General features: G+C 61.0%; 51 protein-coding genes (1 of these 51 cut by a window edge). 25 read left to right on the top strand and 26 right to left on the bottom strand.

What is annotated here, in order from left to right:
- The 5 genes from ACA072_RS16210 to ACA072_RS16190 all read right to left on the bottom strand — a co-directional run.
- On the bottom strand, positions 1–276 hold the start of the coding sequence (locus ACA072_RS16210; RefSeq protein WP_109630208.1) for a branched-chain amino acid aminotransferase. 744 nt of this gene lie to the left of the window's left edge; only the first 276 of its 1020 coding nucleotides appear in the window; it begins with the start codon at positions 274–276; its stop codon lies beyond the left edge, outside the window.
- 234 nt (positions 277–510) lie between these two features.
- On the bottom strand, positions 511–1893 hold the full coding sequence (gene lpdA / locus ACA072_RS16205; protein ID WP_497618968.1) for a dihydrolipoyl dehydrogenase: 1383 nt from the start codon (positions 1891–1893) through the stop codon (positions 511–513).
- 11 nt (positions 1894–1904) lie between these two features.
- Complete coding sequence (locus ACA072_RS16200; protein ID WP_497618967.1) at positions 1905–3191, bottom strand: dihydrolipoamide acetyltransferase family protein; 1287 nt, start codon at positions 3189–3191, stop codon at positions 1905–1907.
- Positions 3192–4250 carry an alpha-ketoacid dehydrogenase subunit beta gene (locus ACA072_RS16195; protein ID WP_461974189.1) on the bottom strand — a complete coding sequence of 353 codons (1059 nt, stop codon included), beginning with the start codon at positions 4248–4250 and terminating at the stop codon, positions 3192–3194. It abuts the gene before it with no gap.
- 1 nt (position 4251) lies between these two features.
- On the bottom strand, positions 4252–5487 hold the full coding sequence (locus ACA072_RS16190) for a 3-methyl-2-oxobutanoate dehydrogenase (2-methylpropanoyl-transferring) subunit alpha (RefSeq protein WP_497618965.1): 1236 nt from the start codon (positions 5485–5487) through the stop codon (positions 4252–4254).
- A 186-nt stretch (positions 5488–5673) separates the two neighbouring features.
- Here ACA072_RS16190 and bkdR point away from each other — a divergent pair, with 186 nt between their 5' ends.
- A complete protein-coding gene (gene bkdR / locus ACA072_RS16185) occupies positions 5674–6162 on the top strand; it encodes a Bkd operon transcriptional regulator BkdR (RefSeq protein WP_008005367.1) in 489 nt (162 codons plus the stop codon).
- 149 nt (positions 6163–6311) lie between these two features.
- On the opposite strand, the gene ACA072_RS16180 is transcribed toward bkdR, so the two are convergent.
- Positions 6312–7175 (bottom strand): MBL fold metallo-hydrolase, encoded by an 864-nt coding sequence (locus ACA072_RS16180; protein WP_497618963.1) that lies wholly within the window; start codon positions 7173–7175, stop codon positions 6312–6314.
- A gap of 161 nt (positions 7176–7336) precedes the next feature.
- On the opposite strand from ACA072_RS16180, the gene ACA072_RS16175 reads away from it, so the two are divergent.
- From ACA072_RS16175 to nahK, 4 genes are all read left to right on the top strand, one after another.
- Positions 7337–8143 carry a sulfite exporter TauE/SafE family protein gene (locus ACA072_RS16175; protein ID WP_497618961.1) on the top strand — a complete coding sequence of 269 codons (807 nt, stop codon included), beginning with the start codon at positions 7337–7339 and terminating at the stop codon, positions 8141–8143.
- 209 nt (positions 8144–8352) lie between these two features.
- Positions 8353–9537, top strand: coding sequence for a porin (locus tag ACA072_RS16170; protein WP_497618959.1), 1185 nt, complete (start codon positions 8353–8355; stop codon positions 9535–9537).
- A 326-nt stretch (positions 9538–9863) separates the two neighbouring features.
- Positions 9864–11027: a nitric oxide-sensing protein NosP gene (gene nosP, locus ACA072_RS16165; protein WP_497618957.1), complete on the top strand. Its 1164-nt coding sequence runs from the start codon at positions 9864–9866 to the stop codon at positions 11025–11027.
- The gene (gene nahK, locus ACA072_RS16160; RefSeq protein ID WP_497624997.1) at positions 10996–13590 is read left to right on the top strand and encodes a hybrid sensor histidine kinase/response regulator NahK/ErcS'; all 2595 of its coding nucleotides are present in this window, start codon (positions 10996–10998) and stop codon (positions 13588–13590) included. The genes nosP and nahK overlap by 32 nt, the downstream gene beginning before the upstream one ends.
- Before the next feature lie 111 nt (positions 13591–13701).
- Here nahK and ACA072_RS16155 read toward each other — a convergent pair whose 3' ends face one another.
- From ACA072_RS16155 to ACA072_RS16130, 6 genes are all read right to left on the bottom strand, one after another.
- Positions 13702–14367, bottom strand: coding sequence for a response regulator transcription factor (locus ACA072_RS16155; RefSeq protein WP_094471953.1), 666 nt, complete (start codon positions 14365–14367; stop codon positions 13702–13704).
- A gap of 56 nt (positions 14368–14423) precedes the next feature.
- A complete protein-coding gene (locus tag ACA072_RS16150) occupies positions 14424–14981 on the bottom strand; it encodes a PQQ-dependent catabolism-associated CXXCW motif protein (RefSeq protein WP_497618955.1) in 558 nt (185 codons plus the stop codon).
- A 231-nt stretch (positions 14982–15212) separates the two neighbouring features.
- Positions 15213–16004, bottom strand: coding sequence for an ABC transporter permease (locus tag ACA072_RS16145; RefSeq protein WP_497618953.1), 792 nt, complete (start codon positions 16002–16004; stop codon positions 15213–15215).
- The gene (locus tag ACA072_RS16140) at positions 16001–16732 is read right to left on the bottom strand and encodes an ABC transporter ATP-binding protein (protein WP_497618951.1); all 732 of its coding nucleotides are present in this window, start codon (positions 16730–16732) and stop codon (positions 16001–16003) included. Before ACA072_RS16140 ends, ACA072_RS16145 begins: the two co-directional genes overlap by 4 nt.
- A complete protein-coding gene (locus ACA072_RS16135; RefSeq protein ID WP_497618949.1) occupies positions 16729–17688 on the bottom strand; it encodes a YVTN family beta-propeller repeat protein in 960 nt (319 codons plus the stop codon). Before ACA072_RS16135 ends, ACA072_RS16140 begins: the two co-directional genes overlap by 4 nt.
- 41 nt (positions 17689–17729) lie before the next feature.
- Entirely contained in the window at positions 17730–18914 is a 1185-nt protein-coding gene (locus tag ACA072_RS16130; protein WP_497618948.1) for an ABC transporter substrate-binding protein, read from the bottom strand.
- Between the two features lie 159 nt (positions 18915–19073).
- Between ACA072_RS16130 and ACA072_RS16125 the strand changes: the two genes are divergently transcribed.
- The 3 genes from ACA072_RS16125 to ACA072_RS16115 are packed head-to-tail and all read left to right on the top strand — an operon-like array spanning position 19074 to position 21096.
- Positions 19074–19196 (top strand): hypothetical protein, encoded by a 123-nt coding sequence (locus tag ACA072_RS16125; protein WP_497618947.1) that lies wholly within the window; start codon positions 19074–19076, stop codon positions 19194–19196.
- Between the two features lie 2 nt (positions 19197–19198).
- Entirely contained in the window at positions 19199–20461 is a 1263-nt protein-coding gene (locus ACA072_RS16120; protein WP_497618945.1) for a sensor histidine kinase, read from the top strand.
- Positions 20458–21096 carry a response regulator transcription factor gene (locus ACA072_RS16115; protein WP_497618943.1) on the top strand — a complete coding sequence of 213 codons (639 nt, stop codon included), beginning with the start codon at positions 20458–20460 and terminating at the stop codon, positions 21094–21096. Before ACA072_RS16120 ends, ACA072_RS16115 begins: the two co-directional genes overlap by 4 nt.
- Before the next feature lie 139 nt (positions 21097–21235).
- Here the strand turns inward: ACA072_RS16115 and ACA072_RS16110 are convergent, their stop codons facing one another.
- Positions 21236–21880: a pentapeptide repeat-containing protein gene (locus ACA072_RS16110; protein WP_497618941.1), complete on the bottom strand. Its 645-nt coding sequence runs from the start codon at positions 21878–21880 to the stop codon at positions 21236–21238.
- 152 nt (positions 21881–22032) lie between these two features.
- Positions 22033–23925, bottom strand: coding sequence for a quinoprotein ethanol dehydrogenase (gene exaA / locus ACA072_RS16105; protein ID WP_497618939.1), 1893 nt, complete (start codon positions 23923–23925; stop codon positions 22033–22035).
- A gap of 254 nt (positions 23926–24179) precedes the next feature.
- Here exaA and pedF point away from each other — a divergent pair, with 254 nt between their 5' ends.
- The 12 genes from pedF to ACA072_RS16045 all read left to right on the top strand — a co-directional run bounded on the left by pedF (position 24180) and on the right by ACA072_RS16045 (position 37480).
- The gene (pedF, locus tag ACA072_RS16100; protein WP_497618937.1) at positions 24180–24641 is read left to right on the top strand and encodes a cytochrome c-550 PedF; all 462 of its coding nucleotides are present in this window, start codon (positions 24180–24182) and stop codon (positions 24639–24641) included.
- A gap of 3 nt (positions 24642–24644) precedes the next feature.
- Complete coding sequence (locus ACA072_RS16095; RefSeq protein WP_497618935.1) at positions 24645–25523, top strand: substrate-binding periplasmic protein; 879 nt, start codon at positions 24645–24647, stop codon at positions 25521–25523.
- Positions 25520–26281 (top strand): quinoprotein dehydrogenase-associated SoxYZ-like carrier, encoded by a 762-nt coding sequence (locus ACA072_RS16090; RefSeq protein WP_497618933.1) that lies wholly within the window; start codon positions 25520–25522, stop codon positions 26279–26281. Before ACA072_RS16095 ends, ACA072_RS16090 begins: the two co-directional genes overlap by 4 nt.
- 16 nt (positions 26282–26297) lie before the next feature.
- The gene (locus ACA072_RS16085; protein WP_497618931.1) at positions 26298–27236 is read left to right on the top strand and encodes a quinoprotein relay system zinc metallohydrolase 1; all 939 of its coding nucleotides are present in this window, start codon (positions 26298–26300) and stop codon (positions 27234–27236) included.
- A 320-nt stretch (positions 27237–27556) separates the two neighbouring features.
- A complete protein-coding gene (locus ACA072_RS16080) occupies positions 27557–29332 on the top strand; it encodes a PQQ-dependent methanol/ethanol family dehydrogenase (RefSeq protein ID WP_497618929.1) in 1776 nt (591 codons plus the stop codon).
- A gap of 238 nt (positions 29333–29570) precedes the next feature.
- The gene (exaC, locus tag ACA072_RS16075; RefSeq protein WP_497618927.1) at positions 29571–31091 is read left to right on the top strand and encodes an acetaldehyde dehydrogenase ExaC; all 1521 of its coding nucleotides are present in this window, start codon (positions 29571–29573) and stop codon (positions 31089–31091) included.
- A gap of 257 nt (positions 31092–31348) precedes the next feature.
- Entirely contained in the window at positions 31349–31420 is a 72-nt protein-coding gene (gene pqqA / locus ACA072_RS16070; RefSeq protein WP_010455123.1) for a pyrroloquinoline quinone precursor peptide PqqA, read from the top strand.
- 53 nt (positions 31421–31473) lie between these two features.
- Positions 31474–32388 (top strand): pyrroloquinoline quinone biosynthesis protein PqqB, encoded by a 915-nt coding sequence (gene pqqB / locus ACA072_RS16065; protein WP_497618925.1) that lies wholly within the window; start codon positions 31474–31476, stop codon positions 32386–32388.
- Between the two features lie 126 nt (positions 32389–32514).
- Positions 32515–33267: a pyrroloquinoline-quinone synthase PqqC gene (gene pqqC / locus ACA072_RS16060; protein WP_497618923.1), complete on the top strand. Its 753-nt coding sequence runs from the start codon at positions 32515–32517 to the stop codon at positions 33265–33267.
- The gene (gene pqqE / locus ACA072_RS16055; RefSeq protein WP_497618921.1) at positions 33264–34397 is read left to right on the top strand and encodes a pyrroloquinoline quinone biosynthesis protein PqqE; all 1134 of its coding nucleotides are present in this window, start codon (positions 33264–33266) and stop codon (positions 34395–34397) included. The genes pqqC and pqqE overlap by 4 nt, the downstream gene beginning before the upstream one ends.
- A 208-nt stretch (positions 34398–34605) precedes the next feature.
- Positions 34606–35769, top strand: coding sequence for an alcohol dehydrogenase-like regulatory protein ErcA (ercA, locus tag ACA072_RS16050; protein ID WP_438662146.1), 1164 nt, complete (start codon positions 34606–34608; stop codon positions 35767–35769).
- Positions 35753–37480 carry a hybrid sensor histidine kinase/response regulator gene (locus ACA072_RS16045; RefSeq protein ID WP_497618919.1) on the top strand — a complete coding sequence of 576 codons (1728 nt, stop codon included), beginning with the start codon at positions 35753–35755 and terminating at the stop codon, positions 37478–37480. Before ercA ends, ACA072_RS16045 begins: the two co-directional genes overlap by 17 nt.
- Here the strand turns inward: ACA072_RS16045 and ACA072_RS16040 are convergent.
- From ACA072_RS16040 to copC, 9 genes are all read right to left on the bottom strand, one after another.
- Positions 37477–38349 (bottom strand): aldose 1-epimerase, encoded by an 873-nt coding sequence (locus ACA072_RS16040; protein WP_497618917.1) that lies wholly within the window; start codon positions 38347–38349, stop codon positions 37477–37479. The genes ACA072_RS16045 and ACA072_RS16040 overlap by 4 nt on opposite strands.
- 224 nt (positions 38350–38573) lie before the next feature.
- The gene (locus tag ACA072_RS16035; protein ID WP_497618915.1) at positions 38574–39854 is read right to left on the bottom strand and encodes a TRAP transporter large permease; all 1281 of its coding nucleotides are present in this window, start codon (positions 39852–39854) and stop codon (positions 38574–38576) included.
- Positions 39855–40382, bottom strand: a complete 528-nt coding sequence (locus tag ACA072_RS16030) for a TRAP transporter small permease (protein WP_497618914.1) — start codon at positions 40380–40382, stop codon at positions 39855–39857. It lies immediately after the preceding gene.
- Positions 40383–40460: 78 nt separating this feature from the next.
- Positions 40461–41432 carry a TRAP transporter substrate-binding protein gene (locus ACA072_RS16025; protein WP_094471975.1) on the bottom strand — a complete coding sequence of 324 codons (972 nt, stop codon included), beginning with the start codon at positions 41430–41432 and terminating at the stop codon, positions 40461–40463.
- Positions 41433–41493: 61 nt separating this feature from the next.
- The gene (locus ACA072_RS16020; protein ID WP_497618912.1) at positions 41494–42387 is read right to left on the bottom strand and encodes an SMP-30/gluconolactonase/LRE family protein; all 894 of its coding nucleotides are present in this window, start codon (positions 42385–42387) and stop codon (positions 41494–41496) included.
- A gap of 53 nt (positions 42388–42440) precedes the next feature.
- A complete protein-coding gene (locus ACA072_RS16015) occupies positions 42441–43259 on the bottom strand; it encodes an NAD-dependent epimerase/dehydratase family protein (protein ID WP_497618910.1) in 819 nt (272 codons plus the stop codon).
- Between the two features lie 292 nt (positions 43260–43551).
- A complete protein-coding gene (locus tag ACA072_RS16010; protein ID WP_497618908.1) occupies positions 43552–44847 on the bottom strand; it encodes an OprD family porin in 1296 nt (431 codons plus the stop codon).
- A gap of 260 nt (positions 44848–45107) precedes the next feature.
- Entirely contained in the window at positions 45108–45965 is an 858-nt protein-coding gene (gene copD, locus ACA072_RS16005; RefSeq protein ID WP_497618906.1) for a copper homeostasis membrane protein CopD, read from the bottom strand.
- Between the two features lie 3 nt (positions 45966–45968).
- Complete coding sequence (gene copC, locus ACA072_RS16000; RefSeq protein WP_497618904.1) at positions 45969–46334, bottom strand: copper homeostasis periplasmic binding protein CopC; 366 nt, start codon at positions 46332–46334, stop codon at positions 45969–45971.
- 138 nt (positions 46335–46472) lie between these two features.
- Here copC and ACA072_RS15995 point away from each other — a divergent pair, with 138 nt between their 5' ends.
- Positions 46473–47093: a TetR/AcrR family transcriptional regulator gene (locus ACA072_RS15995; protein ID WP_497618902.1), complete on the top strand. Its 621-nt coding sequence runs from the start codon at positions 46473–46475 to the stop codon at positions 47091–47093.
- Positions 47094–47204: 111 nt separating this feature from the next.
- Here the strand turns inward: ACA072_RS15995 and preA are convergent, their stop codons facing one another.
- From preA to hydA, 3 genes are all read right to left on the bottom strand, one after another.
- Positions 47205–48479, bottom strand: a complete 1275-nt coding sequence (gene preA / locus ACA072_RS15990) for an NAD-dependent dihydropyrimidine dehydrogenase subunit PreA (protein WP_497618900.1) — start codon at positions 48477–48479, stop codon at positions 47205–47207.
- Entirely contained in the window at positions 48480–49847 is a 1368-nt protein-coding gene (locus tag ACA072_RS15985; protein WP_497618898.1) for an NAD(P)-dependent oxidoreductase, read from the bottom strand.
- Positions 49848–50007: 160 nt separating this feature from the next.
- Entirely contained in the window at positions 50008–51447 is a 1440-nt protein-coding gene (hydA, locus tag ACA072_RS15980; RefSeq protein ID WP_497618896.1) for a dihydropyrimidinase, read from the bottom strand.
- A gap of 553 nt (positions 51448–52000) precedes the next feature.
- Between hydA and ACA072_RS15975 the strand changes: the two genes are divergently transcribed.
- From ACA072_RS15975 to ACA072_RS15960, 4 genes are all read left to right on the top strand, one after another.
- Positions 52001–53485 carry an NCS1 family nucleobase:cation symporter-1 gene (locus tag ACA072_RS15975; protein WP_497618894.1) on the top strand — a complete coding sequence of 495 codons (1485 nt, stop codon included), beginning with the start codon at positions 52001–52003 and terminating at the stop codon, positions 53483–53485.
- Between the two features lie 141 nt (positions 53486–53626).
- Positions 53627–54910 (top strand): Zn-dependent hydrolase, encoded by a 1284-nt coding sequence (locus ACA072_RS15970; protein WP_497618893.1) that lies wholly within the window; start codon positions 53627–53629, stop codon positions 54908–54910.
- 309 nt (positions 54911–55219) lie between these two features.
- Complete coding sequence (locus ACA072_RS15965) at positions 55220–56716, top strand: PAS domain S-box protein (protein WP_497618891.1); 1497 nt, start codon at positions 55220–55222, stop codon at positions 56714–56716.
- Positions 56717–56911: 195 nt separating this feature from the next.
- Positions 56912–57166, top strand: a complete 255-nt coding sequence (locus ACA072_RS15960; protein WP_497618889.1) for a DUF1652 domain-containing protein — start codon at positions 56912–56914, stop codon at positions 57164–57166.
- The last annotated feature ends 182 nt before the right edge of the window (positions 57167–57348 follow it).

The following is a 57348-nucleotide window of genomic DNA, read 5'->3' as shown; positions in this document are numbered from 1 at the left end:
CATCAGCAGGCGGGCGCAGCTGCGTTGCATGCGTGCGGCGTTCTGATCCGGGCGGAACAGGTTGATCGAACCGTCCTTGCAACGATAGGCCTTAAGGCCCTCGAAGCATTGCTGGCCATAGTGAAGGGCAGTGGAGCCTTCGCTGATGTGCAGCACGTTGTCTTCGGTCAGGGTGCCTGTGTCCCACTCGCCATTACGCCAGTGCGACAGATAGCGCTTGTCTGTCTTGATGTAGTCAAAACCCAACTTGTCCCAATTGATGCTTTCGTTACCCATGACACCCTCTATCACTTAACAACCGCCGAAACGGTTCAAGGCTTCTGACGTTTTTCTGGATGGGGACAACAATACTTCATTCCGGGCCCAATTCGCAGCCCGCAATTCGTTCCTTTGATCGTTCCCACGCTCCGCGTGGGAATGCAGCCCGGGACGCTCCGCGTCCCTAAAGCGGACGCAGAGCGTCCGGTGAGGCATTCCCACGCGGAGCGTGGGAACGATCATGCGTATGTTTTAGAGGTGCAGTGCATGGCCAAGAGCGCGCAACGCGGCTTCCTGCACCGCTTCGCCCAACGTCGGATGCGCATGGATGGTGCCGGCGATGTCTTCCAGCCGCGCGCCCATTTCCAGGCTCTGCCCGAACGCCGTCGACAACTCCGAAACGCCCACGCCCACCGCTTGCCAGCCGACAATCACATGATTGTCGCGCCGTGCGACGACGCGCACGAAGCCGCTTTTCGACTCCAGCGTCATCGCCCGGCCATTGGCCGCGAACGGGAAGCTGGAAACGATACAGTCCAGGCCCGCAGCCTTGACGTCGTCCGGGGTCTGGCCGACGACCACCAGTTCCGGGTCGGTGAAGCACACGGCAGCGATGGCGGTCGGGTTGAACTCGCGGGACTTGCCGCTGATCAGTTCGGCAACCATCTCGCCCTGAGCCATGGCTCGGTGCGCGAGCATTGGTTCGCCGCTCAGGTCGCCGATGGCGTACACATTGCGCATGCTGGTCTGGCAACGGTTGTCGATCTTGATCGCCGATCCGTTCATGTCCAGATTCAGCGCTTCAAGGTTCCAGCCTTGGGTGTTCGGCTTGCGACCGACGGCCACCAGCACCTGATCGGTCTCCAGGTTCAGGGTATCGCCACCCGGCTCCAGAACTTGCAGTGTATTGCTAGCAGAATCAAAGTCTTGGACGCTGTGTTTCAAGTAAAGCTTCACGCCGAGTTTTTTCAGTTCGTCGTGTACCGGCTGGGTCAGTTCGGCATCGTAGGCCGGCAGAATGCGCTCTTGCGCCTCGACCACGCTCACGTCAGCGCCGAGCTTGCGATAGGCAATCCCCAGCTCCAGACCGATGTAACCGCCACCGACCACGACCAGCCGTTTCGGCACGGACGTCGGCGCCAAGGCTTCGGTGGAGGAGATGATCGGCCCGCCAATCGGCAGCATCGGCAGGTTCACGCTTTTCGAACCGGTCGCCAGCACCAGGTGCTCGCACTGGATCCGCGTGTCGCCGACATCAACGGTTTTGCCGTCGATCACTTTCGCCCAGCCTTGAATGACCTGGACTTTGTTCTTTTTCAACAGCGCCGCGACGCCGGTGGTCAGGCGATCGACGATGCCGTCCTTCCACTCGACGCTCTTGCTGATGTTGAGGGTAGGCGCGGACACGCTAATGCCCAGAGCCGAGTGTTGGCTGTGGTGTTGCGTCTGGTGGAACTGTTCAGCGACGTGAATCAGTGCCTTCGACGGAATGCAGCCGATGTTCAGGCACGTACCGCCCAGTGATTCGCCTTCCACCAGAATGGTCGAGATGCCCAGCTGGCCGGCACGAATCGCCGTCACGTAACCGCCAGGGCCGCCGCCGATGATCAGCAGCGTGGTGTTCAAAGTTTGCATGCCTGCTCCAGTTAAAAAGAGTCCACAAACAGGGTGGCGGGTTGTTCGAGCAGGCCGCGAACGGCCTGGATGAATTGCGCCGCGTCCATGCCATCGACCACGCGGTGATCGAAGGAGCTGGAGAGGTTCATCATCTTGCGAATCACGATCTGGCCTTTGACGACCATCGGGCGTTCGACGATTTTGTTGACGCCGACGATCGCCACTTCGGGCAGGTTCAGCACCGGCGTGCTGACAATGCCGCCCAACGCGCCAAGGCTGGTCAGGGTGATGCTCGAGCCGGACAATTCATCGCGGGCGGCCTTGCCATTGCGCGCGGCAGTCGCCAAGCGGGAGATTTCGGCGGCGTTGTCCCACAGGCTGCGGGCTTCGGCGTGGCGCACCACCGGCACCATCAAGCCAATGTCGGCTTGCGTGGCGATGCCCACGTGGACAGCGCCGAGGCGGGTGATGACTTGGGCTTCGTCGTCATAACGGGCGTTGATCTGCGGGAAGTCCCGCAGGGCGACGACCAGCGCGCGGACCAAAAATGGCAGCAACGTCAGCTTGCCACGGGTCGCACCGTGTTTTTCGTTCAAGTGCGCGCGCAGTTCCTCCACTGCGGTCACGTCGATTTCTTCGACATAGCTGAAGTGAGCGGCGCGTTGCGTGGCGTCCTGCATGCGCTGGGCGATCTTGCGGCGCATGCCGATAACCGGGATCTGTTCTTCGTCGTTACGCTGGGTGTAAGCACTGCCGACGCTCGATGCATTCGACTGACCCTGGGCCAGATAAGCGTCGAGGTCTTCGTGCAGCACACGACCGGCAGGGCCGGTGCCACGCACCAGACGCAACTGGATGCCGAGGTCCAGCGCATGTTTGCGCACGGCCGGGGAGGCCAGCGGGCGTTCGTCGGCTTCGCGAGCGACCATCGGACCCTGGCAAACGGCCGCTCGTGGCGCTGCAGCCGCGACCGGTTTGCTTTCCACCACCGCGGCAACTTTCGGCGCTGCAACCGGCGCTTCTTTCACGACGGCAGCGGCTGTCGGTTGAGCCGACTCTTTAACGTTGCCCGCGCCTTCGACTTCAATGCTGATCAGGATGCTGCCAACCGCCATGACTTCGCCCGGCTGTCCGCCCAACGCAATCACCTTGCCATGCACCGGCGAAGGGATGTCGACCATCGCCTTGTCGGTCATGACATCGGCCAGCACCTGATCTTCGACAACCATGTCGCCGACCTTGACGTGCCACACCGACAACTCAACTTCTGCAATGCCTTCACCAATGTCCGGCATTTTAATAACGTGCGTGCCCATTCAGACCTCCATAACCCGTTTCAAAGCCGCGCCCACACGGGACGGACCAGGGAAATACGCCCACTCTTGCGCGTGCGGGTAGGGAGTGTCCCAACCGGTGACGCGTTCGATCGGCGCTTCCAGGTGATGGAAGCAATGCTCTTGCACCAAGGCGACCAGCTCGGCGCCGAAGCCGCAGGTGCGGGTCGCTTCGTGAACGATCACGCAGCGGCCGGTTTTCTTCACCGACTTGACGATGGTCTCCAGGTCCAGCGGCCACAGGCTGCGCAGGTCGATGACTTCAGCGTCGATCCCGGTTTCTTCCGCCGCGACTTGCGACACGTAAACGGTGGTGCCGTAGGTCAGGATGGTCACTTCTTTGCCTGGACGGGCGATGGCGGCAACGTCCAGCGGCACGGTGTAGTAACCGTCCGGGACCTGTGCAGCCGGGTGTTTCGACCACGGGGTTACCGGGCGGTCGTGGTGGCCGTCGAACGGGCCGTTGTAAAGGCGTTTTGGCTCAAGGAAGATCACCGGGTCATCGTTTTCGATGGAGGCGATCAGCAAGCCTTTGGCGTCGTACGGGTTGGACGGCATGACCGTGCGCAAGCCGCAAACCTGGGTGAACATCGCTTCGATACTTTGGCTGTGGGTCTGGCCGCCGTAGATGCCGCCGCCGCAAGGCATGCGCAGGGTCATCGGTGCGGTGAACTCGCCGGCCGAGCGATAACGCAGGCGCGCGGCTTCGGAAATGATCTGGTCCGACGCCGGGTACACGTAATCGGCGAACTGGATCTCGGCTACCGGGCGCAGACCGTAGGCACCCATGCCCACGGCAACGCCGACGATGCCGCTCTCGGAGATCGGCGCATCGAACACCCGGGAGGTGCCGTATTTGTTCTGCAAGCCTTCGGTGCAGCGGAACACGCCGCCGAAGTAGCCCACGTCCTGGCCGAAGACCACGACGTTGTCATCACGCTCAAGCATCACATCCATGGCCGAGCGCAGGGCCTGGATCATGGTCATGGTGGTCGTGGTCATGGCGGTTTCCGGCTGAATATTGTTGTTGTGATCGTTCATGTCAGATCCCCAACTCTTGACGCTGGCGCTTCAAGTGCTCCGGCATCTCTTTATAGACGTCTTCGAACATGGTCGCGGCGCTCGGAATCTGGCCACCGGCAAGGGTGCCGTACTGCTCGGCTTCTTTTTGCGCGGCAATCACTTCGGCTTCCAGTTCGGCGCTGACGGCGACGTGTTCCTCTTCGGACCACTGACCGATCTTGATCAGGTGCTGCTTCAGGCGCGCAATCGGGTCGCCCAACGGGAAGTAGCTCCAGTCGTCGGCAGGACGGTATTTGGAAGGATCATCAGACGTGGAGTGCGGGCCGGCGCGGTAGGTGACCCATTCGATCATGGTCGGGCCGAGGTTGCGGCGGGCGCGTTCGGCGGCCCAGGCTGAGGCCGCGTAGACCGCAACGAAATCGTTGCCGTCGACCCGAAGGGAGGCAATGCCGCAACCGACGCCACGCCCGGCGAACGTGGTGGCTTCACCACCGGCAATCGCCTGGAACGTCGAGATCGCCCACTGGTTATTGACCACGTTGAGGATCACGGGCGCACGATAAACGTGGGCGAAGGTGAGGGCGGTGTGGAAGTCGGATTCAGCAGTGGCGCCGTCGCCGATCCAGGCCGAGGCGATTTTGGTGTCGCCCTTGATCGCCGACGCCATGCCCCAGCCCACACCCTGTACAAACTGAGTGGCGAGGTTGCCGGAAATGGTGAAGAAGCCGAAGTCTTTGACCGAATACATGATCGGCAGCTGACGGCCCTTGAGCGGATCGCGCTCGTTGGACAGCAGTTGGCAGATCAGGTCCACCAGCGGCACATCTCGCGCCATCAGAATGCTTTGCTGGCGGTACGTCGGGAAGCACATGTCATCGACGTTCAGCGCCAGGGCCTGGCCGCTGCCGATGGCTTCTTCGCCAAGGCTTTGCATGTAGAACGACATTTTCTTCTGACGCTGGGCGACCACCATGCGGTTGTCATAGATCCGCGTCTTGAGCATGGCGCGCATGCCCTTACGCAGGATCTCGGAAGGTACGCCTTCCGCCCATGGACCGAGGGCGTTGCCCTGGTCGTCGAGCACGCGGATCAGGCCCTTGGCCAGGTCGGCGGTGTCGGCCGGTTCAACGTCGATTGGGGGTTTGCGCACCGTACCGGCGTCGGTCAGACGCAGGTAGGAGAAGTCGGTTTTGCAGCCAGGACGGCCCGATGGTTCGGGAACGTGCAGTTGCAGCGGTTCGTACGCTTGGTTCATGGCTTCTACGCTCGATCTTGTGAATTTCTTGTAGTGAGCTGACCGTCATTCCACGTGTTATGGAAATCTTGTCCTACAAACATCATAGGCCCGGCGCAGAAGAATATTTATCTCTGTTTCGTTGCGTTGAAGATCATTTGAGGATAAAAAATCTGCATAAACATAAAAAACAGGTGGTTTTGTCTCATGCGCAAACTGGACCGTACCGATATAGGCATTTTGAACAGCCTTCAGGAGAACGCCCGCATCACCAACGCCGACCTTGCACGCTCGGTCAACCTGTCGCCGACGCCGTGCTTCAACCGGGTCAAGGCGATGGAGGAATTGGGGCTGATTCGCGAGCAAGTGACGCTGCTGGACGCCGACTTGCTGGGGCTGCACGTGAACGTGTTCATTCATGTCAGCCTGGAGAAACAGGTGGAAGAGGCATTACAGCATTTCGAGGAGGCGATTTCGGATCGCCCGGAAGTGATGGAGTGCTACTTGATGGCCGGCGACCCGGACTATCTGATCCGGGTGCTGGTGCCGACCATTCAGTCGCTGGAGCGCTTCATGATGGACTTCCTGACCAAAGTGCCTGGTGTGGCCAACATCCGCTCAAGCTTTGCGCTTAAGCAAGTGCGCTATAAAACCGCACTGCCATTGCCCGCCAACGGCCTGACCCTCAACAACTAAACACAAAGTTCCTGTAGCAGCTGTCGAGCACCGCGAGGCAGCGTTCGGCGGCGAAGCCGTCGCAATCCCGGCAGCCGAGTTTCTTCAAGCAGACCGCAGACGCAGCCTCGCGCTGCTCGACAGTTGCTACAGGAGTTACGGGGGGCGGTTTAGAGTTGGTTGATCGGGATTTTCAAGTACACGACGCCGTTATCCTCGGCCGGCGGCAAATTCCCCGCCCGCACATTCACCTGAATCGCCGGCAGTAACAGCGTCGGCATGCCCAATCCGGCATCACGCTGGGTGCGCATGGCGACGAACGTCGCTTCATCAATGCCGTCATGAACGTGGATGTTGCTTTTAAGCTGCTCGCCCACCGTGGTCATGCAGCGGGATTCGCGGCCTTCGGGTGGGTAGTCGTGGCAGACGTACAGCCGGACACTGGCGGGGAAGGCCAGCAGTTTGTGGATCGAGGCGAACATCTGGTTGGCGTTGCCGCCGGGGAAGTCGCACCGGGCAGTGCCCACGTCCGGCATGAACAAGGTATCGCCCGCCAGGATCACATCGCCGTCGATCAAATAAGCCATGTCCGCCGGCGTGTGCCCGGGCACATGCAGGGCGGTGGCCTTGAGGTGGCCGATCATGAACGATTCGTCCGGGGCGAACAGATGGTCAAACTGCGAACCGTCGCTGCGAAACTCCGGCTCAAGGTTGAACAGGGTTTTGAACACGCCCTGGACCTTGCTGATCGATTGGCCGATGGCAATTTTGCCACCCAGTTCGCGACGCAGGTACGGTGCGGCGGACAGGTGATCCGCATGGGCGTGAGTTTCCAGTAGCCATTGCACGTGCAGTTGATGGTCGCGCACGAAGGTGATGATTTTATCGGCCTGGGTGGTGGCGGTGCGCCCGGCGGCGGGGTCGTAGTCGAGGACCGGGTCGACGATGGCGCATTGACCGCCATTTCCTTCGTAGATCACGTAGCTGTAGGTCGACGAGGCAGGGTCTAGAAAAGCTTCAATCAAGGCAGGCATGGTGGCCGTTTCTTTCAGGACAAGCCAAGAGGGTAGTTTCATTTTCCCTGCGCTGACCAGCCCCGCGTTAATTGATGAAGGAAAAAATCTGCACGGGCTCTATCCTGTCAGTCATCGATACCGGGCGTTCCCGGCTTTTTTTCGCGGATCACGAGCGTTTTATGTTGTTGGCAAGTTTCTTTGGGGTGGTGATGGGCCTGATCCTTGGATTGACCGGGGCAGGTGGCGGCATTCTGGCGGTGCCAGCCCTGGTGCTGGGATTGGGTTTGACCATGACCCAGGCCGCGCCGGTGGCATTGTTTGCGGTGGGCAGCGCGGCGGCGGTCGGGGCGATTGATGGCTTGCGCCATGGCCTGGTGCGCTATCGCGCGGCGTTGTTGATCGCATTGCTGGGGGCTATTTTTTCGCCGGTCGGCATCTATTTCGCCCATCAGTTGCCGGAAAAAATCCTGATGATCCTGTTCAGCCTGCTGATGGTCATGGTGGCCTGGCGGATGCTGCGGCGCGAGCGTCAGGACGAAGGCCCGAGCGACCACGGCCATGCCAACTGGGGCCAGAAAAACTGCATGCTCGATCAGCAGACCGGGCGTTTTTCCTGGACCGCCAAATGCACCGCAACCCTCGCGGCACTGGGCGCGGTGACCGGCGTAGTCTCTGGCCTGCTCGGGGTCGGCGGCGGCTTTTTGATTGTCCCGGCCTTCAAGCAACTGACCGATGTGCAGATGCGCGGCATCGTTGCCACATCCTTGATGGTGATCAGCCTGATTTCGGCCATCGGTGTGATCGGCGCGTTTCATGCCGGGGTCAGGATTGACGCATTGGGTGTGGCGTTCATCGTCGCCAGCGTGGTCGGGATGATTGTTGGCCGACACCTGTGCGCACGAGTGCCGGCCCGAGCGCTGCAAGTCGGCTTCGCCAGCGTGTGTATCGTAGTCGCCGCTTACATGCTGTTTAAAGCGGGGGGCTAGAGAGTACCGGTTCCTGTGACCGCCAGTCTGCCGGACAGGCGTACATCCTAAGTTCCGGGTCTTGGCGCGACCCGGTCTTACACCGAATTTGCCGCGCTGCACCTGCCGCTCCAAAGCACTTCAAAACCGCCCCCAAGGCAGCGTATGCCGCCGCCGGTCACCTTTCGATAATCGCCTCCGACATCCAGTCCCCCGCTGCGGAGCGCGTCATGCACAACAATAAGAATTTCAAGCATCGTTACTTGCCTGCCTTCATCGCCAGCCTGTCGACCCTCGGTTTGAGCTCAATGGCCGAGGCCGAGATCGTGCTGTACGACAAGGACCAGACCACGTTCTCTACCGACGGCTACATCAACGCCTTCTACGTGAACAGCGATGTGGACCGTGCCGGCGACCAGTACGACCGGAAACAGGCGCGGGTGAAAATGGGCTATCTGCCCAATTACCTGGGGTTCAACATGGGCAAACAGATCGATGACCTGAAGCTCGGTGCCCGGGCTTCCTTCTGGGTCACCATCAACGACAGCCAGACTAATGGCACCGACACCGCCATCGACGTGCGGCAGTTCTACGGCACCGTGGCCAATCCGGAATGGGGTGAAGTGCTGATCGGCAAGGACTTCGGCCTGTTCGCCCGCTCCAACATCTTGCTCGATGAAATGCTCGCCGGTTATGGCCAGGTCAGCGATACCCTTGGATTGGTGGACGGTGGCGGGGTGTCGTTCGGCAACATCGGCACGGGTTATCCGTACCCGTTCCCGACCTCGCAGATCACCTATCGCACCCCGGTGATGGAGGGTTTGCGCGTGGCCGTGGGGATTCTCGATCCGGTCGATACCAACGACAGCAGTCCGTTGGGCAAGGCGTATCAGGAGAACCCGCGTACCGAGAGCGAGGTCACCTATCAGTTCGACGTCGCCGGCGCGAAGATTTACAGCTGGGTCAACGGCAGCTACCAGACCTCGGAGAATACCGATTCCACCGTGCAGTCCGTCACGTCCAAAGGCGTCGGCTATGGTGTGCAGGCGAAGATGGGTGGGTTGTCGCTGACCGGTTCCGGCTTCCAGGCCAAGGGTATTAATCCGTTCTTCACCAACAACGCCGGCGAACCGACCCTGCGCAACGTCGACAGCGACGGCTACTTGCTGCAGGGCTCTTACAAACTGGGCAAGAATCGCCTGGCCTTGTCGTATGGCAAGACCAACGATGATGGCAACGGCGTGGTGGGCAGCGGGGCGGATTACGAGACGCGCGGTATTGCGCTGTTCCATGATGTCAACGACAACCTCAAGCTCGTGGCCGAGTACAACCAGTTCGCAATCAACGGCCACGACACCAGCGCCCAGAACGAAGACACCGACACCTTTGCGGTGGGGGCGGTGTTGAACTGGTAAGCCATTACCCAATCTGTAGCAGCTGTCGAGCACCGCGAGGCAGCGTTCGGTGCGGGCCGCGTTCGGGCGAAGCCGTCGTAAAACCTGTCACCTGGTTTTTCAGGAAAACCGCGTCAGCCGGGATGACGACGGCTCCGTCCGAACGCGGCCCGCACCGAACGCTGCCTCGCGGTGCTCGACAGCTGCTACAGAGGTTGAGTCGCCTGTAATGGCCTTACAGACTCTCATCCCATCGAAGCGCCTGACCGCTACCCAAGTAGCATACGTCGCAGCCCGCAAGCTTCGTACACTCGAGCCTCATATACGCGCACCTGCGGGGGGCGACCATGCAGCAGGTCCAGAGTGAAGGTGTCGTCAGTGCAATGTCCCAGGCGACCGATGCCCAGCAGGTAGCTCAAGAGCTGGCGCGACAACTGTTGCACCCGCACCTGGGCTTCGTGCTGTTCTTCTGTTCCGCCGAGTACGACTTGCAGGCGCTGGGCCAGGCCTTGCAACAAAGCTTCGGCGGCATCCGGCTGGTGGGCTGCACCAGCGCCGGGGAAATCACCCCGTTGGGCTACGGTCGCAACTGCGTGACGGCGGTCGGTTTCGATCATCGGCATTTTTCCATCGACGCCGAACTGATCTGCGAGATGGAGCGGTTCAGCCTGATCGACGCCCAGCAAATGGTCGAGCGCCTGGTCAGTGGCTGTCGCAGCAACACCCTGGCGCCGATCAAGGGCAACAGCTTTGCCCTGACTCTGCTCGATGGTCTGTCCAGCCGCGAAGAAATGGTCCTTGCCGCGTTGAGCGCGGCGTTGGGCGACATCCCGCATTTCGGCGGTTCGGCCGGCGACGACAATTACCTGACCCACACCCACGTCTATTTCGGCGGCGAGTTTCACAGCGGCGCGGCGGTGGTGGTGCTGGTCAATACCTGGCTGGATTTCGAGGTGTTCACCACCCACCACATCTTGCCGAGGGCCGAGAAACTGGTGGTCACCGGGGCGGACAGCGCCTCGCGCCGGGTCTTTGAACTGAATGCCGAGCCCGCTGCCGAGGAGTACGCCCGGCACATCGGCGTACCGGTGGGCGAACTCGATCACCGGGTCTTCGCTGCTCACCCGTTGGCCGTGCGGATCAACGATCAGTATTACGTGCGGGCAATCCAGCAGGTGCATCCGGACCTGAGCCTGAGTTTTTACTGCGCGGTGGAAAACGGCATCGTCCTCACCGTCATGACCCCCGGCCCGATGCTGCCGAACCTGCAAACCTTGTTTGAAGGCTTGCAGGCGCGGCTTGGCGATCTGCTGCTGACCATCGGCTGCGACTGTTTTCTCAGGCGTATGGAACTGGAAGACGGCGGCAGCCTGGAACAGATCGGAACGTTTTTGCGCGACCAACGGGTGATGGGTTTCAACACCTACGGAGAACAGTTCAATGGCATGCACATCAACCAGACCTTCACCGGGGTTGCCATTGCCCGAGGCCGGTCCCCTGGACATCGTTGAACTCCAGGCGCAGATCGCCAGCCTGCGCCACGACAACCACAAACTGCAGCGAATCAACGGTGCGCTGATCGAGCGGATCGAATCCGGGATTACCCGCGGCAACGACCCGTACGCGGCGTTCCAGCACTCGGTGGTGCTGGCCGAGCAGGTGCGTGAGCGCACCGATGCGTTGAACCAGGCCATGGCCGAGCTCAAGTCGGGCAATCACTTGCTCAGCGAAGCACGCCTGCGGGCCGAAACGGCGCATCAGCATCTGATCGATGCGATCGAGAGCATTTCCGACGCCTTTGTGCTATTCGATGCCGAGCAGCGCATCGTCTTGTTCAACAGCCGTTTCAAGGCGTTCTGGGGTAATAGCCGGGTGCGAATCAACGCCGGCATGCGCCTGGCCGAGGTCAAGCGCCTGATGAGTTCTACCGGTTTGTTTACTGAAGAACCCCGTGGGCATGCCGACGAAAACCTGATCTATCGCCTGCAGAACGGTCGCTGGTTGCAGGTCAGCGAACGGCCGACCCAGGAAGGTGGGCAGGTGATCCTGTTCACCGACATCACCGACGTAAAACTCAGCGAAACCGTACGCCGCGAACAGGCGGTGGCGCAGAAATCGCACTTGCTGCAACGAGCGGTCGATAACCTGTCCCAAGGCGTAGCCATGGTCAATGCCGAAGGCATCCTGGAACTGTGGAACCGGCGTTTCCTCGAACTCAGCGGCCTGGCTCCGGTGGCGGCCCATCGGCTGTTTGCCGAAGTGATCGCCGACAGCGAGTTGAACCTGCTGACCCCGGCCAGTCGCGATGCCAACGGGCGGCACGTGCAGGAATTAGAGCAGCGCCTCTACGATGGCCGGGTGCTGGAAATCCGCACGCATCCGTTGCCTACCGGCGGCTTCGTCAATACTTTCACCGACATCACCGAGCGGTACCAGCACGCCGAAGCACTCAGCGAAAGCGAGCGCTGGATTCGCCTGATCACCGACCATGTGCCGGCGCTGATTGCCTACCTCAATGCCGATCTGGTTTACGAGTTCACCAACAAGGTCTACGAAGAATGGTACTGCTGGCCGCGCGGCGTGATGTTCGGGCAGAGCCTGCGCGAAGTCCACAGCGAGCAGCATTACCAGCGGCTCGAAGCCTATGTGGCCCGGGCCCTGGCCGGTGAGAGCGTGACGTTCGAATTTGCCGAAACCAACATCAACAATCAGGAACGCTACATGCTGCGTTCCTATGTGCCCAACCGCCTGGCCACTGGGGAAGTGGTGGGGATCTTTGTGTTGATCCGCGACATCACCGAGCGCCGCCGCACGGCGGAGGCGCTGCATCAGGCCTATCAAAATCTCGAGTTACGGGTGCGCAAACGCACCACCGAACTGACCACCCTCAATGACCAATTGCTGCGGGAAATCGACGAGCGTCGGCGCGTGGAATCGCGGCTGCGCGAAGCCAAACTCGAGGCCGAGCAGGCCAACCTGTCGAAAACCAAGTTTCTCGCCGCCGTGAGCCACGACCTGCTGCAACCGCTCAACGCCGCACGACTGTTTACCAGCGCGCTGCTGGAGCGCCGCGAGCCAGTGGCCAATGCGATTCTGGTGCGCAATGTCAGCAATTCGCTGGAAGACGTGGAAAACCTGTTGGGCACGCTGGTGGACATTTCCAAACTGGATGCCGGGGTGATCAAGGCCGACATAGCACCGTTCGCCCTGAGCGAACTGCTGGAAAATCTCGCTGCCGAGTACACCCAGGTCGCCCGCAGTGAGGGGCTTGAACTGCACTTCATCCCCTGTTCGGCCTTGGTGCGCAGTGACATCCAGTTGCTCGCGCGGATCCTGCGCAATCTGCTGAGCAACGCCATTCGTTACACCTACAGCGGTCGGGTGGTGCTCGGGTGTCGGCGTCATCATCAGCGATTGACCATCGAGGTGTGGGACAGCGGCATGGGCATTGCCGAAAATCGCCTGGAAGAAATTTTCCAGGAGTTCAAGCGTGGCGATGTGCAGCGTCCGGATCAGGACCGTGGGTTGGGTCTGGGGCTGGCCATCGTCGAGAAAATCGCCGGGATTCTCGGTCACCGGATTCACGTGCGTTCGTGGCCGGGCAAGGGCTCGATGTTTTCCGTCGAAGTGCCGTTGAGCGCCACCGCCCCCACGGCGCAACCGGCGCTGCTGATGAGTGAGCCGATGCTGGAACGACTGCGCGGGGCGCGGGTGTGGGTGCTGGATAACGACGCGGCGATTTGCGCCGGTATGCGCACGTTGCTGGAAGGCTGGGGATGTCGGGTGGTCACGGCACTGTCCGAGCAGGACCTGGCGCGGCAGGTGGACAACTACCATGAAGAAGCCGACTTGCTGATCGCCGACTATCACCTGGATGATGACCAGAACGGCGTCGATGCCGTCGCCCGGATCAACGCCCGGCGCGGTTCAGCGATCCCGGCGATGATGATTACCGCCAACTACAGCAATGAGCTCAAGCAGCAGATTCGTGAGCTGGGGCATACCTTGATGCACAAGCCGGTGAGGCCGATGAAGCTCAAGACGGCGATGAGTCATTTGCTCGGTAGGCCTTGAGATGATCGTTCCCACGCTCCGCGTGGGAATGCCTCAACGGACGCTCCGCGTCCGCTTTAGGGACGCAGAGCGTCCCGGGCTGCATTCCCACGCAGAGCGTGGGAACGATCATCAGCGCCGAAGATAAGACCCGAAATCAATATCCCCGGCACTCAAGATCGCCTGCACCCGGTTGTGCACGTTGAGTTTGCGCAGGATCGCCGAGACATGCGCCTTGACCGTGGTTTCGGCGATTTCCAGGGTGTAGGCGATCTGCTTGTTCGATTCGCCCTTGGTCATGCGTTCAAGCACCAGTAATTGCTTGCGGGTCAGGGCCTGGAGCAGTTCCGGCGGGAAGCTCGGGTTGTCATTCATGCGCCGGTGGGTGCCGCATTTTTGCGTGCGGATGATGTCCGGCGGCAAGTACACATTGCCATTGAGAATTTGCTGGATGGCCTCGGTCATCTGCACCCGTGGCGAGGATTTGGTGATGAAACCCACCGCGCCATAGGTGATCGCTTGCAGCACGATCTGTTTGTCCTGCTCGGCCGAAACGATCACCACCGGAATGGTCGGTGCCTCGTTGCGCAAGTTGATCAGGCCATTGAGGCCGTGCATGCCGGGCATGTTCAGGTCGAGCAGGATCAGGTCCAGGTCGTCGTGTTCCTGGGTCAGCAGCAGGGCGCTGTCGAGGTCGGCGGTTTCCATGACCTCGCTGCCCGGAAAACCATCGCTGATGACGTTATGGATGGCTTCGCGAAACAGCGGGTGATCGTCGGCAATCAGAATTTTGTACATAGCCTTTCACCTCATTATTTTCATTATGGTGTGGCAACAACACGCAAGCGTAAAGGTCAGGGGAAAGGCTCGGGCTGGGCGGGCGTCACGGGCAGATTGGCTGCCTGCCAGGCGTCCAGGCCGTCGCGATACCAATACAGTGTTTTATAACCCATGGCGGCGGCGCGTTTGACGGCGTTCCAGCTCAGCCAGCAGTCGGAGCGGCAGTAGAAGACCAGCGGTTGCGCCAGGTCCCCTGCGGTCAATGTGTTCAGGTTACGCGCAAAATAGCCTTGCCACTCAGCTGTCAGGTCGCCGTCGCCGGTATTGGCCAGCCAATGGCTGCCGGGCAGGTTTTCGTGGGGCTGGTCTTCGATGAATTGTCCTTGCAGCCATTGGCGGCGGTAGACATCGATCAGCACCGGGCGCGGTGTCTGGGTGAGCAGGGTTTGCAAGGCGGCAGTGTCGATGATGGCTGCGCCTTGAAGCTGATTCGGGGTCGGGCTGCGATAGAGATTGATGCGATAGCCGTCGGCAGAGAACAGCGGTGTCTCGGCGTGCGCGGCACTTAGCAAAAGGCTCAGCGACAGCGCAGCAAGGGAAGGGCGCAACAGACGACGTTGGGCACGCGGCATGGGGTTCAATCCTTATCGTTATGCACCCATTACATGCCAGTCTCGGTGCATTGGGAATGCGACGATAGACAGGAAAACCAGTACTAAAGTAGTAATTTCCCCCTGTCTGTTGATCGTTCCCACGCTCTGCGTGGGAATGCCTCACCGGACGCTCCGCGTCCGCTCTGGGACGCAGAGCGTCCCGGGCTGCATTCCCACGCGGAGCGTGGGAACGATCAAGGTCACACGGTGTTAGCTGGTTTTGCGCAGGGCGGCGTGTTGCGGGTTGAAGGTGAGTACGGCCAGCAGGGCGAATACCAGGGTGAGCCCGGCGCACACCGCCAGCGCCAGGGGATTGAAGCGTTCATACAAGGCAAACCGCACCAGCTCCACCGCATGGGTGAACGGGTTCAACCCGCACAGCCAGTAGAGCCACTCGCTGGACTCGCGCATTTTCCACAACGGATACAGCGCCGACGACAGGAAAAACAGCGGGAAGATCACGAAATTCATTACCCCGGCAAAGTTCTCCAGCTGCCGGATCGCGTTGGACAGCAGTAAGCCCAGTGCGCTGAGCATCAACGCCACCAGCAGCAACGCCGGCAAGGCGATCAACAGCCCCATGGCCGGCGGCTGCACGCCATACACCCAGGCAATCGCCAGGAAGGCATACACCTGCAACAGCGAAATCAGCGAAGTGGCCAACAGTTTGCTGCACAACAGGAAGGTTCGGGGCAGGGGGCTGGTCAGCAGCACGCGCATGCTGCCCATCTCCCGGTCGTAAACCATCGACAACGAACCTTGCATGCCGTTGAACAACAGGATCATGCAGGCCAGCCCCGGGATGATGTAGACCTCATAGCGAATGTAGGTGTCGTAGGGCTCGATGATCGCGATCCCGAGGGCCGCGCGAAACCCGGCCGCGAACACCAGCAACCACAGCAACGGCCGCACCAGCGCACTGAGAAACCGCGTGCGTTGCAGCACAAAACGCAGCCATTCGCGCAGCACGATGCCGCTGAAGCATTGCCAATAAGCGTTCATCGGGCGGCTCCTGATGTGGTCAGGCGGGAGAAGGCCGAACCAAGGTCGCCGCCATGTTCCTGGCTCAAGGCATCAGCCTGTCCGCTGGCGACCAAGTGGCCCTGATGAAGAATCAGCAAGTCGTCGCTGGGCTGCACTTCATCCAGCAAATGGGTGGTCCAGAGCACGCTGAGGTTCTGCTCACAGCACAGACCGCGAATGTGTTGATTGAGCGCCAGACGACTGGCTGGATCGAGGCCGACACTGGCTTCGTCGAGCAACAGCAACCGTGGCTCATGCAACAAGGCGCGGGCGATTTCCACCCGGCGGCGGTGGCCACCATTGAGTTCACGCACCCGCTCGCGACGGCGTTCGGTCAGGGCCTGGCGCGCCAGTTCGGCGTCGACCCGCAGGCCGGTCTGGCGCCGGGACATACCATGCAGCGCGGCGTGATAGCGCAGGTTCTGCTCGACACTGAGGTCCAGGTCCAGCGTGCTTTGCTGAAACACTACGCCCAATTGTTTGAGCGCCGGGCGCGCCGCGTTGCGTAACGAACAACCGCCGACCCTAATGTCACCGCGCTGCACATCATAGAGCCGGGTCAACAACGCAATCAGCGTCGATTTCCCCGCGCCATTCGGCCCCAGCAACGCCGCGAAACGCCCCGGCGCCAGGCTGAAACTCACTTGGCGCAACGCCTCCCGCGCCCCATAGGCGAAACTCAGCTCGCTGACTTCCAGTGCGTTCATGGCGTCACCACCACGCCCCACGGATAGCGCCCGACCTTCACCGATTTGGTCACCTTGAGGCTGTCGACATCAATCACCGACACATCGCCGCTGACACCGTTGGTGGCCAGCAACTGCTTCTGATCCGGGGTAAACGACATCTGCCAGACGCGGCGGCCCACCAGCAGGTAATCGAGAATTTCGAACGTCTTGGCATCAATCACCGCCACATGATTGGCCGGACCGAGGGCAACAAAACCGTACTTGCCGTCGGCGCTGAGCTTGATGCCCACCGGTTGAACCTTGTCCGGGTGCACGCCCTTGATCTGGAAGGTCAGGGTCTTGAGGATCTGCCGGGTGGCGACATCGAGGATGGTCACCGTGCCGCCGATTTCCGCCGAGGCCCAGAGCTTGGAACCATCAGGCGCGAACTCGACGAAACGCGGCCGCTGATCCACCAGGGTGCTGTCGGCCAGGGTCTGGGTGCTGGTGTCGATCCAGTGCAGCATGTTCGTGGTTTCGCTGGTGTTCACCGCCCACTTGCCGTCGGGGCTGACGGCCATGCCTTCGGGTTCGACGCCGACGCTGATCTGGCTCAGCACCTTGGAGGTTTCGGTGTCGATCACGGTGACCAGCGCATCGTCTTCGTTGGAGACGTAAAGCCAGCGATTATTGGGGTGCAGGGCGAACTGTTCGGGGTCTTTGCCCGAAGGCAGTTCCTTGATGATCTTGCGCGTGGCGACGTCCATCACCTGGACCCGGTCCGAGTCGCTGGCGCAGATGTACAGCAGTTTGTTGTCGTGGGACAGCAGCAAACCACGCGGGCGCTGGCCGACGGGCAGGGTGTCGGTGACTTGCAGGGTTTGCAGGTCGATCAGGCTCAGGCTGTTGTCCTTTTCGTTGGAGACCCAGGCGGTGCTCGCCGCGGCGTGCCCGGCGGCGAGCAGCAGGGCCCAGAAAAGTAGGGAGCGGCGCATGGCGGATTCCTTTTTTGTTGTGGTTTTTATGGAAAGTTGGATCAGGGAAAGCGGCAAGTGACCTCGGGCTTGTCGTAGCCGAGGCTGTCCATTTCGTTGAAGGGGTGCAGGAAACCGTCCTGCGGTGACGTGCTGACCAGCGCCCGGGGCTGGACGATGGGAATCGGCTGACGCAACTGTCCGTTCCACGGCCGATAACTGAGCTTGCGACCCTTGAAACCATCCAGCGGCAACTGATCGCTGATTTCCAGCGTGCGGATCGCCACCGGATCGACCTGACGCAGTTTGCTCACCGCGCTGGCGATGCTGCGCACGGCAATCCAGGCGGCGAAATCGCGGTCATTCATCCAGCGCCCGGCCAGCGCTTCGAAGCGTTTCTGCAATTGCGCGGCGCCGTAGGTTTCCACGGTTTTGTGCCAGCCCACCGGGGTCAGCCCCTGAGTGCCGGCAACCGGCCGTGGGTACCAGGTCTGATAGGGCACGTATTCGCCGAAATCACCGCGTTCATCCGCCACCAGCACCACGTCGTACTCGGCGGTCTGGGTGAACAGCGGCATGTCGGCCTGGGCGCTGCGACGCTGATCGTTGTCGAAACTCCAGGCTTTTTCCGCCACCAGCTTCAGGCCGAAGCGTTTGGCGGCGCGGCGCAGGGCGGCGGCATAGGCTTGATCGTCCTGCGTCGGGCCGACGATCAGCAGCGCCCGTTGCCATTTGCGCACCACCAGAAATTGCGCCAGCGCATCGGCGAGCATCGCCCGACTCGGCAGGCTGTGCAGCACGTTCGGCAGGCAGTCGGTGGTGCGCAGGCTGTCGTCGGGACTGCCGGTATTGAACAGCAAGCTGTCGGGCAACACAGCGCTGAGCCGGCGCAGGCTCTCCACCGGCGCATTCACCACAAACAGACGCAGCCCCTGTGCATGCTGGGCCTTGGCCGCTTCGATCAGGGCCTCCGCACTGTCGGCGTTGACGCTGACCAGGCTGTAACTCTGGTTGAGAAAACGCCCGGTGCTGTTGCTGTCGGTGATCGCCAGCTCGGCACCGCGAAGTCCGGCATCGACCGGTTCGGGAATCACGTTCGACAGCAGCGGGCCGGGGTCAGGTCGATAGCCCAGGTAGCCGATCTGCACCTGCAAAGGCGCCTCTGCGGCCTGGCTCTGAGTCGCCAGCCCGGCGGCGCAGGCAATCGCCAGCAGGTAGATCAGGGCGTAAGGGGCAAGCTGGCGCATATCGGCACTCCATTACAGGTAGCGCCAGCATAGGAAGCCTGTGAGGCAGAATGAAATATGCAGAAAGTACCAGTCAGGCAGTACCAAGGTAGTAGCTCGCCCGGGGCGGCGCGGTTTTAGCATGGGCAATAACGGCCATCACACTGGAGGAGATCGACCATGCGAATTCTCAAAGCGCTGCTCCTGCCGTTGCTGTTGATCCTGACCCTGATCGGCGTCGACAAGCTGCACGGCCCGCGCCCCGGGCCGTTGCTGGTCATGCCCGCGACACCGGGGCGCTAAGCGTGTCGGCCCTGTGGCGGATCAACCTGTGGGTGTGCGGATTTTTCGCCCTGGTGACCCTGGCGTGCATGGGTTTGCTGGTGCATCAGGCCCTGGCGGACGTGGAGCGTGAGCTGCAATCCGCCGAAGCGGTGGTCGAGTATCTGAGCGAAACCGCCGAGCGTGATCCCGCGAGTTTGCAGCCACGGTTGACGGGCAGTTTGCGGCATGTGCGGGTGCGCTGGCTGGAACCCGGCGAAACGGCGCGTCTGCCAGTTCAGGACGGACTCGACGCGTGGCTCGGGCGTCTGTTATTCGCCGAAGCCCGGCACAGTGCGCGGGTCCTGGATCTGCGCGATGGCCGGCGCGTACAGATCGCAGTCGATCCGCGGGATGAAATCGACGAGGTCTGGGATTCGCTGCTGCAATTGCTCGGCCTGTGTGGCCTGGCCTTGATCTTGAGTCTGCTCACCATTCGCTGGGCTGTGCGCCGGGGCATGGGTTTACTCAATGAATTGCTGCGCGCGTTGCAGCAAGTCTCGGCTGGCCAGCTCAAGGTGCGATTGCGCGCAAAAGGTGTGCCGGAGGCGCGGCACCTGGCGGTGCATTTCAATCGCATGACCGAGGCGTTGGAGCAGGCCCGTGCCGACAATACGCATCTGACCCGGACGTTGTTGGCGGTGCAGGAACAGGAACGCACTCATCTGGCGCAGACCCTGCACGATGATCTCGGCCAGTACTTGGCCGGCATACGCGCCCAGGCCTGTCTGTTGCGGCTGGTGGCGGATCAACCCGTGGTGGTGGAACGCACGGTGCGCGAGCTGGAACACAACTGCGAACACTTGCAGCAGGGCTTCCGGGCGCTGGTGCATGACCTTTATCCGGTGGTGCTGCAACACCTGCCGCTGGCCGAAGCCTTCGGTTTGCTGGTGGAGCAATGGCAGGGGCGCCAGGGCATCGATTGCCTGTTGCGGGTCAGCGCGCAGTTACCGCCATTGTCTGCGCCGAACAAAACCCATCTCTATCGCCTGTTGCAGGAAGCGTTGACCAACATTGCCCGGCACGCCGACGCGACTGAAGTGCGGGTTCGTCTGCAACATCGCGGCGCGCATCTGCGTTTGTTGATTCGCGATAACGGGCGCGGCGCAGCGCAGCCACAACGGCCCGGCGTCGGTTTGTATTCGATGTTCGAACGCGCCCGCAGCCTCGGCGGCGAATTGCGGATCATCAGCCACCCCGGCGCCGGTTGGGCGCTGGCCTTGAGCATGCCTTTGGAGGCGTCATGAATATTCTGCTGGTCGATGACCATGCGGTGGTCCGTCAGGGTTACGCGAGTTTGTTGCGGGCATTGTTGCCGGCGATGGAGGTGCGTGAAGCGGCCACGGGGGAAGAGGCGCTGATGCGGGTTCAGGAAGCCGTGCCGAACCTGGTGATCATGGATTTCGGTTTGCCGGGGATCAGCGGGCTGGAAACCACCCGACGCTTGCGTCAGCGACTGCCGCAATTGCGGGTGCTGTTTTTCAGCATGCACGATGAGTTGCCGCTGGTGCGCCAGGCACTGGACGCTGGTGCCTCGGGGTATTTGACCAAGAGCTCGGCGCCGGAAGTGCTGATCGAGGCGGTGCAGCGGATCCTCGCCGGCCACGCCTACATCGAACAGCCGCTGGCCACCCAACTGGCGTGTCATCCGCAACAGGACGCCAGCGACCCGCGTTTGCAGAGCATGACCCAGCGTGAACTGGAGATTTTCGTGATGCTCGCCAAAGGCACCCCGGCCCGCTTGATCGCCGAGCAGTTGAGCATCAGCAGCAAGACCGTCTCCAATCACCTGACGTTGCTCAAGAGCAAATTGCAGGTCACGTCCCATGCCGAGCTGGTGCATCTGGGGATTGATATGGGCGTGGTGCGGGTGGCCAGCTGACTCGGTAGCCCGGGCAACAAATTTCTAATGTGGGAGCAGGCTTGCTCGCGAAGAGGGCCTCACATCCAACATTGATGTCGACTGATACTCCGTCTTCGCGAGCAAGCCCGCTCCCACAGGGGGGTTGTGTGCCTTCAGTTCATTTGTTCCAGGTTGTCGGGCACCCGGTGCAGCCCTCCATATTGGCATCCTGAAAATTCGCATAATGCTGCCGCGTACCGCTGAGGTTGGCCTTCTCCAGATTGCTTTCGCCAAACTTGGCTTCTTGCAGATTCGCATCACTGAGGTTGGCACCCTTGAGGTCAGCCTTGCTCAGCCAGGTCATTTCCAGATCCGCCGCTTGCAGGTTGCTGTTGTGCAGCTTGGCACCGGAGAGACGGGCGAATTGCAGGTACGCGCCGCTCAGGTTGGCGTCCTGAAACTGCGCGCCTTGGGCAAACAGACCCCAACCCTGGATCGCCATCAGCGTGGCACCGGTGAAATCTGCCAGACGCAGGTTGCTTTGTTGCAGGCTGGCGCGGGTCAGGTTGGCGCCCTGGAGTCGGGCTTTTTCCAGGTTGGCGAGGTCGAGTCGGGCGTGCCGCAGGTCGGCATCGCGCAGGTCGGCGCCGCTGAGGTTCATGTTGCGCAGGTCCTGATTGCTCAGGTTCGCACCTTTGAGATCGGCGCCGGGGCATTGGCTGTGACTGGCGATGGTGCAGCCGTTGATGATGAGTGGCGTGTTGCCGTCGTCGGCGTAGGCGGGCAGGAAGATCAAGAGCAGCGAAAAAGGCAGGTATTTCATCACGAGACCTCTAAATGGGCATCGATAAGGCTCCACGTAGCAGCTGTAGAGTGAAACAAGGCTGCGTTGACGGTGTGCCTGACACACCGCTAACGCAGCCTCGCTGGGGCTCGACAGCTGCTACATGAGTCGTATCGGCAAGATAGGTGGCGTTACTTCTGCGCAGTCTTGTTATCCCAGCTCGGAATCTTGAACACCCAGAACGACCCGCCCTGAGCCACCGGTTTGGTCAGCTCGGCCATGTCACCGCCCCACAACGGCACTGCGCCGCCATAACCGACGGTTACGCCGACGTATTGCTCGCCATCCTGTTCCCAGGTGATCGGCGGCGAGACGATGCCGCTGCCAGTCTGGAACTTCCACAGTTCGGCGCCGGTTTTCGCGTCGAAGGCCTTGAGGAAACCGTCGCCGGTGCCGGTGAATACCAGGTTGCCTTTGGTGGCCAGCACACCGGCCCAAAGGGGCAGTGCTTCCTTGTGCTCCCAAATCACTTTGCCGGTGGTCGGGTTCATGGCGCGCAGGGAGCCGACGTGATCGTCGTACATGCGCTTGATGCGGAAACCCATGCCCAGATAGGCCGAGCCTTTCTTGTAGCTGACCTCTTCGGTCCAGTATTCCTCTTTCCACTGGTTGCCCGGGATGTAGAACAGCCCGGTTTCCTGGCTGTACGCCATCGGGTTCCAGTTCTTGCCACCGAGGAATGGCGGCGAGACTTCCACCGACTTGCCCTTGGTCTCGCCAGGCAGCGGTTTGGCCGGACGCTGGCCAGGATTTTCTACCGGTTTACCGGTCTTCAAGTCGATGTGGCTGGCCCAGGTGATGTTGTCGACGAACGGGAACGCGTTCTGCAATTTTCCGTTGTTGCGATCGACCACGTAGAAGAAACCGTTGCGGTCCGCATGGCCGGTGGCCTTGACCGTTTTGCCGTCCTTGTCCTTGTAATCGAACAGCACCAGCTCGTTGTTGCCGGAGAAATCCCAGGCATCGTTCGGCGTGTGCTGGTAGAACCATTTCACCTCGCCGGTGCTCGGGTCAACGCCGACCTGGCCGGAGGTGTAGAGGCTGTCGTAGTCGTGGGGATTACCGTCCTTTGAGGTTCGCGCCCAGGTGTTCCACGGGCCGGGGTTGCCAGCGCCGACGATGATGGTGTTGGTTTCCGGATCAAAACTGGCGCTCTGCCAAGGGGCACCGCCGCCGTGGCTCCAGGCTTCGACCTTGCCGGTTTCGGTGGTCGGATCATCCGGCCAGGACGGTGCCTTGACGTCACCGGTGGTGGTGCTGTCCTTGCCGTTCAAGCGACCCATGTGGCCTTCGACGAAGGGCCGCATCCACACTTCTTCACCGGTGTCGGGGTCGCGAGCGAAGAGCTGCCCGACCACGCCGAACTCATCTCCGGAGCTGCCGTGAATCAGCAGCACCTTGCCGGTGGTCTTGTCCTTGATCAGCACCGGGGCGCCGGTCATGGTGTAGCCGGCGGCGTGGTCGCCGAACTTCTTGTTCCACACCACTTTGCCGGTGTTCTTGTCCAGGGCGACCAGGCGCGCGTCGAGAGTGCCGAAGTAGATTTTGTCGCCAAAGATCGCCGCGCCGCGATTGACCACGTCGCAGCACGGACGAATGTTGTCCGGCAGGCGATGGTTGTAGGTCCACAGGCGCTTGCCGGTCTTGGCGTCCAGGGCAAAGACCCGCGAATAGGAACCGGTGACGTAGACCACGCCGTCGCTGACGATGGCCTGGGATTCCTGGCCGCGCTGCTTCTCATCGCCAAACGAGTAGGACCAGGCCGGCGTCAGCTTGAACACGTTCTTGTCGTTGACCTGCGCCAACGGGCTCCAGCGCTGGGCGTTGGTGCCCATGCCGTATTGCAGCACGTCCTTGGTGGTCAGGTGATCGTTGGCAATGTCTTCCCATGTCACGTTGCGGGTGGGCGTGGCAGGAGCCGTCGCGGCATGGCTTGCAGCACTCAGCGACAGACTGCTCACCAGCAGAAAAGCCTGCACGGCAAGGGTCAAAGGGGAAAGGACGGGTAGCGATCTTATTGTCATGGTTGCAGTTCCCAGTGGAGGTTTTGGCCTGCACAGGGTGGTGCGCCCAGCATGTTGGCGGATACGGAAAAAGTCCCGCTGTTGCCGGGAAAACTTCCCGTGCGGCACCTGAATTGGGTGTGCGCCACAAGCCCTACTACCAAGGGACTAGAAGGCGGCCACCAAAGCAGCATGGGGATTGTGCGAAGCCGTTCCTAAGATGGGTGCCATAGCCTCTTCAAAGAGGTTTTGCGTGCAATCTCGAGGGCATAACAATGACAACAAAACGCAACGCCTTGCTCGTTGCCGGACTGCTGGCCGGTTTTATCAGTGCAGGCTCCGTCTGTGCCCATGGCAACGTGGTGCCTCAGGCCATCGAAACCAAGGGACTGACCCCGATCAAGGACGCCGGCTTGCAGGTGGATGCCGATGGTTGGGCGGCGGTGAACCCGTATCGCACCTCCCCGGAACACGATAAGGCCGTGGAAATCGGCTCGTCGGCGTACAACCAGAACTGCGCGGCCTGTCATGGCCTGGAAGCCAAATCCGGCGGCATCGCCCCCGATTTGCGCATGCTCGATGTGGGCGAAGCGGGGGATGAATGGTTCGTCGAACGTGTGCGTAACGGTGCCGTGCGCGATGGCCGGGTGTACATGCCGAAGATGGCTGATTACCTGAGTCAGGAAGCCTTGTGGGCCGTGCGCACTTACCTGGACAGCGTTCACGTCGAGGAGTAACCCATGCGCCTGCTCGCTGTGTTGATCAGCGCCGTGTTGCTGTGCTGCCAGGTCGTGCAGGCGCAGGTCCGTACCTATGACGAAATGATCGCCGCCGGGGAGCTGAAAGTGGCGGTCTACAAGGACTTCGCCCCCTACAGTTTTGAAGACGCCGGCCAGCCCCGAGGGGTGGATGTCGAGCTCGCCGCAGCGTTGGCCAAAGCGCTGGGTGTGCGCCTGACGCTAATCTGGGCACCCGCCGGCGAAAAGCTTGACGACGACCTGCGCGATTACATCTGGCGGGCCAGTCAGTTGCACGACCTGCGACTGGCCGACCTGATGATGCGCGTGCCGTACGACCGCGATTACGCGCAGAAGCGCAACGAAGTGGGTGAGCTGGAAAACGGCCACGTGGTGATGTTCGGCCCGTACCAGAACGAACAATGGCAAGTCGCTTTTGACCGCCGCCGACTGGAATCGGTAGGCAGCGTCGCGGTGTTCGAGCATCACCCGATCGGCGTCGAAGTCGACAGCGTGCCGTCGTTTTACCTGACCTCGGTATTCAGCGGCATGCTCGCCGGCAAGACCCACCACTATCCAGGCGTGCCTCAGGCGTTTGCGGCGATGAAGGCCGGCGAAGTCGACGCGGTCATGGCCATGCGCGGCGAGATCGACTGGCAAGTTCACGAAGCCAACGATCCACAAGTAGTGCTGGCCGAAAACGCCTACCCGAACATGGGCAAGCAGCTCTGGGAGATCGGCATGGCGGTGCATGAAAGCAACCGTCAACTGGCCTACGCCGTGGAAGAGGCGCTGGAGGCGTTGATCCGCGAGGGTGCGGTCAAAACCATTTACGGTCATTACGGCCTGCGCTATGACGTGCCCGAGATGTATCAACAGTGAACTGGCGAGCGAGTTGCCTGTTGCTCTGCTGGTTACCCTTGGCGGCGCACGCTGCCGCCGTCGAGTCGGGCCAAGACCCGGTGCCGTCGGTGATGTGGGCCTTCTATCACAAGCAGATGCTCGACGGTGCGCCGTTCGTGTTCGACGACCGGGTCAAGCTGCTGGCGCCGCCGTTCGCCGAAGACGCCCGGCAAGTACCGCTGGAAATCGACGCCCGGGCGTTCAAGGGTGAGGTGGTGAAAATACTCGCCTGGGCCGAACTCAATCCCTTGCCGAAAATCGTCGATTTTCAACCGCTGGACCGGGTATTGCCGTGGCTGTCGATCCGCATCCGTATCGAGCAGGCCACGCCGTTGCGTGCAGCGGTGCTGACCCGCGACGGCCTCTGGCATGTCGGCTCGACCCTGATCGATGCGGCGGGCGGCGGTTGCACGGCGCCGAGTGTGGTGCGCACTCAGCCGGGCTGGGAGGAGCACATCGGCGAAGTGCTGGGCGGTCGTTATCCCCGTGGCGAATTCAGTCGTTTGCGCCTGCAAGTGGCGCACCCGATGGACAACGGCATGGTCAGCGGCATCCCGGAATTTTTCATCAACCACGCCGAACTGCGCGACCACAACGATCAACTGCTGGCCCGACTGGAGCTGTTTCCCGCCGTCAGCGAAAACCCCAACCTGGCCTTCGACATTGAAGGGGCGGGGCAGACGCGCCTGTTGCTGCGCGACAACAGCGGCAATCAATTCGATGCGGCCGTACCCTGACCCCAAGGAGCGCGTGATGCGCTGGATGCTGCTGTTGTTTCTGAGCCTGAGCCTGCCGGCCCTGGCGGACCTCGACTATGAACTCAAGCCCCGGCAGATCGCCGAAGACACCTGGCTGCTGGAAGGCAGCACAGACAATTTCGCCAAGGCCAACGGCGGCAACATCGTCAATACCGCGTTCATCGTCACCGAACGCGGGGTAGTAGTGATCGATACCGGGCCGTCGAAACGCTATGGTGAAGCGATGCGCAAAGCCATTGCCGCGACCACCGATAAACCGGTGATCGAGGTGCTGCTGACCCATCACCATCCCGACCATGCGTTGGGCAATCAGGCTTTCAGCGACGTGCCGATCGGTGCATTGGCCGGCACCACCGAGCTGCTGCATCAGCAGGGCGACGCCATGGCCGAGAACCTGTATCGGTTGGTGGGCGACTGGATGCGCGGCACCGAGGTGGTGTTGCCGACCGAGGCGCTGACACCTGGCGTACGAAGTTTTGGGAATCACGATCTGCGTCTGCTGAGCCTGGGTGGGCACACTGGCGCGGATCTGGCTGTTCTCGACCAGAAAACCGGCGTGCTGTTTGCCGGGGACCTGGTGTTTTACCAACGGGCGCTGACCACGCCCAACAGTCCGGGGCTGTCGGTGTGGCTGGCGGACATCGCCACGCTTCAGGGGCTGCCGTGGACGTTGGTCGTGCCCGGTCATGGGCCAGTGACTACGGACACGAAACCGTTCGAGCAGATGCGCGACTACCTTGGCTGGCTCGATCAGCTCATGCGTGAGGGGGCGGCCAATGGCAGCGACATGAGCGAGATGATCCGCAGCCCCATCCCCGAGCGGTTTGCCGCGATCAGCCTGAGTCGCTATGAGCTGATCCGCAGCGTGAGCCATTTGTACCCGCGCTATGAGCGCACCCAAATGACCCGTGTCGATTCCGCCGCGCACAAATGACCCAGCGGCGCCGCAATCCTTTGTAGCAGCTGGCGAAGCCTGCGTTCGGCTGCGCAGCAGTCGTAAACCCGACTTGCACGGTTTGCCTGATGCACCGCGAACTCTGATTTCACGACTGCTGCGCCGCCGAACGCAGGCTTCGCCAGCTGCTACAGGTCTGTGGCGATCAGGAAATCCGGTGCCCATCTTTTCCGACCCGGTACTAAGGAACTAGCAATCTCAACACTGCGGGCAATTGTTCCAAGGGCGGCGGCGCCGAAGAATCTGCACCAGACCGGGAAAATTTCCCGGGTATAACAAAAACCGCAGAGGTAGCCGCCATGACCCACCCCGCACGTCGCCAACCCTTCGTCCTTAGTGTGCTGCTCAGTGCCATGCTGCTGTCCGGCTCCGCGCTGGCCGGCGTCACCGACCAGGACATTCTCCAGGACCCCAAGAACCCGGAGCAGATCGTCACCAACGGTCTGGGCGTCCAGGGTCAGCGCTACAGCCCGCTGGATACGCTCAACGTCAACAACGTGAAAGATTTGCGGCCGGTCTGGGCGTTCTCTTTCGGCGGGGAAAAACAGCGCGGTCAGCAAGCACAGCCGATGATCAAGGACGGCGTGATATACATGACCGGTTCCTACTCGCGGGTGTTTGCGGTGGATGCGCGCACCGGCAAGAAGCTCTGGCAATACGATGCGCGCCTGCCCGATGACATCCGTCCCTGCTGCGACGTGATCAACCGTGGCGTCGCGCTGTACGGTGATTTGGTGTTCTTCGGCACCCTCGACGCCAAGCTCGTCGCCCTGAACAAGGACACCGGCAAAGTCGTCTGGAGCAAGAAAGTCGCCGATCACAAGGAAGGCTATTCGATCAGCGCCGCGCCGTTGGTGATCAACGGCAAACTGATCACCGGTGTGGCCGGTGGCGAGTTCGGCGTGGTCGGCAAGATCGAAGCCTACGATCCGAAAAACGGCGACCTGCTGTGGACCCGGCCCACCGTCGAAGGCCACATGGGTTACACCTACAAGGACGGCAAAGCGGTAGAAAACGGCATCTCCGGCGGTGAAGCGGGCAAGACCTGGCCTGGCGATCTGTGGAAAACCGGTGGCGCAGCGCCTTGGCTCGGCGGTTACTACGACCCGGAAACCAATCTGCTGCTGTTCGGCACCGGCAACCCGGCGCCGTGGAATTCGCACCTGCGTCCGGGCGACAACCTCTACTCGTCGTCGCGCCTGGCGCTCAATCCGGACGACGGCACCATCAAGTGGCACTTCCAGAGCACGCCTCACGACGGCTGGGACTATGACGGCGTGAACGAGCTGGTCTCGTTCAACTACACCGAAGGCGGCAAGGAGATCAAAGCCGCCGCGACCGCTGACCGTAACGGTTTCTTCTACGTGCTGGACCGCACCAACGGCAAATTCATTCGTGGCTTTCCGTTCGTGGACAAGATCACCTGGGCCACCGGCCTCGATAAAGAGGGCCGGCCGATTTACAACGAAGCCAGCCGACCTGGCGCACCGGGCACCGAAGCCAAAGGCGGTTCAGTGTTCGTAGCTCCGGCGTTCCTCGGTGCGAAGAACTGGATGCCGATGGCCTACAACAAGGACACCGGGCTGTTCTACGTGCCGTCCAACGAGTGGGGCATGGACATCTGGAACGAAGGCATCGCCTACAAAAAAGGCGCGGCGTTCCTCGGTGCCGGCTTCACCATCAAGCCGTTGAATGAAGACTACATCGGCGTGCTGCGTGCAATCGATCCGAAGACTGGCAAGGAAGTCTGGCGCCACAAGAATTTCGCGCCGCTGTGGGGCGGAGTGCTGACCACCAAGGGCAACCTAGTATTCACCGGTACGCCGGAAGGTTTCCTGCAAGCGTTCAACGCCAAGACCGGCGAGAAAGTCTGGGAATTCCAGACCGGCTCCGGCGTACTCGGTTCGCCCGTGACCTGGGAAATGGACGGCGAACAGTACGTCTCGGTGCTGTCCGGTTGGGGTGGCGCTGTGCCGCTGTGGGGCGGCGAAGTGGCCAAGCGCATCAAGGACTTCAACCAGGGCGGGATGCTCTGGACCTTCAAGCTGCCGAAAGACCTGGTCGCCAAGCACTGATTGCTGCCCTGATCGTTCCCACGCTCTGCGTGAGAATGCCTCACCGGACGCTCCGCGTCCGCTTTAGGGACGCGGAGCGTCCCGGGCTGCATTCCCACGCGGAGCGTGGGAACGATCATCTACTACCAAATAACGAGAGTCCCCCTGCCAACGGCGCATTCGTCTGGCGCGCGGGGCTCTCTACTATCGGTTCATCGCCTGTTTGCCCGACAGGCATCGACCCAGACAGAGGCCCACCATGATCTATGCACAACCCGGAACACCCGGCGCCGTCGTTTCTTTCAAAGCGCGCTACGGCAATTTCATCGGCGGCGAGTTTGTTGCCCCGGTCAATGGCGAGTACTTCACCAACACCTCACCGGTCACCGGTGAAGTGATCGCCGAGTTCCCGCGCTCCAGCGCCGCCGACATTGAAAAAGCCCTCGACGCCGCCCATGCCGCGGCGGATGCCTGGGGCAAGACCTCGGCTCAGGATCGCTCGCTGGTACTGCTGAAAATCGCCGACCGCATCGAACAGAATCTGGAAATCCTCGCTGTCACTGAAACCTGGGACAACGGCAAGGCCGTGCGCGAGACCCTCAATGCCGACGTGCCATTGGCCGCTGACCATTTCCGTTACTTCGCCGGGTGCATCCGCGCTCAGGAAGGCGGCGCCGCCGAGATCAACGAGCTGACCACCGCCTACCACTTCCACGAGCCATTGGGCGTGGTCGGACAGATCATCCCGTGGAACTTCCCGTTGCTGATGGCTGCCTGGAAACTCGCCCCGGCCCTGGCTGCCGGCAACTGCGTGGTGCTCAAACCCGCTGAGCAGACGCCGCTGTCGATCATGGTCTTCGCCGAGCTGATCGCCGACTTGCTGCCGGCCGGCGTGCTGAATATCGTCCAGGGTTTCGGTCGCGAAGCGGGTGAAGCGCTGGCCACCAGCAAGCGCATCGCCAAGATCGCGTTCACCGGCTCCACTCCGATTGGCGCGCACATCATGAAGTGCGCGGCCGAGAACATCATTCCGAGCACCGTCGAGCTGGGCGGCAAGTCGCCGAACATCTTCTTCGAAGACATCATGCAAGCCGAGCCGCAGTTCATCGAGAAAGCCGCCGAAGGTCTGGTGCTGGCGTTCTTCAACCAGGGCGAAGTCTGCACCTGTCCGTCGCGAGCGTTGGTGCAGGAATCGATCTACGACGACTTCATGAAAGTGGTGATGCAGAAAATCGTCAAGATCAAGCGCGGCGACCCGCTGGACACTGAAACTATGGTCGGGGCCCAAGCGTCCGAGCAGCAATACGACAAGATCCTCTCGTACCTGAAAATTGCTCAGGAGGAGGGCGCCGAACTGCTCACCGGCGGCGCGGCCGAACGCCTTGAGGGCGACTTGTCGACGGGTTATTACATCCAGCCGACCCTGCTCAAGGGCCACAACAAGATGCGCGTGTTCCAGGAGGAAATCTTCGGCCCGGTGGTGGGTATCACCACGTTCAAGGACGAAGCCGAAGCCCTGGCGATTGCCAACGACAGCGAGTTCGGCCTCGGCGCCGGTCTGTGGACCCGCGACATCAACCGCGCCTACCGCATGGGCCGGGCGATCAAGGCCGGGCGCGTCTGGACCAACTGCTACCACCTGTACCCGGCGCACGCTGCGTTCGGTGGCTACAAGAAGTCCGGTGTCGGCCGCGAAAACCACAAGATGATGCTCGACCATTATCAGCAGACCAAAAACCTGCTGGTGAGCTACGACATCAACCCGATGGGGTTCTTCTAGCCCCGTAAGCGCGCCGCAACTCCTGTGGGAGCGAGCCTGCTCGCGATGAGGCCAGTACATTCAACATCTCAGTTGACTGATACACCGTCATCGCGAGCAGGCTCGCTCCCACATTGGTTTTGTGTGTACCGGAAACCGCGCAAACACCCCCTACCAACGCACGCCGCCACCTCGTTCCAAAGTAGCATTCGATCACTTGGCGCCCCGTGCATTAATGGCTTTACCGGAATAACCCGGCACAAGAAGAGGATTGACCCATGTGGAATAAACCCGCGTTCACCGATCTGCGCATTGGTTTTGAAGTGACGATGTATTTCGCCAACCGTTGATTGTCCACCCGGCCAACCGTGGCGTTGGCCGGGTCTGCCTTCTGGAGCCCGCCATGCACATCCGCGTTCTTGGTTCCGCCGCTGGTGGCGGTTTTCCGCAATGGAACTGCAACTGCCGCCAGTGCGCCGGAATGCGCAATGGCAGCCTGCGCGCGCAGCGTCGCACGCAGTCGTCGATTGCCCTGAGTGACAACGGTGTGGAGTGGGTGCTGTGCAATGCTTCACCGGACATTCGCGCGCAGCTTGAAGGTTTCCCGGCGATGCAGCCGGCCCGTCGGTTGCGCGATACGGCAATCGCCGCGGTGGTGCTGCTGGACAGCCAGATCGACCATTGCACCGGCCTGTTGAGCCTGCGCGAAGGTTGCCCACACTCGGTCTGGAGCACCGAACGCGTACATCAAGACCTGAGCAGTGGCTTTCCCTTGTTCACCATGCTTGAACACTGGAACGGCGGTTTGCAGTGGCAACCGGTCGGACTCGACCGTGAACCGTTCAGCATAGCGGCCTGCGAACACTTGCAGTTTCGTGCGATTCCCTTGGTGAGCAACGCACCGCCGTACTCGCCCAATCGCGGCAATCCGCAGCCGGGCGACACCATTGGTTTGTTTATCGAAGACCTGCGCAGCGGCGCCAGCGTGTTCTATGCCCCGGGCCTTGGGCAAGTCGACGACGAAGTCCTGAGCTGGATGCAACGCGCCGACTGCCTGCTGCTGGATGGCACGTTGTGGCGCGACGACGAGATGCGCGTGTGCGAAGTCGGCCAGAGCCTCGGTAGTGAAATGGGGCATCTGCCGCAGAGCGGTCCTGGCGGGATGCTTGAGGTGCTGGAGGGGTTTGGCCGCCAACGCAAGGTGCTGATCCACATTAACAACACCAACCCGATCCTCGATGAAGACTCGGCAGAGCGGGCTTTGTTGGAGCGGCGGGGGGTTGAGGTCGCGTTTGATGGCATGAGTATTGAGCTGTAGCGGATGGCCTCTTCGCGAGCAAGCCCGCTCCCACAGGGTCTTGGGTACATCGCAAATCCAGTGTGGGAGCGGGCTTGCTCGCGAAGAGGCCAGACCAGACACCGCAGAGCTTCCAGGAGAGGCCCAATGACTGACACACCGATGTCCCCCAGCGAATTCGAGCAAGCCCTGCGCGCCAAAGGCGCCTGCTACCACATCCACCACCCCTTCCACCAAGCCATGTACGCCGGCCGCGCCACCCGCGAGCAGATTCAGGGCTGGGTCGCCAATCGCTTCTATTACCAGGTGAACATCCCGCTGAAAGACGCCGCGATCCTCGCCAACTGCCCCGACCGCGACGTGCGCCGTGAATGGCTGCAACGCATCCTCGACCACGACGGCGTCCCCGGCAGCGAGGGCGGCATCGAAGCCTGGTTGCGGCTGGGCGAAGCGGTGGGACTGGACCGTGAACAAATCCTCTCCCAGGAACGGGTGTTGCCCGGCGTGCGTTTCGCCGTGGACGCCTACGTCAATTTCGCCCGTCGCGCCTGTTGGCAGGAAGCGGCCAGCAGTTCGCTCACCGAGCTGTTCGCGCCGCAGATCCATCAGTCCCGTCTCGACGCCTGGCCCACGCATTACCCGTGGATCGACCCGGCCGGTTATGACTATTTCCGCACGCGCCTGAGCCAGGCGCGGCGCGATGTCGAGCATGGTTTGCGCATTACCCTGGCGCACTACGTGACGTTCGAAGGCCAGCAACGCATGCTGGAGATTCTGCAATTCAAGCTCGATGTGCTGTGGAGCATGCTCGACGCGATCAGCATGGCCTACGAGCTGGGGCGTCCGCCGTATCACACCGTCACCACGGAGAAAGTCTGGCACCGGGGGATCACCCTGTGAACCTGATCGAACAGCCACCCGGTCCGCCCTTATGGTTACTGGCAGAGCTGACGTATCGCTGCCCGTTGCAATGCCCGTATTGCTCCAACCCGCTGGATTTCGCCCAGCAAGGCGAGGAGCTGAGCACTGAAGAATGGATTCGGGTGTTTCACGAAGCGCGGGAGATGGGCGCGGCGCAACTGGGTTTTTCCGGTGGCGAGCCGTTGGTTCGCCAGGACCTCGCCGTGCTGATCAAAGCCGCGCGGGACATGGGTTACTACACCAACCTCATCACCTCGGGTATCGGCCTGACCGAGCAAAAAGTCCGCGACTTCAAGGTCGCCGGGCTGGACCACATCCAAATCAGCTTTCAGGCCGCCGACGAGCAGGTCAACAACATGCTCGCCGGCTCGCGCAAGGCCTTCGCGCAGAAACTTGCCATGGCCCGGGCGGTGAAAGCCCAGGGTTACCCGATGGTGCTGAATTTCGTCACCCATCGGCACAACATCGACCAGATCGCGCAGATCATCGACCTGTGTCTGGAACTGCAGGCGGACTTCGTCGAACTGGCGACGTGTCAGTTCTATGGCTGGGCCGAGCTCAACCGCGTCGGCCTGTTGCCGACCCGTGAGCAATTGCAGCGCGCCGAGCGCATCACTAATGAATACCGCGAGCGTCTTGAGGCCCAAGGCCATCCCTGCAAGCTGATCTTCGTCACCCCGGATTACTACGAAGAGCGCCCCAAGACCTGCATGAACGGCTGGGCCAACCTGTTTCTCGACATCACCCCCGACGGCACGGCGCTGCCTTGTCACAGCGCCCGTCAGTTACCGGTGGAGTTTCCCAACGTGCGCGAGCACAGCATCTCGCACATCTGGACCGAATCGTTCGGCTTCAATCGCTTTCGTGGCGATGCCTGGATGAAAGAGCCGTGCCGCTCCTGCGATGAAAAACACAAGGACCTGGGCGGCTGCCGCTGTCAGGCGTTCATGCTCACCGGCGATGCCGAAAATGCCGACCCGGTGTGCAGCAAGTCGCCGCACCACGACGTTATCCTCAAGGCCCGCGATGAAGCGGATGCGCCGGGGCAGGGCATGGAACACCTGACGTTGCGTAACGAGAAGGCTTCGCGGCTGATCTATCGCGGATAGCCCTTCATGCACACAACCCCTGTAGGAGCCGGCTTGCTGGCGATGAGGCCCGCGAGCCATACGTCGCCAGTGCGGTCGCCATCGCCAGCAAGCCGGCTCCTACAGGGGATCTGCGGTGAATGGGGACCAGCCATTGGTCTGATTGCATTCACAGCCGGATGAGTTAGTGTGGCTCTTACCTTCCAAAACAATAAAAACAGGCTTTCCAATGAGCCAGAGTCTCAGCCAGCTGCGTAAATTCGTTTCGCCTGAAATCATCTTTGGTGCCGGATGCCGGCACAACGTCGGCAACTGTGCCAAAACCTTTGGTGCGCGCAAGGTATTGGTGGTCAGCGACCCCGGTGTGATTGCCGCCGGTTGGGTGGCCGATGTCGAAGCCAGCCTGCAAGCCCAGGGCATCGACTACTTTCTCTATAGCGACGTGTCGCCCAACCCGCGGGTCGAGGAAGTCATGCGCGGCGCCGAGCTGTACAAGGAAAACCACTGCGATGTGATCGTTGCGGTCGGCGGTGGCAGCCCGATGGATTGCGGCAAAGGCATCGGCATCGTCGTCGCCCACGGACGCAACATCCTTGAGTTCGAAGGCGTCGACACCATCCGCGTGCCCAGCCCGCCGTTGATCCTGATTCCGACCACCGCCGGCACCTCGGCCGATGTCTCGCAGTTTGTGATTATTTCCAACCAGCAAGAACGTATGAAGTTCTCCATCGTCAGCAAGGCCGTGGTGCCGGACGTGTCGCTGATCGACCCGGAAACCACCCTGAGCATGGACCCGTTCCTGTCGGCCTGTACCGGCATCGATGCGCTGGTGCATGCCATCGAAGCCTTCGTCTCCACCGGTCACGGGCCACTGACCGACCCGCACGCGCTGGAAGCGATGCGCCTGATCAACGGCAACCTGGTGCAGATGATCGCCAACCCGACGGACATCGCCCTGCGCGAGAAGATCATGCTCGGCAGCATGCAGGCCGGTCTGGCGTTCTCCAATGCGATCCTCGGTGCGGTGCACGCGATGTCCCACAGCCTCGGCGGCTTCCTCGATTTGCCCCACGGCTTGTGCAACGCGGTGCTGGTGGAACACGTGGTGGCGTTCAACTACAGCTCGGCGCCGGATCGCTTCAAGGTGATCGCCGAGACCTTCGGTATCGATTGCCGTGGCCTCAATCACCGGCAGATTTGCGGGCGTCTGGTCGAGCACCTGATCGCCCTGAAACACGCGATCGGCTTCCATGAAACCCTCGGTTTGCACGGGGTCAGCACTGCGGACATTCCGTTCCTGTCGCAACACGCCATGCACGACCCGTGCATCCTCACCAACCCGCGCGAATCCAGCCAGCGTGATGTCGAGGTCGTCTATGGCGAAGCCCTCTGACGAGCAGCAACGCGCGCTCGCCGGGCTACTGGGATTAGGCAGCCACTCGGCGCGCAAGAGCCATTATCCGGAACTCTCCGCACGGCTGGACGAGCTGGAAGCCGAGCGCAATCGCTACAAGTGGCTGTTCGAAAACGCCGTGCACGGGATCTTCCAGGCCAGCCTCACGCAAGGCATGCGCGCCGCCAACCCGGCGCTGGCGCGGATGCTCGGTTATCAGGACCCGCAAGAGGTGCTGTTCTCGCTGGCGGACCTGGCGAGCAACCTGTTTGTCGGCGGTACCGGGGAGCTGGAAAACATCGGCGAAATCCTCCGGCACCAGGGCAGCCTGCACGGTTACGAAACCCAGTTGCGGCGCAAGGACGGCAGCAGCCTCGACGTGCTGATGAACCTGCTGCTCAAGCCCGATCAGGAAGGATTGGTGGAGGGTTTTGTCGCGGACATCACCGAACGCAAACTCGCCCAGCAACGCCTGCAACAACTCAATGACGAACTGGAACAGCGGGTCACCGCGCGCACTGATGAATTGCTGGAAGCCAACCGCAACCTGCAACAGCAGATCACCCAGCGTAAACAGATCGCCGAAGCCTTGCGCGACGCCCGGGACGCCGCCGAGGCCGCCAATCGCAGCAAAGACAAATACCTCGCCGCCGCCAGTCACGATTTATTGCAGCCGCTCAACGCTGCGCGGTTGCTGATCTCGACGTTGCGCGAACGCAAATTGCCCGATGTCGAACAGGTGTTGGTGGAGCGCACGCACCAGGCGCTGGAAGGCGCTGAAGATTTGCTCACCGATCTGCTGGATATTTCCCGGCTCGATCAGGCCGCCGTCAAACCGGACGTCGCGTTGTACCGACTCGACGAGTTGCTCGCGCCACTGGTCTCGGAGTTCCAGTCAGTGGCCGAGGCCGCCGGGTTGAACCTGCGGGTGCACATGGGCGATTACGCTATTCATACCGACCTGCGCTTGATGACGCGGATCTTGCGCAACTTCCTCAGTAACGCCTGCCGTTATACCGATGAGGGCGCCATTCTGCTGGGGGCCAGGCGGCGCGGCGACAGGCTGCGCCTGGAAGTGTGGGACACCGGGCGCGGGATCGCGGCGAACAGGCTGGACTCGATCTTCCTGGAGTTCAACCAACTGGATGTCGGGCGCGCCGCCGACCGCAAGGGCGTGGGGCTGGGGCTGGCCATCGTTGAGCGTATCGCCAAGATCCTCAACTACCGGATCCAGGTTCAGTCGCGGCCGGGACGCGGTTCGGTGTTCCGCATCGACGTGCCGATTTCCCATGAGGTGCCGCTGCCGATCAGTCTGGCCGCGCCGCAACCTGGCACGGGCAATCCGTTGCCGGGCCGGCGCCTGCTGGTGCTGGACAACGAAGTGAGCATTCTTGAGAGCATGAGCGCGCTGCTCGGGCAGTGGGGCTGTGAGGTGGTCATTGCCACGGATGAGCACTCAGCGTTGGCCGCTTTGAAGGGGCGGGCGCCGGAATTGATTCTCGCTGATTACCACCTCGATCACGGGATCGTCGGCTGTGATGTGGTGCGGCATTTGCGCGAGCATTTCAATCAGGCGATTCCAGCGGTGATCATCACTGCTGACCGCACTGACCAGTGCCGACGTTCGTTGCAGCGACTCGATGCGCCGCTGCTCAACAAACCGGTGAAACCCGGCAAGTTGCGTGCGGTGTTGAGTCAGATGCTGGGCTAGTCAAGCTTGCGATAGTGCAGGCTGAAACCGAGTTCGGCGGATTGACCTTGCTCCAGCAAACGCAGCCCCGGTCGGCCAGGCAAGTGGTGGGCGTTGACCGGGTGGCTGACCGGTTCGATGCAGAAAAATTCCAGGCCCACCGGGCAGTAAAGCAGGTAGTAATCGCTGCCGGTGGCCTGGCATTCCAGTTCGTAACCGAGTTCGGGTTGCTGGATCAGGCAATGACCGTCCCATTCGCAGAAACCGTTGTCGACCAGTGTGTCGGGCAGCGCTTTGAGTTGCTGGAAGTCCCACTCGGCGGGCAGCTCCATCAGCTCGGTCGGCAATTTCGATCCATCGCATAACCAGGTTTTTTCAGCCTTGGCCTGCAGCCGGGTGTTCGCTGTGCGCGGAAAGTACGGATGCAGTCCGAGCCCATGCCAGGCGGGGTGTTTGGCCAGGTGGGTGACGTGTAACTCGATGCTCAATCGGCCCTCGTTCAAATGAAACCGCTGCCGGGCGCGATAGGCGAAGGGTGCAGCGCTGTTGAGTTGCAGGACGACTTCGTCCTGGGTCTGCGACACCACCTGCCACGGTTGTTGCCAGGCGCTGCCGTGAATCGGCAGCGGGTCGGTGAGGCTGTTAGGCTTCAAGGCGAGCCAGCCATCGGGGCAGTCAAAACCCCCTTCGGCGATGCGGTTCGACCACGGAATCAAGGGGTAGCAACCGAGTTTTCCTGGCAGGCCAGTGTTCAGCGCGTGGGCGTCGTTGTGGCGCAGCAGCGGTTGCCCGGTGCTGCGAACGGTCCAGTTGACGAGGCTGCCACCGAGTTCGGGGGCGAGGGTGAGGTGGGTGAGTTCGTCTGTGAGTTCGAGAATCTTTGGCGTCATATCTGTCGAGCCCTGATGAAAGAACACCGATGTTCCCTGTAGCAGCTGCCGAGCAGCGCGAGGCTGCGTTCGGCGACGAAGTCGTCGTGAAATCAGGCCGCGCGGTGCATCAGGGTGACCGCATGCGCAGGTTTTACGACGACTGCGTCGCCGAACGCAGCCTCGCGCAGCTCGGCAGCTGCTACAGGATGTGCGTGCCCCGCGTTGACGGAGGGGCACTTTTGTTACAACACCAAATGCGGCAACCACAGCGACAGCGCCGGAATGTAGGTCACGGCCATCAGCACCAGGAACAGCACGCCGTAGAACGGCAGCAGCGCTTTCACGGTTTTTTCGATGCTGACTTTGCCCACGGCCGACCCCACAAACAATACCGCGCCCACCGGCGGTGTGATCAATCCAATCCCCAGGTTCACCAGCATGATCATGCCGAACTGCACCGGGTCCACGCCAATGCCCAGAATCACCGGCATCAGGATCGGTGTCAGGATCAGGATCAGCGGCGCCATGTCCATCACGGTGCCGAGCAACAGCAGCATGACGTTGATGCACATCAGGATCACGTAACGGTTGTCCGACAGGGTCAGGAACATCGTGGTGATTTTCGACGGAATCTGCATCAGGGTCATGATGTAGCCGAAGCTCGCCGCGAAGCCGATCAGGATCATGACGATCGAAATGGTCCGCACCGTGCGGTGCATCAGTTTTGGCAGCTCGCTCCATTTGTAGTCGCGGTAAATGAACATGGTCACGAAGAACGACCACAGCACCGCAATCGCCGCCGATTCGGTGGCGGTGAAGATACCGGAGAGAATCCCGCCGAGGATGATGACCATGGCCATCAGGCCCCACATCGCTTCGCCGCAGATTTTCAGCGCCTGCTTCAAGGGAATGACTTCGCCCTTGGGGTAGTTGCGCTTTTTCGCGAAGATCAGGCACAGCACCATCAGGCACGCGCTCATCAACAGGCCCGGGACCACGCCGGCCATGAACAGCGACGCAATCGACACCGTGCCGCCAGCCGCCAGCGAGTAGAGCACCGAGTTGTGGCTTGGCGGCGTCAGCAGGGCTTGCACCGAGCCGCTGACGGTGACCGCCGTGGCGAATTCCCGGGGATAGCCACGGCGTTCCATTTCCGGAATCAGCACTGAACCGACCGAGGCGGTGTCGGCCACCGACGAGCCGGAGATTGCGCCGAAGAACGTCGAGGCCATGATATTGACCAGCGACAAGCCGCCACGGACAAACCCCACCAGCACGCCGGCAAACGCCACCAGCCGCCGGGACATGCCGCCCTCGGCCATGATCGCGCCCGCCAGGACGAAGAACGGAATCGCCAACAGGGAGAATTTGTTCACGCCGCCGGCGACCTGAATCATCAGCGCCTGGAACGGGATATCGATCCACCACGCACCGATCAGGGCGGAAAGCCCCAGTGCGTAGGCGACCGGCATGCCGATCAGGATCAACGCGATAAAACTGCCCAACAGAATCAACGCGTCCATTCAGGCAGCCCCTTCGCTTTCTTCAACCAGGTCGAAACGTACGACCCGACGGTTGCTCTGATCACCGAGCAAGAGTTTTTCCAGTACAAAAATGAGCGTCAGCACACCGCCAATCGGGATCGGCATGTAGGTGATGCCGACGCGCAATCCAGGCATCGCACTCATGAACTGATTCCAGGTCGACAGGCACAGCTTGGTGCCCCAGATCGCCATGAACAGGCAAATGGTCGCCATCAGCAACTGGGAGAAAATACTCATGGCTCTGCGCAACTCAGGCGCCATGCGGTCGGTGAGCATCGCCACGGCCATGTGCGCGCCGGCACGGTAACTGGCGGCGGCGCCGATGAAGGTGAAGACCATCATCAGCAAGATGGCGGTGGGCTCCGGCCAGCTTGAGCCGGTGCCGAGCACGTAGCGGGCGAAGACGCCCCAGGGAATGATCAGGGAAATCGTCAGGACCGACAGACCGGCGACCCAGATGCAGGTCATGTAAATCCTGTCGTTGATGCGTAGCAGCAGATTCTTCATCGGGTTCCACCGTAACCGGGCGCGCGCTGACATACACCAACGTCAACGGCGCCGGGCCTTTCAAGAGGGCAGGGAGGGTTACTGAACGGCTTCGATGCGCTTGATCAGGTCGGCGTAAGGCGCGCCATATTTCTCGCGGATCGAGGCGGTGGCCTCATAGAAAGGTTTTTTGTCGACGGTGATGAACTCGACACCCGCAGCCTTGAGTTTCTCTTCGCTGCTAGCCGATTTTGCATCCCACAAGGTGCGTTCCTGCGCCTGTGCGGCTTTGGCGGTTTTCTTCACCAGCACTTGCTGCTCGGGGGTGAGTTTGTCCCAGGTGATTTTCGACATCACGATCGGCTCAGGCAGGATCAGGTGCCCGGTCAGGCTGTAGAACTTGGCGTTCTGGTAGTGGTTGTGTTCGAGCAGGGTGGGCGGGTTGTTTTCCGCGCCGTCGATTACGCCGGTCTGCAAGGCGCTGAAGATCTCGCCGGTGTCCATCGCAATGCCGTTGCCGCCCATGGCGTTGATGGTCTCGATGAACATCGGGTTGCCTTGCACACGGATTTTCATGCCCTTGAGGTCTTCCAGTTTACGCACCGGTTTTTTCGTGTAGATGTTGCGCGTGCCGCCGTCCATCCAGGCCAGGGCGACCAGGTTGAATCCGGAGTTGGTGATCTTGTCGAGGATCTCGTCGCCGACGTCACCGTCGATGACTTTGCGCATGTGCGCCTGGTCGCGGAACACGAACGGCATGTTGAACACGTTCACGTCCGGCACCACCGGCCCGACGATGCCGAGGCTGACCCGGGCCATCTGGATGGCGCCGACCTGGGCTTGTTCAACCACTTCTTTTTCCGAGCCGAGCACACCGCCGGCGAACATCTTGAAAGTCAGCGTGCCGTTGCTGTCGGCCACCAGGGTTTTGCCCAGTTGTTCCTCAGCCACCACGGTCGGGTAACCGGCGGGGTGGATGTCGGCGAATTTGATTTCCAGCGCCTGGGCGGCACTGCTGAGGGTGAAGGCCAAGGGGAGTGCAGCGGCGAGCAAGGTGCGTTTGAAGTCCATGGGGGTGTCTCCAGTTTGTTATTTTTTTTGTATTCAAGGCGCAGCGGTGCAGCAGAAACGGTTAAAGCAGATCGTTGAACAGCGGTTCCGGTAAACCTTTGACGCCGGGGTTGAGTGCGAACACGCCGCCGGCCAATGACTGAGGGTCATGGTCGTCACCGGGGCGGATCGAGGTCACGAACAGCGTGTCCAGTCGACTGCCACCGAAGGCGCACATGGTGGGTTTTTTCACGGGGACGGCGAGGGATCGGTCCAGTCGGCCGTCCGGGGTGAAGCGGTGAATCAGCCCGGCGTCGTTGGCGCAGATCCAGTAGCAGCCTTCGGTATCAACGGCGGCGCCGTCGGGGCGACCGGGGAATTGATTCATGTCGACGAACAGTCGCCGGTTGGACGGCGTGCCGCTGTCGATGTCGTAATCGAAGGCCCAGATTTGCTGGACCAAGGGATGGGAGTCAGACAAGTACATCGTCTGGCCGTCCGGGCTGAAGCCCAGACCGTTGGGCACGATGAACCCGTCGAGTCGCGCATCGAGTGGCCCACGCTGCCCGGCGCTGTAGCGATACAACGTGCCATCGGCGGCGTTGGCGCCCATGTTGAGCACCATGCTGCCAGCCCAGAAACGCCCCTGACGATCACAACGACCGTCGTTCAGGCGCATGTCGGGACGGGCATGATCGACGTGCGCGAGCAATTCGCTGTCGAGGCTGCCGTCGTTGTGCGGGTGCAAATGGAAGAAGCCGCTTTCCATCCCCGCCACCCAGCCGCCGTCGCTGTGACGGGTGATGCAGGCAAGCATTTCCGGGGCGGTCCAGGCATGGACATGGCCGCTGTCGGCGCTCCAGCGCTGCAGTCCACCGGCAGGAATATCCACCCAATACAGGGCGTTCTCCTCGGGGACCCAGACCGGACTTTCACCGACCGCGTTTCGGGCATCGACAATCAATTCGGCTTGCATGGCAACTCATTCCCTTGGGTTTTTGTTGTGGTGATCAAGTGAGGTCAGCGGGTTCAGTCACCGAACGGGCCGGCGGCGACAAACGCGCCACCCTGGTAAACCATGGCCGGGTCATCAGCGGCTGGCATCGGTTGCGCTTCGACTTTGTCGCGGAACACTTCGGAGGTGTCCTGAGGTGCAAAACCCAAGGCGGTCGCGAGACGGTTGTCCCACCAGACGTTCTTGTTGTCGGACATGCCGTAGACCACGGTGTGGCCGACGTTGGGTGCGTACAGCGCGCGTTCGAGCAAGTGGGTCAGGTCACCAAAGCTCAGCCAGGTACTCATCATTCGGCGGTTTTGCGGTTCCGGGAACGAGGAGCCGATGCGAATGCTGACGGTCTCGATGCCGTAGCGATCGAAATAGAAACTGGCCATGTCTTCGCCGTAGGACTTGGACAAACCGTAGTAGCTGTCCGGGCGGCGAGGGCAGTGGGCGTCGATGGTTTCGCCTTGTTTGTAGAAACCGATGACGTGGTTGGAGCTGGCGAAAACCACCCGCTTCACGCCATGGCGGCGCGCGGCTTCGTAGATGTGGAAGACGCCGCAGATGTTGGCGCCGAGGACTTCTTCAAATGCGTGCTCCGTCGATACGCCGCCGAAATGCAGGATCGCGTCCACGCCTTCGACCAGTTGGTGCACGGCCTGCTTGTCGGCCAAATCGCAGGTGACGACCTCTTCGCGGTCATCGACGGCAGGTGCCATGTTGGCGATGTCCGACAGGCGAATGACGTTGGCATAAGGGCGCAGGCTTTCGCGCAAGACTTTACCGAGGCCACCGGCGGCGCCGGTCAGCAGCAGGCGATTGAAAGGGGCTGTAGGAGTGGTGGTCATGGGAGTCCCTGTGTACGCAATTTTTGTTGTAGGTTGTCGTATGACTGTGTCGAAGTATCGTTAGGCTTTCCGAGTCTTGTCAACGCGACTTTGGTTGAAAATGACGGAGGGTCGCCAAACGCACTGAACCTGTGGCGAGTGAGCTTGCTCCCGTCGGCCGGTCCGCGTTCGGGCGAAGCAGTCGTAAATCGGACAACCCTTTTTTCCTGGAGGATTGCAGGGGGCCGCTTCGCAGCCCAGCGGGAGCAAGCTCCCTCGCCACAGGATCGATGTGAATGCAAAGAGTTCAGCGTTACAACAACGAAATCGGGTAGCTGATGAAGATCCGGTTTTCGTCGAATTCGTTGGTGCTGAAGCTCTTGCGGATGGTCGCGTTGCGCCATTTGACGTTGAGGTTCTTCAGCGGGCCGCTTTGCACGGTGTAGGCCAGTTCCGATTCGCGGCCCCATTCCTTGCCATCGGTGATCGCGCCGGTGTGCACGTTATCGCCGCTGATATACCGGTTCATCATCGTCAGGCCGGGGATGCCGAGGGCGACGAAGTTGTAGTCGTGGCGCAGCTGCCAAGATTTTTCCTTGGCGTTGTCGTAGCTGGAGTTGTAGCTGTCGTTGGCCAGGGTGCCGCCGCTGGTGCCGTTGACGCGCATCCAGACATCGTCGCCGCTGAGTTTTTGCAGGCCGACGTAGAAGGTGTTGCCGCCATACTTGGCCGAGAGCATGGCGAACGCGGTCTTGTTGTCCAGGTCGCCGGCGAAGGCGCTGCCGTCTTCCTTGCCGATGAAATAACCGAGGTTGGCGCCCAGGGTCCAGTCGCCGATGGGCTGGCTGTGGCTCAGGTTGAAATATTGCTGCTGGTAAATATCGCTGAGTTCCGAGTACCAAACGCCGACCTGGGTGCGCTTGTCGTTGAACGCGTATTCGCCGCCACCGAAGTTGAAGCGGTCCGAGGTGAACGCGGCTTTGGTGTTCATGGACATGTCTTCCATGCTCGCATCGTTGCGCGGGCTGTTCTGGCGGAACTGGCCGCCGTAGAGCGTCAGGCCGCTGATCTCGGTGGACGTCACCTGGCCGCCCCGGAACGTCTGCGGCAGCGATCGGCCATCGTCGGAGCGCAGGATCGGCAGCACCGGCATCCATTCCCCGACCTTCACTTCGGTCTTCGAGATTTTGCCTTTGAGTGCCACGCCCATGCGGCCGAAATTGTCGGCAGGACGGCCGTCGTCGTGGATCGGCAGCAGCTGCGTACCGCCCGTGCCTTTTCCGCCGTCGAGTTTTTGCGAGTACAGGCCCAGCACGTCCACGCCGAAACCCACGGGGCCCGGGGTGAACCCAGACTTGGCGTCGAGGATGAAGTTCTGCGTCCACTCTTCAGACTTGCCCTGTGGGTAGGCCGGGTTGGTGTAGTTGCGATTGATGTAAGCATTGCGCAGGTTCAGCGTGGCTTTGGCGTCATCGACGAAACCTTCGGCGTTACTGGTTATGGGCAAGGCAAAGGCGAGGCTGCTGCAACCAATCAGGCTCAGGGTGTGGCGGCGGACGAAGGTCGGGCGAGGGGTGCTGGCGAAGGAATTGCGGACGAGTGTGCTCACAGTGACGCTCCCTTTTTTTTGTTGTTTTTATTTTTTGTCATACGTCGTCGTACAACATTAGGAGGATTATTTGCGAGGGATTCAGGGAATGTCAATCAGAAGTTATACGATGACTTGCGAATGCGGACGCAATCCCTGTGGGAGCGGCGGTGCGACGATTCGACTTGCTCGCGAAGGCGGTGTATCAGTCGACATCAGCGTTAACTGAAACACCGCCTTCGCGAGCAAGTCGCACGGCCGCTCCCACATTAGATCTGCGTTTAGCCAGCGATCATCGGGGGCAGGGTGCCCAGCAGGGAAATCGCTGCAACCGCGCCAATCCCCAGCAACCATTCCACAATTACGCTGGTTTTCAGCGTTGCCAGGCGTTGCTCGCAGTCCCTGATCCGCAGCCGGTTGACCACCGCCAACCCCAGCATCATCGCCACTAACACCACCTTGATCAGCAGAATCAACGCAAACCCGGACAACAACGGCGTCGGCCAAAACTGCCCGGTGAGTACGCGAATGTTGATCAACCCGGTCACCAGCAACCCGGCGACCAAGGCGTAACCGACGCCACTGAAACGCTGCAGTATTGCGCGGATGTCACGGCCTGCCGGTTGCCGCAGAATCATTACCAACAGCATCAACCCGCCGAGCCAGGCGCCGACGCAGGTCAGGTGAACGATTTGATTGAGGATCAGCAATTGGCCTTGAAGACCGTCGAGCATGGCGCCGTGACCGACCGGGGCGAGGGTCGCCAGCAGCAGGCTGACGAGGCCGGTCCGCAGGAGATGACTGGAGCGCCAAGGCGTCAGCAGCAGCGCCACCAACAGAACATTGAACAGCAGATGCCAGCGCCACACCTGACCGAAAAACGTATTGCCCAAAACCAGCCGCAGGGTCGACGGATCGAACGCCGCCTCCCCGGCCCCGGCCATGCTGGCGGTGATCAGCAGCAACCAGCAGACGCCACTGACCAGCGCCACCGCCGCGAGCCATCGGGTCACTCGCGCCAGCGGCTGATCCAGTACCGTGTCAGGACCTGAAAGCAAAGGCCTGAACACCCAGGCCCCGAACAGCATCAGCACCACGGTGAAATGCAGAAAGCGGCACAGCACCATCGCGCTGGTCATGAATTACTGGCCAACCTTGAAGCCGTACGCGCCTTCACTTTTGTGGGTGTCGACCGACACCGCATGCCATTCGACTTTATAAGCACCGGCCGTCAGAGGCACTGCTGGCGTGACGATCAGGGTCTTCTTGTCACTGCCTTCGGTGGCCAGGTTTTTCACCGGCACATCGGCACCGTCCTTGCTGATCGTGACCTTGGTGAACGTCGCTTCGACACCTTCGGAAAACACCAGGCGCAGTTCCGTTAGCGCGGCCACGGTGCTGTCGGCGGCCGGGGTCTGGCTTTTCAAATGGGCATGGGCAAACACCGACGAAGCGGCGAGCAGCGAGCCGAGCAGGGCGGCGGTGGTCAGGGCTTTCTTGAGCAGCATCGTGAATACCTCTGAGGCAAGTTCGAAGAGGCGCCAGTTTACCTGCGAGAACCTGGGTAGACGAAGTTTCGTTTTCCCTTGTCGCCGCGAGCTAGAGCGGATGCTAGTCTTGGCCAACGCTGTTGCCAGGGAGCCCTCATGGGCAATCACAAGATCGAGATTCGTCGCAGTAACGTCGAGAAGATTTTGCTGGGGGCCGAAAAGGTCTTCGCTGAAAAAGGCTTCGGCGGCACCGCCATGGCCGACATTGCCGCAGAAGTGCAACTGCCGCGCTCCAATCTGCATTACTACTTCAGCACCAAAAGTGAGCTGTACAGTGCCGTGCTGTTGGGGTTGCTGGAAGTCTGGAAGCAGGACGCCTTGTGCTTCGAGATGTTCGACGATCCGCGCGTGGTGCTCAGCAGTTACATCCGCGCCAAGATGAACCACTCCCGTAGCCGGCCTTATGGCTCGAAAGTCTGGGCCAACGAAATCATCCACGGCGCCCCGACGCTGGGCGAAGCGCTGGACGCGAGCCTGTACGACTGGGCGAAGATGAAAGAAGCGAAAATCCGTCAGTGGGTGGATGACAAACGCATCCTGCCGGTGGAGCCTTCAAGCCTGCTGTACATGATCTGGGCCTCGACCCAGCATTACGCTGACTTTGATCATCAGGTGAATATCCTCAATGATCATCAGCCGCTGTCGGACATGCAGTTCGAGCGGGCGGTGCAGACGGTGACGAGTGTGATCTTGCGGGGGATCGGGTTGGAGCCCTAACTCGATCGTTCCCACGCTCTGCGTGGGAATGCCTCAATGGACGCTCTGCGTCCGCTTTGGGACGCGGAGCGTCCCGGGGTGCATTCCCACGCAGAGCGTGGGAACGATCGGTTAGGGAGCAACATGGTACGGATTACGCGGATCATGATTCCAATCCAGAAACGGTTTCCCATTCTCCATCGGCACCATCTCGATGCAATCCTCCACCGGGCAGGTGATCTGGCACAAATTGCAGCCCACGCACTCATCATCAATCACTTCATACTTATGCGTCCCGTCTGCCTGTTTCAGGCTGGCGACTGCCTGGTGTGAAGTATCTTCGCAAGCGATATGGCAGCGTCCGCAACCAATACACGCCTCCTGATCGATCTTCGCGATCACCTGATAGTTGATGTCCAGGTACTTCCAGTCCGTGGTGTTGCCCACCGCGCGACCGGAAAAGTCCGAGATGCTGGCGTAACCCTGACTGTCCATCCAGCGTGACAACCCGTCCTTCATCTCCTCGACAATGCGGAAGCCATGCAGCATCGCCGCCGTGCACACCTGCACCGAGCCGCTGCCCAGGGCGATGAATTCCGCCGCATCACGCCAGCTGCCAATGCCGCCAATGCCGGAGATCGGCAGGCCTTGGGTCTGTGGATCGCGGGCGATTTCGGCGACCATGTTCAGCGCAATCGGCTTCACCGCCGAGCCGCAATAACCGCCATGGGTGCTTTGGCTGCCGACGGCGGGGTTGGCGACCATGCGCTCCAGGTTGACGCTGGTGATCGAGTTGATGGTGTTAATCAGAGACACCGCATCGGCCCCGCCGCGATGGGCCGCACGGGCGGCGACGCGGATGTCGGTGATGTTCGGCGTGAGCTTGACGATCACCGGCAGCGAGCAGTACGTCTTGCACCAGCGGGTGACTTGCTCGACGTACTCCGGCACCTGGCCGACCGCCGCGCCCATGCCCCGTTCCGGCATTCCATGGGGGCAGCCGAAGTTCAGCTCGATGCCGTCGGCGCCGGTGGCTTCCACCAGCGGCAGGATGAATTTCCACGACTCTTCGACGCAGGGCACCATCAGCGAAACGATCAGCGCGCGGTCCGGCCAGTCCTTTTTGACCTGGGTGATTTCCCGCAGGTTGATCTCCAGTGAGCGGTCGGTGATGAGTTCGATATTGTTGAAACCGACCACTTCACGGTTGGCGCCGAAAAGCGCCGAGTAACGCGACGACACGTTGACCGCCGCCGGGTCTTCACCCAGGGTTTTCCAGACCACGCCGCCCCAGCCGGCCTCGAAGGCGCGGACCACGTTGTAGGCCTTGTCGGTAGGCGGCGCGGAGGCCAGCCAGAAAGGGTTGGGCGATTTGATGCCGGCGAAGACAATCGAGAGATCGGCCATTTACGCAGCCTCCACGTTGAGCATCAGTTGAGCGTTGATGGCTTCGGCAGCCCGTTTGCCATGCTGCACGGCTTGCACGGTGAGGTCCTGATCGAGGCTGGTGCAGTCGCCGCCGGCATACACGCCGGGGATGCTGGTGCGCAGCTGTTCATCGACCTCGATTCGATCGCCCTGGCGCTTGAGTTCGCGCGCCAGCGGATCGGCGAGGGCACTTGCATCGAAGGCTTGGCCGATGGCTTTGAAAATCGCGTCGGCGGCCAGCTCGAAGGTTTCGCCAGTGCTTTGCAGGCGGCCTTCTACCAAATGCGTGCGGGCGAAGCGCATGCCGCGCACGTTGCCTTGGTCGTCGAGCAGCACTTCTTCGGGCTGTGCCCAGGTCAGCAGACGCACCTGGTTGGCTTTGGCGATGTCCTGTTCGTGGCCGGTGGCGCCCATTTCCTCGACACCACGACGGTACACCAGATTCACGTCGCGAGCCCCGAGGCGGGCCATTTGCACGGCCATGTCGATGGCCGTGTTGCCGGCGCCGAGGACGATGCAATGATCCGCCAGCGGCAGTTGGCTCAGGTCATCCGCCTGACGCAGTTCGCGGATGTACTCGGTGGCAGCGAGCAGGCCGGGTGAATCCTCGTGAGGCAAGCCGAGTTGTTTACTGGCGGCCAGGCCGAGGCCGAGGAACACCGCATCGAATTGCTGATGCAGTTCGCTGAGGGTCAGGTTTTCGCCGAGTTTCTGGCCGTGGCGGAGTTCGATGCCGCCAATCGCCAAGAGAAAATCCAGTTCCTTTTGCGCGTAGTCGTCCACCAGTTTGTACTTGGCAATCCCGTATTCGTTGAGGCCGCCAGCCTTCTCGCGGGCCTCGAAAATCACCACGTCGTGGCCGTGCATGGCACTGCGGTGAGCGCAGGACAACCCGGCCGGCCCTGCACCGACCACGGCGATGCGTTTGCCGGTGGCGGCGGCGCGCTGGAAGGGGTGTTCGCTGAAGTGCGCGTTATCGACGGCGTAACGTTGCAACAGGCCGATCAGCACCGGTGCGCACTCGTGATCGTTGTTGCGCACGCAGGCTTGCTGGCAGAGGATTTCTGTCGGGCACACCCGGGCGCAGCTGCCGCCGAGGATGTTCGCCGAGAGGATCTTCTGCGCGGCGCCCTGGACGTTCTCCTGATGGATATTGCGAATGAACGACGGAATATCGATCTCGCTCGGACAGGCGTTCAAGCACGGCGCGTCGTAGCAATACAGGCAACGCGAGGCTTCCAGATGCGCCTGGCGGTCGTTGAGTGGTGGTGCGAGGTCGGTGAAATGGCCGGCGAGGGCGGCTGCATTCTCGTAGGGATGCGGGAGGTGGTTCAGGGTCTTGATCACGGTGTTGGCCTCACGGTTATTTGAGGTGATGCCTCTGGTGGGCTGATCGTTCCCACGCTCTGCGTGGGAATGCAGCCCGGGACGCTCTGCGTCCCAATGGAACGCGGAGCGTCCCTAGAGGCATTCCCACGCGGAGCGTGGGAACGATCATCGGTACAGATCAGCGTTTCACAGCAGTCGGCCTGTTCAACTCAGCCCGCTTGCTCAGCAAATCAAACACCGCCGGGTACGCCGGCCGTTCGACATACCGCCCGGCACCACGCTCGGCGCGCAAATCACCATCGGCCCACACCACTCGGCCCTGGCTCACGGTATGACTCGGCACGCCGCGTACGGTCTTGCCTTCGAAGATGTTGAAGTCGACTTGCTGGTGATGGGTCTTCGCCGAAATGGTCCGCGTCCCCTCTGGATCCCACAGCACCAGGTCCGCATCCGCACCCACGCGAATCGCGCCTTTACGCGGGTAGAGATTGAAGATCTTCGCGGTGTTGGTGGAGGTGAGCGCGACGAAGTGCTGCATCGACAAACGCCCGGTGTTCACCCCTTCATCCCAGAGCACGGCCATGCGGTCTTCGATACCGGCGGTGCCGTTGGGGATCTTGCTGAAGTCATCGCGGCCGGCGGCTTTTTGCTCGGCGCAGAAGCAGCAATGGTCAGTGGCGGTGGTGTGCAGGTTGCCCGATTGCAGGCCATGCCAAAGCGCTTCCTGATGGCCGCGAGGCCGGAAGGGCGGGCTCATCACGTAACCGGCGGCGGTCTGCCAGTCCGGGTGTTGATAGACGCTGTCGTCCAGCAGCAAATGCCCGGCCAGGACCTCACCGTAGACTTGTTGGCCCTTGCTGCGGGCGTAGGTGATTTCGTCGAGGGCTTCCTTGGTCGAGACATGCACCAGGTACAGCGGCGTGCCCAGGGTTTCGGCGATGCGGATCGCCCGGCTCGCGGCTTCGCCTTCCACTTGAGAAGGCCTCGACAACGGGTGCGCTTCAGGGCCGGTCATGCCCTGGGCCATCAACTTGCGTTGCAGGTGATAGACCAGCTCGCCGTTTTCCGCGTGCACCGTCGGTACCGCGCCGAGTTCCAGGCAACGCTCGAAACTCGCCACCAAGGTGTCATCGGCCGCCATGATCGCGTTCTTGTACGCCATGAAATGCTTGAAGCTGTTGACCCCGTGCTGGCTGACCAGCTCGGCCATTTCCTCGCGAACCTGTTCGCTCCACCAGGTGATGGCGACGTGGAAGCCGTAATCCGATGCTGACTTCTCGGCCCACCCACGCCATTGATGGAAGGCCTCCATCAAGGATTGCTGCGGATTGGGAATGACGAAATCGATGATCGACGTGGTGCCACCGGCAAGGCCTGCCGCCGTGCCACTGAAAAAGTCTTCACTGGCGACGGTGCCCATGAAGGGCAGTTGCATGTGCGTGTGCGGGTCGATGCCACCGGGCATCAGGTATTGGCCGCTGCCGTCGAGCACTTCGGTGCCGGCCGGAACTTCAAGATGTTCGCCGATGGCTTTAATCACGCCGTCGGCGCAATAGACGTCGGCGCGATAACTTTCATCATGGGTAATAACGGTGGCGCCACGGATCAACAGAGACATTCCGAGTTCCTCGCAGGCAATGACCGACTTATGTCGGTTCTAAATGTTTTATATGAAGCCGACGCAAATATGTGTATTCCTGTCAGCGCTGTCAGGAATAGAAGCTAGTCTGAGTTTATGGAATGAGCAAGAATATTTTTTATAAGCTTATGTCTGTTTTAACGTATTGATAAATAACAATTAAAACTGAAAATCACCAAAATGGTGTGGCCTCGAACCATTTTGACGCACTTGACAGGTTCTAAAAATGAACGAGATTTCTTATGTGAAATCAGCTGCTTGAGGATGGTCTATGGTTGATGCGCAACTTTGAAAAAAAGACGTATGCACCAGATTGAGCCCTGACTGTTCGGACAACTTGCCTGGCATTCGGCCTGAGTGGACAAGCAATTAACCGAGGGCTTATCTGAACTCTATATAAAAACTGATTAACATCAGTTGGTTGCGAAGTTTTTGTGGAACTGCCCGATGCGCAGACGGGGTGCCCGGCACGTTTATTGATGCCGCCAGCCCCTGATGAGCAAAAAATAATTCAAAGAACAGTGGAGCGGCCATGCAACAGATCAGATCGCAAGTGACCGAGCGCGACGGCTTGTTTGAGCTCGAAGCCGGCAGCGACGTCCTCGACAGTCCCCGTTACAACCACGACATGGCACCGACCAAGGTGCGCGAGCGAACCTGGAACAAATGGCACATCACCGCGTTGTGGGTTGGCATGGCGATCTGCGTGCCGACCTACACCCTCGGCGGGGTGCTCACCGCCTATTTCGGCCTGAGCGTCGGCGAAGCGCTGCTGGCGATTCTGTTCGCCAACATCATCGTCTTGATCCCCCTGACCCTGAACGCCTTTCCCGGCACCAAGTACGGCATTCCGTTTCCGGTGCTACTGCGTTCCTCCTTCGGCATCCTCGGTTCCAACGTTCCGTGCCTGATCCGGGCGCTGGTGGCGTGCGGCTGGTTCGGCATTCAGACGATGTTCGGCGGACTCGCCATTCACCTGTTCCTCGGCTCGGTGTTCGACGGTTGGAAAGCCCTCGGCGGGACCGGTGAAGTGATCGGTTTCATGGTGTTCTGGGCCTTGAACCTGTGGGTGGTGATTCGCGGTGCAGACTCGATCAAATGGCTCGAAACCCTCTCCGCGCCTTTATTGGTGCTGGTGGGCGTGGGGCTGCTGGTATGGGCGATGCCGAACGTGTCGATGACCGAATTGATGGCGATCCCGCCCAAGCGTCCGGAAGGGGCCAGCGTGGTCAGTTACTTTGCCGCCGGGCTGACCGCCATGGTCGGGTTCTGGGCCACCTTGTCCCTGAACATCCCGGACTTCAGTCGCTATGCGAAAAGCCAGAAGGATCAGATCGTCGGGCAGATTATCGGCCTGCCTCTGACCATGTTTCTGTTCGCATCGCTGGGCGTAGTGATGACGGCCGCGTCGGTGAAACTGGTGGGCGTCAGCGTCTCCGATCCGGTCACCCTGATTGGCCATATCCAGAGCCCGGTCTGGGTCGCATTGGCCATGGCACTGATCATCATCGCCACGTTGTCGACCAACACCGCGGCCAACATCGTTTCGCCGACCAACGACTTCCAGAACGTCGCGCCCAAGCTCATCAACCGCACCACAGCGGTGTTGCTCACCGGCCTGGTCGGCTTGGCGCTGATGGCCCATGAGCTGTTGAAGAAGCTCGGGTTGATCGTTTCTGATTTAAGCCTGGAGACGGTGTATTCCAACTGGTTGCTGGGTTATTCGAGCCTGCTGGGCCCGATCGCCGGGATCATGGTGGTGGACTATTTCCTGATCAAGAAACAGCAACTGGACCTGGCCGGGTTGTATCGCGATGACGTGTACCCGGCGTGGAACTGGTTTGGGTTTATTGCGTTTGGCGTGCCGGTGATGCTGACGGTGCTGTCGCTGGGTAGCGATGCGTTCAGCTGGTTCTACAGCTATGGCTGGTTCACCGGCTCGGCGCTGGGTGGGCTGATTTATTACGGGTTGTGCTCGATGCGACCTAGCCCAACCGTCGTCAAATCTCCGGTGTGAACACTGGCCTCTTCGCGAGCAAGCCCGCTCCCACAGGGGAATGCATTCCAAATGTGGGAGCGAGCCTGCTCGCGATGGCGGCCGCCAAGACACCCAAGAAATGCCTGAAGAAATCCATAAGAACTGCCTGAGGAGATCATCATGAACGCTGCTGTAGACGTTCTGCAGTCCACCCATCAGCACATCAACCGCGACCGCTTGTGGCAGTCGCTCATGGACCTGGCCAAACTCGGCGCCACGGTCAAGGGTGGCGTCTGCCGCCTGGCCCTGACTGATCTGGACCGTCAGGCCCGGGACATCTTCGTCAACTGGTGCGAGGAGGCCGGTTGTACCGTCAGCATCGACGCGGTCGGCAACATCTTCGCCCGCCGCCCAGGGCGCAACCCGAACCTGCCGTCGGTGATGACCGGCAGCCACATCGACACCCAACCCACCGGCGGCAAGTTCGACGGCTGCTTCGGCGTACTGGCCGGCGTCGAAGTGCTGCGTACCCTCAACGATCTCGGTGTGGAAACCGAGGCACCGCTGGAAGTGGTGGTCTGGACCAACGAAGAAGGCTCGCGCTTCGCCCCGTGCATGATGGGTTCCGGCGTGTTCGCGGAAAAATTCACCCTCGAAGAAACACTGGCCAAGGTCGATGCCGAGGGCGTCACGGTTGGCGAAGCCCTGAATGCCATCGGCTATGCCGGCCCACGCAAGGTCAGTGGCCACGCCGTCGGTGCCTATTTCGAGGCGCACATCGAGCAAGGCCCGATCCTCGAAGACGAACACAAAACCATCGGCATCGTGATGGGCGCTCTCGGCCAGAAATGGTTCGACCTGAAACTGCGCGGTGTCGAAGCCCACGCCGGGCCGACCCCTATGCACCTGCGCAAGGATGCCCTGGTTGGCGCCGCAGTGATCGTCGGTGCCGTCAACCGTGCCGCCCTCGGTCATCAACCTCACGCCTGCGGCACCGTCGGTTGCCTGCAAGCCTATCCAGGCTCACGCAACGTCATCCCCGGCGAAGTGCGCATGACCCTGGACTTCCGTCATCTGGAACCGGCGCGCTTGGACTCGATGATTGCTGAAGTCCGCGAAGTCATCGAAACCACCTGCGAAGAACACGGCCTGACCTTCGAACTCACGCCCACTGCCGACTTCCCACCGCTGTACTTCGACAAGGGCTGCGTCGAAGCGGTACGCGGCGCCGCCCAGGGTCTGGGGCTGTCGCACATGGACATCGTCAGCGGAGCCGGGCACGACGCGATCTTCCTCGCGGAACTCGGCCCGGCGGGGATGATCTTCGTGCCATGCGAAGGCGGCATCAGCCACAACGAAATCGAAAACGCCGCGCCGGATGACCTGGCGGCCGGGTGTGCGGTGTTGTTGCGGGCGATGCTGGCGGCGTCGGCAGCGATTGCCAGCGGCCAGTTGGCGGCCTGAAACCCATGACGTGCGCTGAAACCATCAGCGCACCGCCTCAATCGTCATGCTCCACACCGTTCGTAGCAGCTGTCGAGCCTGCGAGGCTGCGTTCGGCGACGCAGTCGTCGTAAATCCTGAATGCTGGATCCCCCTGATACACCGCAGTGCCGGATCCAGCGACGACTTCGTCGCCGAACGCAGCCTCGCAGGCTCGACAGCTGCTACACGTGCCCTGCGGCTGCACCTGCTTCGCACTATCCCAGTCCCCCGCGGTCGTAATCTTCACTGGGCGGCGCGTTACTGCGCCGCTGCACCCGTGGAGATGCAATGAGCCAGGACGTCCTGACCACCGAAACCAATCGCCGTCAGTTGCAGCAGATCATCGCCGGCTTGTCCGACGGGGTGATTCTGCTGGAGCTCGACCAAACCATTCTGTGGGCCAATGAAGCCGCGCTGGCCATGCACGGCGTCAGTGGGATCGGCGAACTGGGCGTCAATGCCAAGGAGTACGCCAAACGCTTTGCCTTGCGCTATCGCAATAATCACCCGGTCGCGCCGGAAAACTACCCGCTCAGTCGCGTCGCCAAGGGTGAGACGTTCGCCGATGTGCTGGTTGAGGTGACACCGACCGGCGACGAAGAACGCACCTGGGTGCACAACGTGCGCAGCATGGTGCTGACCGACAGCGCTGGCGAGCCGGAGTCGCTGGTGTTGATCATGGACGACGTCTCGGAGTGGGCCAGCGCCGAGCAGCGATTCGAGAAGACCTTCAACGCCAATCCCGCGCCGGCGGTGATCTGTCGCCTCAGCGATTTGCGTTACATTAAGGTCAATGCGGGCTTCCTGGAAATGACCGGCTATGCCCGCGACCAGGTGATCGGTGCTTCTACCTATGAGCTGGACATTCTCGACGGGGCTGAAAACAAAGACCTGGCCATCGAGCGTCTACGCGATCACACCACGATCCCTCAGATGCAGGCCGAGTTAAAACTGCCTGAAGGCGGCAGCAAACAGGTGATCGTTGCCGGGCAACCGCTGGAGTTCAACGAGGAAGACTGCATGCTGTTTTCCTTCGTCGACATGGAGCCGCGGCACAAGGCCGAGGTGGCGCTGCGCCAGAGCGAGGAGCGGTTTGCCAAGGCGTTTCGCCTGACGCCAGTGCCGACATTGGTCTGCGATGCGCAGGATCAGGTGGTCATCGACGTCAATGAAGCCTTTTTGGATACCCTCGCTTATCCCAGTGAAGAAGTGCTCGGCAAAACCGTCGCCGAGCTCGACTTTATCGATGACAAGGGTGCGCGAACCCGGCTGTTTGCAGCACTGGAGAAGGCCGGAAGCCTGGATCGGGTCGATGTCAGAATCCGCAGGAAAGACTCGACCTTGATCGACTGCACGGTGTCGGCCGACACCGTGAACATTCAGGACAAGCCTTGCTACCTGCTGGTGTTGATGAACATCACCGAACGCAAACGCACCGAGCTGGAGCTGGTCGCGGCGATCGAGGAAGTGATGAAAGACGCCTCCTGGTTCACCCGCACGCTGATCGAAAAACTCGCCAACGTGAAGAACATCAACTCGCCGCAATTGCCCAGCGTGTCCTTCACCGACCTGACCGCCCGCGAGCGCGATGTGCTTGGCCTGATCTGTGAAGGCCTCGCGGACAAGGAGATCGCAGCGCGCCTGAAACTGGCCCCCAACACGGTGCGCAACCATGTGTCGACGGTGTATTCCAAGCTGGATGTGCACAGTCGCAGCGAAGCGATTGTGTGGGCGCGGGAACGCGGTCTGTTCTCCAGCGAGTGGCGGCCGAAAGGTCAGCGTTAAGGTGCAAATGCACTAGGCCGGGCAGTGCAAATGGATGTTCTGGCGGGCCGCGGCAGTTCCTAATCTGTAAGGGTGCGAAACGGGCTTTTGGTCGGTATCGCGTCCTCTACGAAACAGCTTAAGGAACAGTCGCATGCTCGGCCAATTCAACAGGTTTTCAGTCGACGGGGTCAGCCGGCCCATGGGTGAATCGCAATGATTTATCTGGCGCAACTGCGTGCGCAACTGGAACAGCACTTTTCCCCCCTGGCGTGTGATTGCAGCGTGTCGGGAGACAACTCGGTGACGGTGAAGCTGTACCACCCGGTGTCAGGGCAAGTGGATCTGGTGGTCAGTGGCCTGAGTGTCACTCACCTCAGAACCCCGGAAGCGGTCACATCGTTGATTGAGGAGCTGCGTTACGAGCTCGAGAGCAACAGTTTGCATCAGAGGCAGGACTCGTATTCGTAGGAGCTGTCGTTTTTCAGGATTGGAAAGGGGCTAAGTGCTTCATTTGCTGGCATTGGCGGCTGGCTAGGCTATAAGAAATGCGAGGGTATTATTTTCTGTGATCATTCCGCGGCTTCGCGGTAAGGGTGTCGGGTCGCGGAAAGTGTCGATTACTTACCGCGGGACAGCCTATGAACAGTCTT

It is taken from the genome of Pseudomonas sp. LBUM1656, from assembly GCF_059716065.1.
The sequence above is the reverse complement of the archived record's forward strand: the minus strand, read 5'-3'. Positions and strand labels throughout refer to the sequence as shown.

What these genes read in the sequence shown, in the direction of transcription:
- lpdA (WP_497618968.1), bottom strand. Translation starts at nt 1,893, where the DNA reads ATGCAAACTTTGAACACCACGCTGCTGATCATCGGCGGCGGCCCTGGC.
- ACA072_RS16200 (WP_497618967.1), bottom strand. Translation starts at nt 3,191, where the DNA reads ATGGGCACGCACGTTATTAAAATGCCGGACATTGGTGAAGGCATTGCA.
- ACA072_RS16195 (WP_461974189.1), bottom strand. Translation starts at nt 4,250, where the DNA reads ATGAACGATCACAACAACAATATTCAGCCGGAAACCGCCATGACCACG.
- ACA072_RS16190 (WP_497618965.1), bottom strand. Translation starts at nt 5,487, where the DNA reads ATGAACCAAGCGTACGAACCGCTGCAACTGCACGTTCCCGAACCATCG.
- bkdR (WP_008005367.1), top strand. Translation starts at nt 5,674, where the DNA reads ATGCGCAAACTGGACCGTACCGATATAGGCATTTTGAACAGCCTTCAG.
- ACA072_RS16180 (WP_497618963.1), bottom strand. Translation starts at nt 7,175, where the DNA reads ATGCCTGCCTTGATTGAAGCTTTTCTAGACCCTGCCTCGTCGACCTAC.
- ACA072_RS16175 (WP_497618961.1), top strand. Translation starts at nt 7,337, where the DNA reads ATGTTGTTGGCAAGTTTCTTTGGGGTGGTGATGGGCCTGATCCTTGGA.
- ACA072_RS16170 (WP_497618959.1), top strand. Translation starts at nt 8,353, where the DNA reads ATGCACAACAATAAGAATTTCAAGCATCGTTACTTGCCTGCCTTCATC.
- nosP (WP_497618957.1), top strand. Translation starts at nt 9,864, where the DNA reads ATGCAGCAGGTCCAGAGTGAAGGTGTCGTCAGTGCAATGTCCCAGGCG.
- ACA072_RS16155 (WP_094471953.1), bottom strand. Translation starts at nt 14,367, where the DNA reads ATGTACAAAATTCTGATTGCCGACGATCACCCGCTGTTTCGCGAAGCC.
- ACA072_RS16150 (WP_497618955.1), bottom strand. Translation starts at nt 14,981, where the DNA reads ATGCCGCGTGCCCAACGTCGTCTGTTGCGCCCTTCCCTTGCTGCGCTG.
- ACA072_RS16145 (WP_497618953.1), bottom strand. Translation starts at nt 16,004, where the DNA reads ATGAACGCTTATTGGCAATGCTTCAGCGGCATCGTGCTGCGCGAATGG.
- ACA072_RS16140 (WP_497618951.1), bottom strand. Translation starts at nt 16,732, where the DNA reads ATGAACGCACTGGAAGTCAGCGAGCTGAGTTTCGCCTATGGGGCGCGG.
- ACA072_RS16135 (WP_497618949.1), bottom strand. Translation starts at nt 17,688, where the DNA reads ATGCGCCGCTCCCTACTTTTCTGGGCCCTGCTGCTCGCCGCCGGGCAC.
- ACA072_RS16130 (WP_497618948.1), bottom strand. Translation starts at nt 18,914, where the DNA reads ATGCGCCAGCTTGCCCCTTACGCCCTGATCTACCTGCTGGCGATTGCC.
- ACA072_RS16125 (WP_497618947.1), top strand. Translation starts at nt 19,074, where the DNA reads ATGCGAATTCTCAAAGCGCTGCTCCTGCCGTTGCTGTTGATCCTGACC.
- ACA072_RS16115 (WP_497618943.1), top strand. Translation starts at nt 20,458, where the DNA reads ATGAATATTCTGCTGGTCGATGACCATGCGGTGGTCCGTCAGGGTTAC.
- ACA072_RS16110 (WP_497618941.1), bottom strand. Translation starts at nt 21,880, where the DNA reads ATGAAATACCTGCCTTTTTCGCTGCTCTTGATCTTCCTGCCCGCCTAC.
- exaA (WP_497618939.1), bottom strand. Translation starts at nt 23,925, where the DNA reads ATGACAATAAGATCGCTACCCGTCCTTTCCCCTTTGACCCTTGCCGTG.
- pedF (WP_497618937.1), top strand. Translation starts at nt 24,180, where the DNA reads ATGACAACAAAACGCAACGCCTTGCTCGTTGCCGGACTGCTGGCCGGT.
- ACA072_RS16095 (WP_497618935.1), top strand. Translation starts at nt 24,645, where the DNA reads ATGCGCCTGCTCGCTGTGTTGATCAGCGCCGTGTTGCTGTGCTGCCAG.
- ACA072_RS16085 (WP_497618931.1), top strand. Translation starts at nt 26,298, where the DNA reads ATGCGCTGGATGCTGCTGTTGTTTCTGAGCCTGAGCCTGCCGGCCCTG.
- ACA072_RS16080 (WP_497618929.1), top strand. Translation starts at nt 27,557, where the DNA reads ATGACCCACCCCGCACGTCGCCAACCCTTCGTCCTTAGTGTGCTGCTC.
- exaC (WP_497618927.1), top strand. Translation starts at nt 29,571, where the DNA reads ATGATCTATGCACAACCCGGAACACCCGGCGCCGTCGTTTCTTTCAAA.
- pqqB (WP_497618925.1), top strand. Translation starts at nt 31,474, where the DNA reads ATGCACATCCGCGTTCTTGGTTCCGCCGCTGGTGGCGGTTTTCCGCAA.
- pqqC (WP_497618923.1), top strand. Translation starts at nt 32,515, where the DNA reads ATGACTGACACACCGATGTCCCCCAGCGAATTCGAGCAAGCCCTGCGC.
- ercA (WP_438662146.1), top strand. Translation starts at nt 34,606, where the DNA reads ATGAGCCAGAGTCTCAGCCAGCTGCGTAAATTCGTTTCGCCTGAAATC.
- ACA072_RS16045 (WP_497618919.1), top strand. Translation starts at nt 35,753, where the DNA reads ATGGCGAAGCCCTCTGACGAGCAGCAACGCGCGCTCGCCGGGCTACTG.
- ACA072_RS16040 (WP_497618917.1), bottom strand. Translation starts at nt 38,349, where the DNA reads ATGACGCCAAAGATTCTCGAACTCACAGACGAACTCACCCACCTCACC.
- ACA072_RS16035 (WP_497618915.1), bottom strand. Translation starts at nt 39,854, where the DNA reads ATGGACGCGTTGATTCTGTTGGGCAGTTTTATCGCGTTGATCCTGATC.
- ACA072_RS16030 (WP_497618914.1), bottom strand. Translation starts at nt 40,382, where the DNA reads ATGAAGAATCTGCTGCTACGCATCAACGACAGGATTTACATGACCTGC.
- ACA072_RS16025 (WP_094471975.1), bottom strand. Translation starts at nt 41,432, where the DNA reads ATGGACTTCAAACGCACCTTGCTCGCCGCTGCACTCCCCTTGGCCTTC.
- ACA072_RS16020 (WP_497618912.1), bottom strand. Translation starts at nt 42,387, where the DNA reads ATGCAAGCCGAATTGATTGTCGATGCCCGAAACGCGGTCGGTGAAAGT.
- ACA072_RS16015 (WP_497618910.1), bottom strand. Translation starts at nt 43,259, where the DNA reads ATGACCACCACTCCTACAGCCCCTTTCAATCGCCTGCTGCTGACCGGC.
- copD (WP_497618906.1), bottom strand. Translation starts at nt 45,965, where the DNA reads ATGACCAGCGCGATGGTGCTGTGCCGCTTTCTGCATTTCACCGTGGTG.
- copC (WP_497618904.1), bottom strand. Translation starts at nt 46,334, where the DNA reads ATGCTGCTCAAGAAAGCCCTGACCACCGCCGCCCTGCTCGGCTCGCTG.
- ACA072_RS15995 (WP_497618902.1), top strand. Translation starts at nt 46,473, where the DNA reads ATGGGCAATCACAAGATCGAGATTCGTCGCAGTAACGTCGAGAAGATT.
- preA (WP_497618900.1), bottom strand. Translation starts at nt 48,479, where the DNA reads ATGGCCGATCTCTCGATTGTCTTCGCCGGCATCAAATCGCCCAACCCT.
- hydA (WP_497618896.1), bottom strand. Translation starts at nt 51,447, where the DNA reads ATGTCTCTGTTGATCCGTGGCGCCACCGTTATTACCCATGATGAAAGT.
- ACA072_RS15975 (WP_497618894.1), top strand. Translation starts at nt 52,001, where the DNA reads ATGCAACAGATCAGATCGCAAGTGACCGAGCGCGACGGCTTGTTTGAG.
- ACA072_RS15970 (WP_497618893.1), top strand. Translation starts at nt 53,627, where the DNA reads ATGAACGCTGCTGTAGACGTTCTGCAGTCCACCCATCAGCACATCAAC.
- ACA072_RS15965 (WP_497618891.1), top strand. Translation starts at nt 55,220, where the DNA reads ATGAGCCAGGACGTCCTGACCACCGAAACCAATCGCCGTCAGTTGCAG.
- ACA072_RS15960 (WP_497618889.1), top strand. Translation starts at nt 56,912, where the DNA reads ATGATTTATCTGGCGCAACTGCGTGCGCAACTGGAACAGCACTTTTCC.